A 55,945-nucleotide genomic window follows, 5' to 3' on the forward strand; every position below is an offset into this window, starting at 1 on the left:
GCGATGGCGTCGATCTCGGCGGTGTCTACGAAGAATTTCATGAGGGCAGTCCTTTGATGGGTTGGCCTTGGTCGCGGATGGCTTTACCTCAAAGAGACCCATGCTGGAACCCCCTGCGAAGGATATGCCGTGAGCGCTAACGGATTTTTCGACGAAGGAGAACTGGTTGCGGTGCTGACCACGCAGCCGCTGGACCGGACGTTGGATTACAAAGCGCCCGAGGGCGGGTGCTTTCTTGGGGCGTTTGTCGAGGTGCCCTTGGGCCCGCGCAAAGTCTTGGGTGTGGTTTGGGGGCCGGGGCAGGGTGGTTTTGATCTGGCCAAGGCGCGATCGGTGAACCGGGTGCTTGAGGTCGCGCCGATGCGTGAAGAAATGCGGGTGTTTCTGGGGAAAGTGGCTGACTACACCCTGACGCCGATGCCTGCGATGCTGCGGCTAGCAACGCGCGCGCCGGGGTTGGGCAATCCGCCCTCGATGCGCAAGGTTTATCGTTTGGGCGGTGGTCAACCGGACCGAATGACCGACGCACGAATGCGGGTACTTGAAGTTTTGCGAGACTATGGCGGCTTGGCCTTTACGCTGAAGGAACTGGCCGAGCAAGCGGGGGTCACATCTTCGGTCATTAAGGGGTTGGTCAAACAGAACGCTGTGCGTGAAGAGGACAGCCCGCGTGATCTTCCCTATCCTCATCTTGATCCTGAATTGCCGGGAAAGGACCTGACCGAGGATCAGGCGGAGGCCGTGATGCGGCTTCAGTCCGGGCAACGGACGGGAGATTATGGAACGACTCTTCTGAAGGGGGTGACGGGCTCGGGCAAGACCGAGGTTTATCTTGAGGCGGTCGCTGAGGCCCTGCGCGTGGGGCGGCAAGCACTGGTCTTGCTGCCCGAGATCGCGCTGACGGCTGAATTTCTGACGCGTGTCGAGGCGCGATTTGGTGCGCGTCCGGCTGAGTGGCATTCGGGCGCGACCATGACTGAACGTCGCCGGGTTTGGCGGATGGTCGGTCAGGGTGATGCGCAACTGGTCGTTGGTGCCCGGTCAGCACTGTTTCTTCCATTTCGCGATCTTGGTCTCGTAGTTGTCGATGAAGAACACGACACCTCGTACAAACAAGAAGATGGGGTGCATTATAGTGCGCGGGATATGGCCGTTCTGCGTTCGGCCATCTGCGGAGCGCGGGTGATTCTGGCCAGCGCGACGCCTTCACTGGAAAGCTGGGCCAATGCCGAGGCGGGTAAATACGAACGGCTGGACCTGACCTCGCGTTTTGGTGCAGCAGTCCTGCCCGAAATGAAGCCGATCGACATGCGCGCCGAGCAGATGCAGGCCGGGACTTGGATTTCCCCCTCGCTGCGGCAGTCGGTGCAACAGCGTATCGAACGCGAAGAGCAGTCACTGCTGTTCATCAACCGCCGTGGCTATGCGCCCGTGACACTATGCCGGGCGTGCGGGGAGCAGATTGCCTGCGATCATTGCGACGCGCGAATGGTTGAACACCGGTTCCTCAAGCGTCTGATGTGCCATCAATGTGGTGAGACCAAGCCAATGCCAGAGGCCTGCCCATCCTGCGGGGTCGAGGGTAAACTGGCACCGGTCGGACCCGGGATTGAACGGCTGGCAGAAGAAGCCGAGGCGGCGTTCCCCGAAGCCAAGATCGCTATGCTCAGCTCTGATCTGTTTGGTTCGGCTCGTGCCCTGAAGGCCAAGATCGAAGAGATTGCCGAAGGCGATGCGGATATCGTTATCGGGACGCAGCTGGTGGCCAAAGGACATAACTTTCCAAAGCTGACACTTGTAGGGGTGATCGATGCGGACCTTAGCCTGCATGGGGCTGACCTGCGCGCGGCGGAACGAACTTTTCAATTGATGCGGCAGGTAGCGGGCCGGGCAGGTCGTGCGGAAAAACCGGGGCAGGCGTTGTTGCAGACATTCCAGCCGGAACATCCGGTGATCCGGGCGATTCTATCGGGCGATGAAGAAGGGTTCTGGAAGGCTGAAGCCGCCGGGCGTCAGGCCGCCGGGGTGCCGCCTTATGGTCGAATGGCCGGGATTGTCCTGTCTGGCCCCGAGGTCGGGCCGGTCTTCGACATCGGCAACGCCATGGCGCGCAACGATGCGCCGTTGCGCGATGTTGGTGCTCAGGTATTTGGCCCTGCTCCAGCCCCGATCGCGCGCATACGCGGGCGTCACCGCGTCCGGCTGTTAGTCAAAGCCCCGAAAGGTGCGCCTATTCAGGACGCCATAGCCCGCTGGATCGCCCCGTTGAAGTTGAAAGGCGATATCCGCCTGACCGTGGATATCGATCCGCAAAGCTTCTACTGACCCCTGCATCAGTGCAGAGCCGCTGTGCGCCGGCCGCTTTCCCCTCGCCAAAAAGTACAAATGGGCGTAGAGCATTCTCATGCTGAAACCCATGCCCTTGTCTGAGGCGCAGAGTCTTCCGCTCTGGCGCCGCCCTATGACGCTCTTGTTCGTGATGGCGTTGACCATGCCGATCGCGTTTAACGCGTGGAGTGCATTGCTGAACAATTTCGTCATCGAGGCGGCGAACTTCGACGGGGCGGATATCGGGCTTTTGCACACGGTACGCGAGATTCCGGGCTTTCTGGCCGTTGGCGTGATTGCGGTGATCATTTTCATCCGCGAGCAGGTACTGGCCATGATCTCATTGATGATGTTGGGCGTGGCGACGGCGGTGACGGCCTGGTTTCCCAGCCTTGGCGGGTTGCTGTTTGTGACGCTGTTCAGCTCGATCGGGTTTCACTACTATGAGACGGTGAACCAGTCACTGCAGCTGCAATGGCTGCCTAAAGACCGTGCGCCGCAGGTGCTTGGCTGGCTGGTGGCTATGGGCTCGGCTGCGACGGCTGTGGTCTATGGCTTGATCGTCCTGACATGGGACCGCTTCGACCTGTCCTATAACTTCGTGTTCATGGCGGCAGGCGGTGTGACAACTTTGCTGGCAGTGTTTTGCTTGATTGCTTACCCGCAATTCGACGCACCGACGCCGCAGACCAAGAAGCTGATCCTACGTCGCCGCTACTGGCTGTATTATGCATTACAGTTCATGGCGGGCGCGCGGCGGCAGATTTTTGTCGTGTTCGCCGGTTTCATGATGGTCGAGAAATTCGGCTTTGAAGTACACGAACTGACCAGCCTTTACCTGATCAACCTTATGATCAACATGATGGCGGCTCCGCTGCTGGGCAAGGCAGTCGCGCGGTTTGGCGAACGCCGCACTCTGATCTTTGAATATGCCGGGCTCGCCATCGTTTTCGCAGCCTATGGCGGCATCTACTGGTTTAGCTGGGGCGTGCTGCTGGCGGCGATCCTCTATGTGATCGACCATGTGCTGTTTGCTCTGGCGTTGGCTTTGAAAACTTATTTCCAGAAGATCGCCGACCCGGCGGATATTGCGCCCACTGCGGCGGTGGCATTTACCATAAATCATATCGCCGCTGTTTTCCTGCCAGCACTTTTAGGTCTGCTATGGGTGGTTTCGCCCGGCGCTGTGTTTGGTTTGGCCGCTGCAATGGCGATCATCTCGCTTCTGCTGTCATTACTGATCCCGCGTCATCCGGAACCGGGCAACGAAACCATCCTGTCGAAATACGCCCCCGCGCCCGCCGAATAAGCGACTCCGCTTGACCTTGGCGGTCGGTGCCCCTAGGCGCTGTTTCGATCGAAACAGGAGGCCCCCATGCCAACATTCACTGCTCTGACCACTTTGACCGGCAAGAAAGCCGCCGAAGGATTGGGCGAGGCGATGGAACGGCTGGACCCGGAACCAACCGGCGTCGGCGTGTTCGAGGTCGAGGATGGCTCGGGCCTGTGGGAGGTCGGCGGCTATTTTACCGAAACCCCGGATGAAACCGCGCTGGCGGTTCTGGCCGCCGCGTTCGAGGCCAAGCCCTTTGTGGTCTCGGAACTGCCCGAAACGGATTGGGTCGCCCATGTCCGCCGCGAACTAGCCCCGGTCGAGGCCGGCCGGTTTTTTGTCTATGGAAGCCATGATGCCGACAAACTGCCCGAAGGCCGCATTCCGCTGCTGATCGAAGCTGCGATGGCATTTGGCACAGGGCACCATGGGACAACGCTTGGCTGCCTCAAGGCTTTGGACCATCTTCTGGATCATGGGTTCACGGCCACCAAAGTTGCCGATATCGGCTGCGGTACTGCCGTGCTGGCGATGGCCGCAGCTCGGGTTTGGGATGGCGATATCATCGCCAGCGACATTGATGAGGTTGCCGTCGACGTGGCCGAGGCCAACCTTCGGGCGAACGGTATGGCGGGTGCGGTTAAATGTGTTGAAGCTGCAGGTTTCGATCACCCGGATCTGAAGGCGCATGCGCCTTACGATCTGATATTCGCCAATATCCTAAAAGGTCCGCTCGTGGCCCTTTCGCCTGAAATTTCGGCGAACCTGCGGGGGGGTGGACAAGCGATTCTATCGGGAATCCTCAATGAACAGTCCGATGACGTGATCTCGGTTTATCTCCAAAACGGCTTCAATCTGGTTCGCCAGGATCGGATTGGTGAGTGGACGACGCTAATCTTAAGCAAACAGGGCTGAATTTAGGCCATTTACGGGAGTTTTGTGGATTTTTGCCACGTTTTTGTCGCATTCTCTAATTACCGTCTTTCAATGCACTCGGGGGGCGGTTTTCGGAGGCTGCCATGACAGGAAAACAACTCGAATTCGATCAACGCATCTCGCGTTTGAACAAAAAGCACCAGAAACTCAGCCGCGGCTATCGTGCCACGTTGCGCTCAGACGGGCTGGTGGTGATGAAACCACAGCGTATGCGTTCAGCAGTTCCAGCGAGGGTTTTGTTACTGTGTTTGGTTGGCTTCTTTGCCTTCAAGGCCTTTTTACTGTCTCATCTTGGCCCGACTGCGTACGAAACGCGTGTTGAAAGCCTGAATCAGGGCACGCCGGTTGAGAAAGCTGGCGCCTGGATCATGCAGGCCGATCCGGTGACCGCGTTTTTCTCGAGCCAACTGAACAAGGTTTGGTTCTAACCGGATATCTTGCACCCTCCTAACAAAAACACCGCATGCCTCACGGCGTGCGGTGTTTCTGTTTGCCCCACAGGGAGGAGGAAGGGGCGTATGCGGTAGTCCGTTATCTCAGTAACGGCGGCCTTCGGCGACAACGTCGATGTCGCCGCGGCATAGTCCGATATCGTCCAGTTCGCGGTCAGAAAGACCGTTCAGCGCGTTACGGGTTGCGCGGGCGTCATTCCATTCAACAACGGCGTTTACAACCGATGCAAAAAGTGCGCCGATACGGCCGACGAGGCCGAATGAGCCAGTGGTGGTGCGGGTGGTATCCAGTGCAGCCATATCCTGTTTCCTTCTGGTTTGTGTTAAACTCTGATCTTGCGATCTGAGCGGCATCTAGTGATGAGTTTCGCCGTGCGCAAGCTCAGAAATTGCATGTGTCCTATGCATTTTTTGCAACGCTCGAAATTGATGAAAACCCCTTAAATCATTGGTTAAAGTTCGATCGGATAAGCGTCGAAAACGAACCTAACCCGGTCGCAAACAGGCCGCGAGGAACCGGCGGCGACATGAATGTCGGTTTTGGACCTTGAGTTGATTTCCTTGGAAAATGTTCACGCTTCGTGCTAGTCGATGAAAAAAGATCACACAAACCCGAGCAGGCCGAGACAAAACATGCGAATTCTGGGCATTGATCCAGGGCTTAGAACCTTGGGATGGGGCGTCATCGAATCGCATGGCAGCCGCCTGAGCCACGTTGCGAATGGATTGTGTAAATCCGATGGTGATGATCTGGGGGAAAGGCTGCTGTCGCTACACAATCAAATCGTCGAAGTCATCGCCGAGCACAAACCAGATCAGGCGGCAATTGAACAGACCTTCGTCAACAAGGATGGGGCCGGTACACTGAAACTGGGTCAGGCGCGTGGTGTTGCGCTTCTGACGCTTGCGAAGGCGGGTTTGCCGGTTGGCGAGTACGCCCCCAACCGCGTCAAGAAAACGGTGGTGGGCGTCGGCCACGCCGAAAAAGAGCAGGTTCTGCATATGGTCAAACTCCAACTGCCCGGTTGTTCCCCCAAAGGGGCGGATGCTGCGGATGCGTTGGCGATTGCCATCTGCCATTCCTACTATGGCGCCGCACCGCAGGCACGGATGAAAGAGGTACGCGCATGATCGGCAAGCTCAGTGGACGGCTGGACTACCGCGCGGCGGATCACGTTCTGATCGACGTGCGGGGGGTCGGCTATATCGTCTATTGCTCGGACCGGACCATGGCGGCCCTGCCGGGGGTGGGTGAGGCAATGTCAATCTACACCGATATGGTCGTGCGCGAAGACCTGATGCAGCTTTATGGTTTTCTGTCCTTGGTCGAGAAGGAATGGCACCGTCTGCTGTGCTCGGTTCAGGGTGTGGGTGCGAAGGTATCGCTGGCCATTCTTAGTGCGCTGGGGCCCGATGGTGTCAGCCGCGCGATTGCCTTGGGCGACTGGGGGGCCGTGAAGGCCGCAAAGGGTGTCGGCCCCAAGACCGCGCAACGGATCGTTCTTGACCTCAAGGACAAGGCCCCGGGTGTGATGGCGATGGGCGGCACGGTGACCGAAGCGATGGATGGCCCGGCACTTGAAGTGGTTGAGACGACCGAGCCTGCGCCTGTTCCGAAACGGGTGGCCAAACCGGCCTCGGGCGCTGCCGCTGCTTCTGCGGATGCGCTGTCGGCGTTGGGCAATCTGGGCTATGGACCGTCCGAGGCGGCATCGGCCGTGGCCGAGGCAGCGGCTAATATGCCAGATGCGGGCGAGGCCGATCTGATACGCGCCGCGCTGAAGCTACTGGCCCCCAAGGGCTGAGTGAAAGGGTAACTGAATGGTAGACGCTGATCCCGCCCTGCGACCCGAACCGATGCCCGAGGACAATGACCGCGCCCTGCGCCCGCAGGGGCTGGATGAATTCATTGGTCAGGCCGAGGCGCGGGCCAACCTACGCATCTTCATCCAGTCGGCCCGCCAACGCGGTGAGGCGATGGATCACACGCTGTTCCATGGTCCACCTGGATTGGGTAAGACCACGCTTGCGCAGATCATGGCGCGCGAGTTGGGAGTGAATTTCCGCATGACCTCGGGGCCGGTTCTGGCCAAGGCGGGGGATTTGGCGGCGATTCTGACCAATCTGGAATCGCGGGATGTCTTGTTCATCGACGAGATTCACCGTCTGAACCCGGCGGTCGAAGAGGTGCTGTACCCCGCGATGGAGGATTTCGAGCTGGATCTTGTCATTGGTGAAGGTCCGGCGGCGCGGACTGTACGGATCGAGCTGCAGCCATTTACGCTGGTCGGGGCGACAACGCGGATGGGGTTGCTGACCACGCCGTTGCGCGATCGGTTTGGCATCCCGACCCGGCTGCAGTTCTATACGGTCGACGAGTTGCACGAGATCGTCACCCGCAATGCCCGCAAACTGGGCGCACCTGCGGATGACGAAGGCGCGCGTGAGATCGCGCGCAGGTCTCGTGGAACACCACGGATCGCCGGTCGTCTGCTGAGACGCGTGGTGGATTTTGCCATTGTTGAAGGCGATGGGCGGATTACGCGCGACTTGGCGGATGGGTCACTGACCCGGCTGGGGGTCGATAACCTTGGTCTGGACGGGGCCGACCGCCGGTATTTGAAGCTGATTGCCGAAAACTATGCGGGCGGGCCAGTGGGGATTGAAACACTCTCGGCGGCGTTGTCCGAAAGCCGGGATTCGCTGGAAGAGGTGATCGAGCCTTATCTCCTGCAGCAAGGCCTGATCCAGCGCACTCCGCGCGGACGGATGCTGGCGCAAAAGGCATGGACGCATCTGGGGATGGCTGCACCCAAAGGACAGAGCGATCTGTTTGGTTGAAGTGGGGCGCATTAGATTTTAAGCCTCAGGCGGTCGTATCTAAATCGAGAAGAAGGACTGGGGCGTGACACCCGATGAGATTGAGGCGCTGTTCACACGCGATAGCGGTGAGTTTCTGTTTGCGCGCTGGGGCAGACCCATCGTGCCCATCGTGTTTGGTGTCGAGGATGAAACGCTGTCGACCGTAAAAGGTGCGTTCGAGGCGGTTGTCACTCTGGCAAATCACAAGATGGCCGAGACGGATCCCGAACTGGGTGCCAATTGCATGGTGTTCTTCTTCCGTGAGTGGCAGGAATTGTTGGACGTGCCCGATCTGGATCGCCTGATCCCGGATCTGGCTCCACTGGTTGACCGGCTGGTGGCTGCCGATGCCAATCAGTATCGCATATTTCGGTTCGAGGATGACGGCGCTATCCGCGCGGCATTTGTGTTTTTGCGCATGGACAAAGAGCTGTCGAAAGTGCCGGCAGAAACGCTGGCGCTAAACCAGGTTGTACAAACGATCCTGCTTTGGTCCGATACTGCCTTTCGCAGCGCCTCACCTCTGGCGATTGCTGGTGACGCGACGATCTTGCGGCCTGATATTGCGGCCTTGATCCGCGCCGCCTACGATCCTGTTCTGCCCGGTGCCGCGCAGGATCCCTCTCATGCGCTGCGCTTGTTCGCCAGATCGGAGCCGTCGCAATGAAGCATCACTACCCGGTCCGTGTTTATTACGAAGACACCGACATGGGAGGCGTGGTCTATCACGCAAATTATCTGAGATTCATCGAACGCGCCCGGTCGGACTGGGTGCGTAAACTGGGTAATGATCAGAACGCAATGCGGGACGCAGGCATTGTCTGGGTCGTGCGGCGGATCGAGGCGGATTATCTCGCCGCCGCTAGGTTTGAAGACGAGCTGATGGTCGAGACCGAGATGGTTTCGCTATCGGGCGCTCGGTTGACAATGTCGCAATTGGTCATGCGTGGCGAGACCGTGATTTTCCGCGCCGAGGTAACGGCTGTCTGCATGAATGCGCTAGGTAAGCCCGTTCGTCTTCCGGCAGAGATTCGCGCATTGATGTAACATTTTCAGCCTCCGGGGTGGTTCTGTTGGCTTTTCATCTCCATCTGCGTTAGCGTTTGGCAAAACAAGGCCAAATGGCCATCAGGCAAAACAAAGAGCAGGTTCATGGAAGCTGAAACGCTGGCGCTGGCGCAGGAGATCGATTTCTCCATGTGGGGGCTGTATGCCCGCGCGACCTTTATCGTCAAACTGGTGATGTTGATGCTGATCGGTGCATCCATCTGGTCCTGGGGCATTATCATTCAGAAACTGATCAACTACCGAGCCGCGCGGCGCGAGGCGCAGGTATTCGATGAAAGCTTCTGGTCTGGCAATCCGCTGGATGAGCTGTTCGAGCAGATCGGAACCCAGCCCGATGGCAGTTCCGAGAAGATTTTCGCGGCGGGGATGATCGAGTGGCGACGCTCGCACCGCACCGATGGCGGCTTGATCGCAGGGGCGACGGCGCGGATCGATCGCTCGATGGACGTGGCGATCGCGAAAGAGGCTGAGGGGCTGCAAAAAGGGTTGCCCATTCTGGCCACTGTCGGATCGACAGCGCCGTTTATCGGCCTGTTTGGCACCGTTTGGGGCATCATGAATGCCTTTATCGAGATTGCCGAGCAGCAGAACACAAACCTCGCCGTTGTGGCCCCAGGTATTGCCGAGGCGTTGCTGGCCACCGGTCTTGGCTTGCTGGCCGCGATCCCGGCGGTGATATTCTATAATAAACTCAGCGCAGACAGTGACCGCATCGTCGGCGGCTACGAGGCCTTTGCCGATGAATTCGCCACTATCCTGTCGCGTCAGTTGGATAGCTGACGATGGGTGCGGCAGTTCAGCAAAGCTCGGGCGTGAACGGACGTAGGCGCGGACGGCGGCGCGGGCGCGCCCAACCGATGGCCGAGATCAACGTGACGCCCTTTGTTGATGTCATGCTGGTGTTGCTGATCATCTTTATGGTGGCGGCCCCATTGTTGACCGTCGGCGTACCTGTCGATCTGCCCAAGACTGCCGCAAGTGCCTTACCCGGTGACAACGAAGAGCCGCTGACTGTGACCCTGACCGCAGATGGGCGCGTGCAGATCCAGACCACGGATGTGCTGCGCGAAGAACTGATCGGTAAGCTGCGCGCGATCGCAGCTGAGCGCAGCAGCGACCGCGTGTTCTTGCGTGCCGACGGCGCGATTCCATATGCGCAAGTGATGCAGGTCATGGGCGCTTTGAACGCGGGTGGGTTTTCCAACGTTGGCCTTGTGACCGATACCGGCGGGCCAACGCTGGACGAAGGTTGAGAGTGAGGCTGCGCGGTGGATACCGGCACCAAGATTTCGGCAATTGCGCATGTCAGCCTGATTGGCTGGGCGCTGATCGGCGGGACCTTCCGGTCCGAGCCGCTGCCGATGGCTGTACAGGATGTCTCGGTGATCTCGGCTGAGCAGTTTGCGGCCATGACCGCGCAACGCGAGGCACCCGAGGTGCCGACTGACCCGGCTGAACTGCAACAGCCTGCAGAACCTGATGAGATCGAAATACTGGACCCGACGCCGGAAGATACGCCCGAACCTGAGCAGGTTGCTCAACCCGAACCGGATCCGGAACCGGAACCAGAACCAGAAACAGTGGAAATCCCACCTGAACCCGAACTGATAGAACAGCCTCCAACGCTTGAAGAGCCCGAGCCTGAGCTGGCGGCGCTTCCTGCGCCTCCAGGCCCAGAGGCAGAACCAAGCCCAGCGGATAAGATCGCGCCCGAGCAGATTGCTCCTCCTCCGCCCGAGGCCAAGCCGGATGAAATTGAAACCCCTCCGGTTTCGCTGGATGAAGGGGCGGAAATCCAACAAGAACAGCAAGATCAAACGGCACCGGAAGAGGCCGCGCCCGAGATTGTGACCGAGGCGGAAGAAGTCGAAGATCCGGCCCCGCGAACTTCTCCTCGTCCGCGCGTGCGCCCGAACCGACCGGCACCCCAGCCAGAGCCCGAGGTTGCAGAAACGCCCGAGCCCGCGCCGACTGAACCTGCGCAAAACGAGCAAGCGATAAATGACGCACTGGCCGAAGCATTGGGCAATGGCACCGAACCTTCGGGCCCACCACTGACAAGCGGTGAAAAGGAAGGTCTGCGCGTTGCAGTTTCGAAATGCTGGAATGTCGGATCGCTTTCAACGGACGCTCTGCAGACCGTGGTCGTGGTCGGATTTTCGTTGACCCGAGATGGCCAGGTTGTCGGAGGCAGTCTACGAATGATCGATAGCTCCGGTGGCTCATCTGCCTCGGCGCAACAAGCATTTCTAACCGCGCGGCGCGCAATTTTGCGCTGTGGGTCTAAAGGATATGACCTACCTGCTGACAAATACGATCAATGGCAGGATATTGAGATTACATTCAATCCCGAGAGGATGCGGATCAAATGATGAAACTTCTGACCAGCCTCTTAATTGGCCTGACCCTTCTTTCGACCTCGGCCTACGCCCAAGGTGGCCCGCTGCGTCTGGAAATCGATGAAGGGATCATCGAACCAATGCCGTTTGCCGTGCCAAGCTTTGTGCCTGACGGTCCCTCGGCGGCACAATATGCACAAGATATCTCGCGGGTGGTCGTGTCTGACCTGACCGGAACGGGCCTGTTTCGTGAAATCTCGTCGGATGCATATATCAGCCGCGTCAGCAGTTTCGATGCGCCGGTACAGTTCGCTGATTGGAAGGCGATCAACGCTCAAGCACTGGTGACAGGGGCGGTCAACGTGTCGGGCAAGCGCCTGACGGTTCGGTTCCGGGTCTGGGATGTCTTCTCGGGACAGGAACTCGGCAACGGGTTGCAGTTTGCAGGAACAACCGACGGTTGGAGGCGCATGGCGCATAAGGTCGCGGATCAGGTTTATACCCGGATCACGGGAGAGGGCGCCTATTTCGACAGCCGTGTCGCGTTTGTGTCGGAGAGCGGCCCAAAGGATCAACGGCGCAAACGGTTGGCCATAATGGATTACGACGGCGCTAATGTGCAGTATCTGACCGACAGCGCAGCGATTGTTCTGGCGCCTCGGTTCTCACCGACGGGCGACCAGTTGCTCTATACCAGCTACGAGACCGGTCAGCCGCGTATTTACGTTCTGGATGTCGGCCGCGTGAAGCGGCAGGAGTTGAAAACGCAGGAAGGCACCATGAGTTTCTCACCGCGCTTCTCTCCGGATGGTCGTTCAATTGTTTACTCGTTGACCCAAGGCGGAAACACGGATTTGTGGAAAATGGATCTGGCCTCGGGCCAAAGCGTGCGACTGACCAATACGCCCGCGATTGAAACTGCACCAAGCTATGCGCCGGATGGCAGTCGGATCGTGTTTGAAAGCGACCGGTCGGGCACTCCGCAGCTTTACATCATGCCCGCTAACGGAGGCGAGGCAACGCGGATCAGTTTTGGGCAAGGCCGCTATGGCACGCCGGTCTGGTCTCCTCGCGGGGATCTGATTGCGTTTACCAAGCAGAACAAAGGTCGCTTCCACATAGGCGTTATGCGCACGGATGGCAGCGAAGAGCGCCTTTTGACCGCCTCGTTCCTGGACGAAGGTCCCACATGGTCGCCAAACGGGCGGGTCATCATGTTCACCCGCGAAACGCAGGGTGCAAGCGGTCGATCGACGCTTTACTCTGTGGATATTTCGGGCCGTAACTTGCGTCCTGTTAGAACGCCGGATGGCGGTAGCGACCCGTCTTGGGGGCCACTGCAGAATTGATCGGAACAGACACCAGGTAAAGTTCACAACAAACCCGCAATGTGATAGAAGCGCGGCAATAAACAACGAAACACGAGGCACTTGAGATGAAACTGTTGAGCAAAGTCGCGGCAATTGGGGCGCTGACCCTGATTGCGGCCTGTTCCAATAATGATCCGTCGGCTCTGGGTGGCGGCGCTGGTGGCAGCGGCGCGCTGGTTCCGGGCTCACCCAGTGATCCGCGTTCGCCAGCCTATTTCCAGCAGACAGTTGGTGACCGGGTCCTGTTCGCAGTCGATCAGTCCACGCTCAGCCCGCAGGCGCAAACAATTCTGCAAGGGCAGGCCGATTGGCTGCTCGCCAATCCGGATTTTGTCGCCAATATCGAAGGCCATGCGGACGAGCAGGGCACGCGCGAATACAACCTTGCGCTTGGAGCTCGCCGGGCCAATGCGGCGCGGGAGTATCTGATCTCGCGCGGGGTGGCAGGCAACCGGTTGACCACCGTCAGCTATGGCAAGGAACGCCCGATCGAAATTTGCAGCACCGAGGATTGCTATTCCAAAAACCGCCGCGCGGTGACGGTGCTGACCGGCTCAACCTTGGGGTAAGATGATGCGAATTGCAGGATTGGTTCTGGCGGCGGTCGTGACCGTCGCTGGTGTGGCACAGGCTCAGGATCAGCAGACTTTGGCGGATATCCGTCAGGAGCTGACGGTGCTTCACGTGGAAATCCAACGCCTCAAGCGCGAGTTTTCAACCACTGGGTCCCCCGCGCCAAACCTGTCCGGCAGTTCCGTGCTTGAGCGCGTTGATGCGATCGAGGCAGAATTGCAGCGCCTGACACGCCAGACCGAGCAGTTGAACCAACGGGTGCAGAATGTCGTGACCGATGGCACCAACCGTATCGGTGATTTGGAGTTTCGTCTGGTTGAACTTGAAGGCGGTGATCTGAGCGCGCTGGGCGAAACCTCAACGCTGGGTGGTGAGACATCGACCGATGTGGCTGTGGCACCCACCCCCAACCCTACGCAACCCACGGTCACTGATCAGGGGGAGCTTGCAGTCGGTGAACAAGCGGATTTTGATGCCGCTTCGCAGGCCCTGGTGGATGGTGATTTCCAGACCGCGGCCGATCTGTTTGCGCAATTCGACCAGTCCTATCCGGGCAGCCCGCTGGCGAGCCAAGCCAACCTGCGGCGCGGGCAGGCGCTGAAAGGGGTGGGCGATACACGCGAAGCGGCGCGCGCCTTTCTGGCCAGCTTCACGGGCGACTCCGAAGGGCCTCTGGCACCCGAGGCGTTGTTTGAGTTGGGCGCAGCGCTTGGACAGCTGGGCCAAACCGATCAGGCTTGCATCACTCTCGGCGAAGTTGGCGTTCGGTTTCCGGCATCGGCACCAGCTGCTTCGGCCACACAGGAAATGGCAACGCTGGGCTGTTCTTGACCTCTGACGCCGATACGCTTCGGGCAAATCTGCGGGCGGGTCTGCCGGATCCACCACCGCGCCGGCTGGGGGTGGCAGTATCAGGGGGCAGCGATTCGACCGCCCTGTTGCATTTGCTGTTTGATATCGCGCGACAAGAGCAGATCGAGCTGTTTGCGGCGACCGTTGATCACGGTCTGCGAGCTGAATCTGCCTCAGAGGCCTTGGCCGTCGCGACACTGGCGCAGCGCTTAGGCATTCCTCATGAAACGCTGAAATGGCAGGGGTGGGATGGATCCGGAAATCTGCAGGATCAGGCGCGGCGTGCGAGATACCGGTTGCTGGTCGCGTGGGCCGAATCGAAGGGCCTAGAGGCAGTTGCGCTGGGCCACACGGAGGATGATCAGGCTGAAACGGTACTGATGCGGCTGGCCCGTGCTTCGGGCGTTTCGGGGCTTTCGGCCATGGCTGTATCGCGAAAAGAAGGTCGGGTCACATTGCTGCGCCCATTGCTGTCCACGACACGCTCCGATCTTCGGGAATATCTGACTGCGCAAGGTATTTCGTGGATTGATGATCCGTCGAATCAGGACCCTCGTTTTGACCGGATCAAAGCCCGCCAGGCACTTTCCGGATTAAATCAAATCGGGATCACGGCAGAGTCATTATCACGGGTCGCTGAAAATATGGCGCAAGCGCGTGAAGCATTGGCGCAATACGCGCAAGAATCCGCTTTCCGGTGCATGACGGTGACGGATGGCGATCTTTGCATTGATCGCGAAGGTTTCGAAACTCTGCCCGAAGAAATCCGTCGTCGGCTTGTGACCGCGTCTGTTTCATGGATCGCAGGGGGAGAGTATCCGCCACGACACAAAGCGGTGGATCAAGTGTTGGATTCGATATCGTCTGCTCAGACGGCCACCCTTGGGGGCTGTATTTTTACCCCGGAAGGCAAAAAAACTTGGATTTGCAGAGAGCTAAACGCCGTCAGCAATCAGCACGCGCACCCCTCAGAACCTTGGGACAGGCGTTGGATTATATCCGGGCCAAAAACTGAAGTTGCGGAAATCCGGGCGCTTGGTGAGGATGGTATATTGCAGCTGGAAAACTGGCGCTCTGTGGGCAAACCTCGCGCTGCAGTGTTGTCGACGCCCTCGGTTTGGGCCGAAGGCACTCTATTGGCTGCACCCCTGGTCGGTTTTGCAAACGAATGGCGCGCCGAACTGCTTCCAGAAAGGTCCGACTTCGATGCGGTGATTTTATCTCATTGAACCTGCCACAATCCTCTCTATTTTAAGGATCAACCCCGGCAGGTCCCGACCTGCCGAAACCTTTCGGGAGATTTTCCTTGGGCAACGCTCGCAATATCGCCTTCTGGGTCGTTCTGTTTCTGCTGATCCTGGCACTGTTCAACCTGTTCAGTGGACCCAGCGGGTCGCTTCAGAACAATGAACGCACCTATTCCGAATTCGTCAGCGCCGTGGACGCCGGAGACGTCACCAGCGTGACGCTGGATGGCGAACAGATCCGCTATCGCACGAATGAGAATCAGGACTTTGTCACCATCAAACCCACCGATGCCGAGGTGACGAAGCTGCTGATCGACAAGAACATCCCCGTACGTGCTGAAAAGCAGCAGCAATCGGGTTTCCAGTCGTTCCTGATCACGCTGCTGCCCTTCCTGCTGTTGATTGGCGTCTGGGTCTATTTCATGAACCGGATGCAGGGTGGCGGCAAAGGTGGCGCGATGGGTTTTGGCAAGTCCAAGGCCAAGATGCTGACCGAAAAGCACGGCCGGGTGACGTTCGACGACGTTGCGGGCATCGACGAGGCCAAGGAAGAGCTGGAAGAGATCGTGGAATTCCTGCGCAACCCGCAGAAATTTTCGCGTTTGGGCGGTAAGATTCCCAAAGGCGCGCTGCTGGTTGGCCCTCCGGGCACTGGTAAGACGCTGCTTGCCCGTGCGATTGCGGGCGAGGCGGGTGTGCCGTTCTTTACGATCTCGGGTTCCGATTTCGTTGAAATGTTCGTTGGTGTTGGTGCATCGCGTGTGCGTGACATGTTCGAGCAAGCCAAGAAGAACGCGCCTTGTATCGTCTTCATCGACGAAATTGACGCCGTGGGGCGCCATCGTGGTGCTGGCTATGGCGGCGGTAACGACGAACGCGAACAGACTCTCAACCAGCTGCTGGTTGAGATGGACGGTTTCGAGGCCAATGAAGGCGTGATCATTCTGGCTGCCACCAACCGGAAGGACGTTCTGGACCCCGCGCTGCTGCGTCCGGGCCGATTTGACCGTAACGTGACCGTCGGCAACCCCGACATCAAAGGCCGCGAGAAGATTCTGGGCGTTCACGCGCGCAAGACGCCTCTAGGCCCCGATGTCGACCTGCGCATTATCGCGCGCGGCACGCCGGGCTTTTCGGGTGCTGATCTGGCGAACCTCGTGAACGAGGCCGCATTGATGGCCGCCCGCGTCGGTCGTCGCTTTGTCACCATGGAGGACTTTGAGAACGCCAAAGACAAGGTGATGATGGGGGCCGAGCGCCGTTCGATGGTGCTGACGCAGGACCAGAAGGAAAAAACCGCCTATCACGAGGCCGGCCATGCCGTTGTGGGTCTGGAACTGCCGCTGTGCGATCCGGTCTATAAGGCGACCATCATTCCGCGCGGTGGAGCGCTGGGTATGGTTGTGTCCCTGCCCGAAATGGATCGTCTGAACTATCACCGCGATGAGTGTGAGCAGAAGCTGGCCATGACCATGGCCGGTAAAGCCGCTGAAGTGATCAAGTATGGTGAGGACCACGTCTCGAATGGCCCTGCGGGCGATATCATGCAGGCCAGCCAGTTGGCGCGCGCCATGGTGATGCGCTGGGGCATGTCCGACAAGGTCGGCAACATCGACTATGCCGAGGCGCATGAAGGCTATCAGGGCAACACCGCCGGGTTCTCGGTATCGGCCCATACCAAAGAGCTGATCGAAGAAGAGGTAAAGCGCCTGATCCAGCAAGGCTATGAACGCGCGCACAAGATCCTGACCGACAAGAACGAGGAATGGGAGCGACTAGCGCAAGGCCTGCTTGAGTATGAGACCCTGACCGGCGAGGAGATCAAGCGCGTCATGAATGGCGAACCGCCCACCGAAAGCGATGATGAGGGTGACAGCCCCGATGAGGGCAACGCCCCCAGCGTAACTGCCATCCCGAAGACCAAGTCCAAGAAATCGCCGCCAGATGGCGGGATGGAACCAGAACCCACTGCATAATTGCAAAACCCGGAGCCAGCCTCCGGGTTTTCTCTTTTCATCAGGGCGTTGCTAGGCATTATGCCTGCTAACCTGTGATTGAAGGGGGGCGCCTCATGCCATTCTTGCGTGAAACAGAATATTCAGCCGAGGTGGTATGGCTGGGCCATGTTCCAGCAGGCCAGTCTTTGCGGGCCAAGCCTGTCAACGATTTGGACCTGAATTTTGATGGCGTTCAGGGGGAACGGCATCAGGGGCTCAATAGGGCGTCCTGTGTTCGAGTAGCGAATCTCTATCCAAAGGGCACCGAGATCCGGAATGTGCGGCAACTGTCAGTGCTGTCGGCAGAGGAATTGGGTGATATTGCGGCTGAGATGGAGTTGGCAACGCTTGATCCGTCTTACCTTGGGGCTTCGATTGTCCTGAAGGGCATTCCCGATTTCTCTCATATCCCTCCATCTTCGCGGTTGCAGGCCGAGAGCGGTTTAACGATCACTGTGGACATGGAAAACGCCCCCTGCGTTCTTCCGGGCCGTGAGATCGAGGCGGATCACACTGGTTACGGGGCGGCATTCAAACCTGCGGCCAAAGGGCGACGCGGGATAACGGCTTGGGTCGAACGCCCGGGGGCTCTGAAACGCGGCGACAAGATGCAATTGTTTGTGCCGGATCAGCCCCTTTGGAACCCATAGGTTCAATCCGTTTCCGATTTGCGCATTACGATTTCTCGCAACGCCGTTTCGCGGCATGAAAATGTCGGAATCCTTAGCCATCAGTGTTGTGTACATCAGTATATGTTGCGCAGCGCCGACGCCCGTGCGTCGGTTTTGCACGGAATTCAATCAGGGACCCTGCCCAATGAGCTACAAATCCGACATTGAGATTGCCCGCGAGGCGAACAAAAAGCCGATTCAGGAAATCGGCGCGAAGCTGGGTATCTCCAGCGATGATCTGCTGCCTTACGGCCATGACAAGGCCAAAGTCAGCCAGGACTTCATCAACTCGGTACAGGACCGCGAAGACGGCAAGCTGATCCTGGTGACCGCGATCAACCCAACCCCCGCAGGTGAAGGCAAGACCACCACCACCGTAGGTCTGGGCGACGGCTTGAACCGCATCGGCAAGAACGCGATGATCTGTATCCGCGAAGCTTCGCTTGGCCCGAACTTCGGCATGAAGGGCGGCGCCGCAGGTGGCGGTTACGCGCAGGTTGTTCCGATGGAAGAAATGAACCTGCACTTCACAGGTGACTTCCACGCCATCACCTCGGCCCACTCGCTGCTGTCGGCGATGATCGACAACCACATTTACTGGGGTAACGAGCAGGAAATAGACACCCGCCGCGTTGCATGGCGCCGTGTGGTCGACATGAACGACCGCGCGCTGCGTCAGATCACTGCCAGCTTGGGTGGTGTATCTAACGGCTTCCCGCGTGAGGCAGGTTTTGACATCACTGTGGCGTCCGAAGTCATGGCAATCCTCTGCTTGGCAAACGACTTGAAAGATCTGGAAAAGCGTCTGGGCGATATCATCGTTGCTTACCGCCGCGACAAGACCCCGGTTTACTGCCGCGACATCAAGGCAGAAGGCGCTATGACCGTTCTGCTGAAAGACGCTATGCAGCCGAACCTGGTGCAGACGCTGGAAAACAACCCGGCCTTCGTCCACGGCGGCCCGTTCGCGAACATCGCGCACGGCTGTAACTCAGTCATCGCAACCAAGACCGCGCTTAAAGTGGCCGACTATGTTGTCACCGAAGCGGGCTTTGGTGCTGACCTCGGTGCCGAGAAGTTCATGAACATTAAGTGCCGCAAGGCGGGTATTGCTCCGTCGGCAGTGGTGCTGGTGGCCACCGTGCGCGCGATGAAAATGAATGGCGGCGTGGCCAAGGCTGACTTGGGTGCGGAAAACGTTGACGCTGTGAAGTCAGGTTGCGCCAACCTGGGTCGTCACATCGAAAACGTCAAATCCTTCGGTGTTCCGGTTGTCGTCGCGATCAACCACTTCGTCACCGACACTGATGACGAAGTTCAGGCGGTCAAGGACTACTGCGGCGAGCATGGTGTTGAGGCGATCCTGTCGCGTCACTGGGAGCTGGGTTCGGATGGCTCTGCGCCTTTGGCGGAAAAAGTTGTCGAAATCGTCGAAAACGGCGCCGCGAACTTCTCACCGATCTACCCTGACGACATGTCGCTGTTCGAGAAGATCGAAACCATCGCCAAGCGTATCTATCGCGCCGACGAAGTTCTGGCCGACAACAAGATCCGCAACCAGCTGCGCGAATGGGAAGAAGCAGGCTATGGCAATCTGCCGGTCTGCATGGCGAAAACCCAGTATTCGTTCTCGACCGACCCAACCCTGCGCGGCGCGCCTACCGGACACTCGGTTCCGGTGCGTGAGGTTCGCCTTTCCGCTGGTGCCGGTTTCATCGTCGTTGTCTGCGGTGAGATCATGACCATGCCCGGTCTGCCGCGCAAACCGGCCGCCGAAACCATCTGCCTTAACGACGCAGGTGAGATCGAGGGCTTGTTCTAAGCGCTCAAATAAGACATCTCGTGGTCCGGGGATATCCCCGGGCCGCAGGAGACCAAAATGCCCACTCTGATACCTCCGCAAGACTGTCATTCGATGCAGGAATTGCGGCCTCAGATCGACAAGCTAGACCGCCAATTGATTGGATTGCTGGTAAAGCGCGCAACCTATATCGACCGCGCGTCGCAGCTGAAACCCGGCGAGGGCCTGCCAGCCCGCATCCCGGAACGTGTCGAAGATGTGGTGCAGCGCGTCCGCAAGAGCTCGGATGAGTTGGGTATGGACCCCGATCTTGCCGAAAAGCTCTGGCGTATACTGATTGATTGGTCGATTGCCCGCGAAGAACGCGTGCTCGGCCCAGACTGAAGAAACGGGCGCCTAGTGCGCCCGATCCGTTTTGTGAAAGAAGGGATCAAAGAATGGTAGCGCAGGTTATCGACGGAAAGGCCTTTGCCGCCAAAGTGCGCGCGCAGGTGGCTGACCAGGTTGCAAAGCTGAAAGAAGAGAACGGCATCACCCCCGGTCTGGCGGTGGTTCTGGTGGGCGAAGACCCGGCCAGCCAGGTCTATGTCCGTTCTAAGGGCAAGATGACCGTCGAGGTCGGCATGAACTCGTACGAGCACAAGCTGGATGTGGACACGTCCGAGGCGGACCTGCTGGCGCTGATTGACAAACTGAACAATGACCCTGCGGTGCACGGCATTCTGGTGCAACTGCCGCTGCCCAAGCATCTGAACGAAGATCTGGTGATCAACTCGATCGATCCGGCAAAGGATGTGGACGGGTTCCACATCTCGAATGTGGGCCTGCTGGGAACAGGTCAGAAGTCAATGGTGCCGTGCACTCCGCTCGGCTGTCTGATGATGTTGCGCGATCACCACGGCTCTTTGTCCGGCATGGATGCTGTAGTGATCGGTCGGTCGAACATCGTGGGTAAGCCGATGGCGCAGTTGCTTCTGGGCGACAGTTGCACCGTGACCATCGCGCATAGCCGCACCAAAGACCTTCCCGATGTTGTGCGCCGTGCTGATATTGTGGTCGCCGCAGTTGGTCGCCCCGAGATGGTTCCGGGTGACTGGATCAAGGAAGGCGCAACCGTGATCGATGTCGGCATCAACCGGATCGAACGCGACGGCAAGAACAAGCTGGTTGGCGACGTTGACTACGCCACTGCGGCAGAACGCGCTGGTGCGATTACCCCCGTTCCCGGCGGAGTTGGCCCTATGACGATCGCCTGCCTTCTTGCGAACACGCTCACCGCGGCTTGCCGCGCAAACGGCTTGCCTGAACCGGAAGGCCTGACTGCCTAATTGCAAACTCCGAGTTCAATCCGGGCGCAACGTCCATGATTGAATTGGCCGGAGAGCGAAAAGCTCTCCGGCCTTTTTCATTAGATTAGGATATTTATATAACTACATCTTGACTTGACCTAGCGTCGGTCGGTGATAATCCTTCTATTCCAGCCGTTTAAGGGGTTATAATCCTGTCTGTTCGTGTTTCATGGTTTTACCTTTGGCGAGGTGCGTTACCTGGTATGATGAAGCTGAGTCCGATCTTCTCGTTAATAAGCCTTCAACGGGTAGTGGCCGGCCTCGTTTTTATTCCTTTATTGGCGTATTCCTTTGCCCCCTTTCGGGATATGACACTGCCATTCAGTCAGCGGATGGTGTTCTGGACAGGTGTTATGCTGCTCGCGCTTGCAGCGACTTGGTCGGCTGGAAAGCTGGTACGCGAACGGCTAAATCGATCCGGATTGCTGGTCCGTGATTTTGCCTTCGTCCTGTTGATCCTGACATTGTTTGCACCATCACTGTGGTTTCTGACCTGGATTCTGTTCACGCTAAATGGATTGATGGCACCGGGCATATTGAAAGTCGCCCCTTATGGTCTTCTCTTCGCCACCGGACTTTTGCTGGTGCGTCAGCGGGAAGAAACCGCAGCACCGGTATTCGAACCCAGACCACGTCTTTTCAATCGTTTGCCCGCCACTTTCGAGGGGCAGGTTTATCGGTTAACCGTGCGCGATCACTATGTCGACGTGGTCACGTCCGATGGTACGTTTACAATCCGCTCGCGCTTTACCGACGCGATTGCCGAGATGGAGCCGGTACAAGGCCATTGTACGCACCGTTCACACTGGGTCGTGGATTCGGCGATTGTTGGGGTCGAAAAAGAAAAGGGAAAATCCTTTTTGCACCTAAGCAACGGCGATCAGGTTCCTGTCAGCAGGAAATACAAGCAACAGCTCGTGGACGACGGGTTGCTCTAGAACCTATCTGGGCATCGGGATGAGTTGAGGCTGCGCACCGGTCAGAATTGCCCGCGCATCCGGCGCCATGATGCCGCTCAGAGCCTCTGCTGAACTGCGCAACCCCCCTGTGTAAGCGCCATAAGCTGGAAGGATCAGACGTGATTGATCCAACAAAAAAGCCGGGCGGGTGATCGAGCGCCCTCGGGCATTCAGGTTAACTTTAGGGTGGTAGTGGCCCGAGATTTCACCTGCACTGTTTTGCTGGGCGATATGGCGAAAAATCAGATCGTGGCAAGCCCACTCGGACAAATGTGTGCCGCCCATTTCTACCGGGCCGGGGTCATGGTTCCCTTCGATCCAGATCCAACGTCGACCAGCCTGCATTGCGGTGATCTGTTGCCTATCCTCAGCAGCCAACGCGCCCGAGGCATCGAGATCGTCAAAACTGTCCCCCAAACAGATGACCGTCGTGGCACCGGTACGGGCAAGATCACTTGCCAATCGGGTCAATGTTTCGCGGCTGTCATACGGCGGCAAGGTCGGGCCGCCCCTGCGGGCGATCCGTTCGGATTTTCCTAAATGCAGATCGGAAACACAGAGCAAGCCCTGTTCCGGCCACCATAGTGCGCCCGACCCAAGCGCAGTCAGGTCTTGGCCAGCAAATGAAAACGCGATCTTGTTCATGATCCGTTCTTCATACGATTTTGCGGATTGCGCAAGTGGTTTATGCCGGTTGCAATCCGGCCGCCTGCAGTAAACGGGCACTTTCTTCCGCAAGCAGGCGTTCCTCGGCTTCACCCTTGACGGGGACTTTGCCAACTTCGAGGAACAGAGGCGCCGCCAGGGGTGAGACGCGGTCTAGCCGCAGCAGGTCAATCCGGTCTCCGATCCGGGCGACCATGGCTTCGATCCGTCCGAAATCGACCAACCCGCGCATGGCCTCTTCGCGGGTGATTTGCATCAGCAGATGTTCAGGATCGTATTTCAGCAAGGTGTCATAGAGGATATCTGACGAAAATGTCGCCTGCCGACCACTCTTGCGCTGCCCACCAGTGTTGCGTTCGATCAAGCCCGCGATTGTGGCCGAAGCACGAAATGTGCGTTTCATCACGGCGTTACCCGCCAGCCAAGTCTCCAATCCTTCTCGTAGCGCGTCCAACTGAAATAGTGGGCGCGGATCGGTCACCGCATCCAGCCCCCAGATTAAGGTGGCATAGTCAGTGGCTACAAATCCCAGCGGCGCAAGGCCGGTTTCCTCCATGCGTTTGGTCAACAGCAAGCCCAGCGTCTGTTGCGCATTGCGGCCGGCAAATCCGTAGACGCATAGATGCTCGCGCCCCCTGTCAGGGAAGCTCTCAATCAACAGGCGGTCACTTTGCGGCAGGCGTGATATCTCGCGCTGAAGACCCAGCCATTCGGCAGTATGTCCGGGCAGTTGAGGCCAATCCGGCTGCGCGAACATCCGTAGGATTCGGTCGCTCAGCTGGGTGGACGTGGCGAACTTAGTACCCGAAAAGGTCGCGATCTTGGGCTTGCGGTCAGCGCGGCGGCTGACTTCGACCACCATCTCTCGCAGACCCTCATAGCGGACGATCTGACCACCGATCAGGAAGGTATCACCAGGGGTTAGCGAGGCCGCGAATCCCTCCTCTACCTCACCCAGAGGCTTGCCCCCGCGATTGCGCTTAAGCCGAACCTTCAGCGTGTCGGTGTCCTGAATCGTGCCAAGGTTCATGCGGATACGTTGTGCCGCCCTCGGGTCGCGCAATTGCCAGGCTCCATCCGGGCGCTGCTGTAGCCTCTGCCACCGATCATAGGCTCGCAGAGCATATCCACCGGTGGCGCAGAATTCCAAACAGGCATCGAATTCAGCACGGGTGATCTGCGCATAAGGCCCGGCAGCCGTTATTTCGGCGTAGAGTGCATCTGCATCAAACGGTCCCGCTGCGGCGGCGATCAGAATATGCTGGCACAAAACGTCCCTGGGTCCTGGCCCGCGGGGGTCGCCATCCAGATCATGTTCTTGCACAGCTTCCAGTGCAGCAACACATTCGACCACTTCGAACCGGTTGGCTGGGACGAGAATAGCTTTGGAAGGGGCATTGTAGCGGTGATTTGCGCGCCCGATCCGCTGCACCAGCCGCTTGACGTTCTTCGGCGCGCCGATCTGGATCACCAGATCCACATCGCCCCAGTCGATCCCCAGATCGAGGCTGCCGGTGCAGACAATTGCCCTCAGATCACCCCTGACCATCGCAGCCTCGACCCGTTCGCGTTGTTGCCGATCCAGGCTGCCGTGGTGAATACCAATGGGCAGAGCGTCGTCGTTGGCGAGCCAGAGGTTGTGAAAGAAAATCTCGGCCTGCGCCCGAGTATTGTGAAAGATAAGTGTCGTCTTGTGCTTTTTGATCTGCTCCATCACAGCGGGGATGGAATAGGCTGCGCCACCGCCCGACCATGGCGGCATCTCTTGTGTTTGCAGCATCGAGATATCGGGGTCAGGGCCGGGATCAGCCTGAATAACTCGGCAAGGATCGGGATTGCGGGCTAGAAATCGTGCGATGCCTTCGGGGTCTTCAACAGTGGCGGACAAGCCAACGCGGCGCAGATCGGGGCAGAGTGTCTGCAATCGTGCCAGCGCCAGCATCAATTGATCCCCCCGTTTGCTTTCTGCCAGTGCATGTATTTCGTCGACAACAATGCGCTGGACCCCAGCAAACATGCGCGGAGCATCTTCGTATGAAGTAAGTAACGCCAGACTCTCGGGCGTGGTCAGCAGGATATGTGGAGGATCGGCGCGCTGGCGTTTCTTCTGCGTGGCCGATGTGTCGCCGGTGCGATCTTCGATCCGAATTGGTAGGCCGATTTCCTCGACGGGAACGCGCAGATTGCGCCTGATATCCGCTGCCAGCGCCTTGAGAGGAGACACATAAAGCGTGTGCAATCCGTCATGCTGCCCCAGCGCCAACTCGGCCAGGGAAGGCAGAAACCCGGCCATGGTTTTCCCGCCACCAGTTGGAGCGATAAGAAGGGTCGCGGGATCATTCGCCCGCTCAAACATTTCTTGCTGATGTGGATGAATCGACCAGCCTTTGTTCGAAAACCAGTTTTGGATTGCCGGGGGAATCTGCACCATCCGGCAAACCTAGCGCAGCCCTCAGGCCATGGAAACCAGGACAAGGGGATCAGTGAATGATCTTTTCTTCCTTCACGAACATGTTGGCCCAGGCTCGGTCGATCAGGTCCGGACTCATCTGATAAGGGATACCCTCAAACTCGCAGATTGAGATCATCTGGTCGATCAGGAAGATCGGCTGATAGTTTGCGTAGATGTTGTTGATGGTCGGGTATTTGACCTTCAGCAAATGCACCAACGCCGCCTCGTCTAGTGGCATACCGCGCTTGCGGGCGACCATGGCAAAGATCTTCAGGAAGTTCTCTTGGTTCGGGCCGTCGATTTTGATCTTGAAGAAAATCCGGCGCAGGGCCGCTTGGTCGAAAATCTCATTCGGGTGGAAGTTGGTCGAAAATATAACCAGCGTGTCGAATGGTACTTCGAACTTCTCACCCGATTGCAGGCCAAGGATATCCTTGCTTTCTTCAAGCGGAACAATCCAGCGGTTGATCAGGGCCTGAGGGGGCTCTGCCTGACGTCCAAGGTCGTCCACGATGAAGATGCCGCCGGTGGATTTCAGCTGCAAAGGCGCCTGATAGGTACGCGCGGTGGGGTTGTAGACCAAATCCAGCATGCTCAGTGACAGTTCACCACCAGTCACAACGGTGGGACGTTCGCATTGAACATAGCGAGTGTCGAACCGCTTGCGACGGCGCAGACTGTTGGGATCGTCCTCTTCTTGCTCGATCGCGGTGTGCACGATCGGATCGTAGACCGTAATCACCTGACCGGCATATTCGATTGCGCGCGGAACATAGACGTTGTCCCCCAAAGCATCACGAATGCCGTTCGAGATCGAGGATTTACCATTGCCCGGAGGGCCATACATCAGAATTGAGCGACCGGCGCTGACCGCCGGGCCCAGATGATCCAGCAGGCTGTCGGGCAGAACAAGATGGCCCATCGCGCCAGTTAGCTGGTCGCGAGTGACTTGAATGTTGCGGATCGACTGGCGCTTGACCTGCTCGCGGTAAACATCGAGCGGCACCGGCATCGCACCGAAATATTCAGACTGGCTCAACGCGTCCAACGCCCGCGCTTTGCCCGCATCGGTCAGCTGATAGCCCATTTCATTGCCGGAGTTGGCGTTCAGAGTCCCGGTCGCTTCAAGCAGTTTCTGCTCGCGTGCGATATCAACTAGTTCCTGTGTCACGGACCCGGGCAGACAGATGGCACCCGCAATTTCGCTGACCGTATCCACGTTCTTGCGAAAGACGGTCTTCAACAGAATGTCCCGCATCATCACCAGCGGAAGTTGCATTTCTCCCAGGCCTTTAGGGGCAGGGGGGGCAATCACAGAGGAGGTCTGCATATTCATGAGCGGGGCTCGTCCATCCAAAAATCACGCAAAAGGCCCTTGCGGGGCCGCTTTGGAAGAATTTGGCGCGGATTTGTGGCAGGACAAAGGCGCGGGCAAGGCGCGCTGATGATTGTTCACGATCCGTGGATTATGCCCAAAATCAAATAAACAACGAGGCTGCCAGCCAGCGTCAGACCCATAGGGAACTGTTTGCCGCGATCCCAGCTTTCCCAATGTGGTGCGATCTGGCGCAGCCGGGTGTATTTCGCCAACCGGTGTGCAAAGAACGCTCCCAGCAGAGTTGCCGTCAGAATCACCATGACCCACATCAGGTCACCGACCCAGACAAACGCTGCGGCTGCGGCACAGAACTTCGCGTCTCCGGCCCCCATCACACCAGCTGCATTTAGCACGATGCCGATAACAAGAAGGACAACCATGTGAAGCAGCTGCCATCCGTAGACAGGCAGGGTCAGGGTTAACGGCCCGATGTTGCCGGGGATCCACGGACCGGACCACGGTGGCAATGCGATAAGCCCGACGATGAGATAAACAACCGCCAGCGCGACGACAGCGTGGTTCTTGATCCGCATCTCACGCATATCCGTAAAGGCAACGTAGAAACAGATCGGCAGAACAAAAGGTAGAAACCAGGCCGCCGCTGCCGCTGGTATGATCATGGATCAGGCGTCCTCAAGGGCCCGAAGCGAGCGGACCGCCTCGTCATAATGCTGCGGGTGGGTGGAAATCGCCTCGCGATAGAGGTTCTTGGCCAGGTTGATATTCCCCTGTTTCACGGCTGAAATGGCCATGGTGTTCAACAGTTTCGCCCGTTCGGTCTGCGTCATTGGGACAACAGGGACGCTGTAGTTGCCTTGCGCGCTGCGCGCCAGAACAAGGTTGTTCTTGGCGGTGAACATAGAATTGTCCTGCCTAATGGCGTCGGTAAACAGCCGCTCGGCTTCCGCATATTGCCCGCGCGTTAGTTTGGAATAGCCCCAGTTGTTCATGACTCCGGCAGGGCGGGTCGTCAGGCCCACCGCGGTTTCGTAGTAATGGTCGGCGCGATTCCAGTCTTTTTTGGCATCTGCCACCAGCGCTTCAAGCCGATACCGTTTAAAGGTTTCATATGTAGGGGGGATCTTGTCCAATGTCGCCTTTGCGCCGTCCCAGTTGCCGCTGCGAATCTGCGCATCAGCGTATTCGACACGGTCGGCGTTGTTGGCCCCTTTCATGCTCAGCACTCGTTTCCACGCGGCGGAAGCTTCAGTGCTGCGCTTGGCACGGGTCAGCGTGATCGCTAGTCCTCGTTGCAGGTCGATGCGGTCGGGGTTCTTGGCGGCCGCACTTTGGAAATAGGTCACCGCCTCATTGGGATCGGCCGCATTCAGCATCACGTCATTCAGGTTGGTCTCGTCGATAACGTTCACTTCCTGAAAAGTACGTTCAACCTTTTCCTCTTCGGTTTCCTTTGCGCAGGCGGCCAAAACCAGCCCGCACGCCAGCATCGTCGGAATCAAGAAGGGTTGGCGCATTTTTGTGCGTCCTTTACTGCTCTGCCTCTATTACTGGATTTTACGCAGAACAAATTGCCCGTTGCCGCGCTGCTCCAGTTCAAATTCTTGTTCTTGAGGGGTATTATTAACAGGATTTTCCATTTTTGCGAGTGCTAACCGCAGATTGTCGCGGATTGCGTCACTTTCGCCATTGTCCAGCGCATAGGCTCTGCGGAACATCTGCGCGGCTTCGGCATATTCGCCCGTTTCCACCAAGAAGACACCCAGGTTGTTCCATGCCACAGGCCACTCGGGATCGTCCTCGACAGCACGACGCAATAGCGGTTCAGCTTGGCCAATCCGGCGCAATCCCAAATTAGCTGTCCCAAGCGAAGTCAGGATTTGCGGGGTCATACCCTGTTGCAACGCGGCACGGGTGAAGGATTCAAGTGCAAGCTCATATTCGCCCGCCGCCATCAATCGGTTTCCGACCGTCACCTCATCTACCGCAGGCCCATCAGGATCGACGCCAGGGGCAAACGGATCGTCTGTCGCGCCTGTTTCAGTGCAAGAGGCCACCATGGTGAAAACCATGGCGGCCGGAATTGTCATACGAAGGTGCCAACAACCTGATTTGGCAACCCAGCGAAGAAGCGGGAAGGCGTTATCGGTTTCCAAACTCCATAATACCTTTTGCCGAAGGTCCAACAAGGATGACCAGCAGAGGAGGGACGGTCAACATCATTGTCGCAAGCGTCATTTTGGTTGGCAACTTATTCGCTGCCTCTTCGGCGCGCATCACGCGTTTGTCACGCATTTCATCGGCATAAACCCGCAACGCTTCGGCAATGGATGTCCCGAATGTCGCTGATTGGATCATCACGGTGACGAACGCACTAACGTCCTGAACGCCGCATCGCGTCGCGAAGTCGCGCAAAACGGTGTCCTTTTCTTTACCGGCTTTCATTTCGTAGGCGACAACCTCGAACTCAAGCGCGATGTCTGGGTAAGATGCTTTCATCTCAGACGCGACCCGTACAATGGCCTGATCCAAGGACTGCCCGGCCTCGACGCATACCAACATCAGATCGAGCGTATCAGGGAAACCATTTACGATCGCTTCCTTGCGTTCCTCTACGCGCCGCGTGATCCAGTATTTGGGCACGAAGTAACCCGCAATACCAGGTCCCAGAACGCGAATGAGGATTTGTGTCGAGTCAAATTCCTGATCGCCCGCAAACACGGTAACCAGCGAGACGCCGATCAGGATCCCGATTATGCCCAATGCGAACTGAGCGAAGTGATAGAAACGAACCGCGTCCTTGGACTGATAGCCGGCTTGCCTCAACTTGAGTTGAACGGCGGTATACTCTTCTTCGTTCTTTGGTTCGAGAAAGTTGGCGAACTTCTCAAGCTGTTCGTTCCGGCTGGCTGTTCTGAGACGCTCTTTCTTTTCTTTCTTGTTGTTTTTTGGCGGTGAATTTGACCGCTGCAACTTCTTTAGTGGGTCTTCCGGCTGGTTCAGCATCAGCGGGATTGTGACCAGGATCATGAACAATCCCAAAACGCCCACGACAATCAGCGGACCGAATTCACCCAAGTTCTGCTTCAACAGTTCATTGATCTGGTTCAAAAATTCCATCTTTGGGCCTCTTAAACCTTAATGTCGGTCAGGATACGCATGACGATCAGGTTCAGGGTCAGCGTGATGCCGACAAAGAAACATGCCGGAATGAAAAGCGGATCGTCGATTACGGCGTCGTAGTAGTTCGGGTCCTTAACCATGATGAACAGAAGACAGGCGACCGGGAAACCCGACAGGAATTTACCTGACCATTTGGCTTCGGCGGTGATAGCGTTCACCCGGCGGAACAGTCGGAAACGCGCGCGGATCACCTTGGCCAATCCAGCCAAAATATCGGCAAGGTTACCCCCCGATTGCTGCTGGATCGAAACGGCGACGGCCAAAAACCGTAAATCCTGCATGTCCAGCCGCTCTGCCATATCTTTGAGTGCTTCACCGACATCCCGGCCATAAGCGGATTCATCCGAGATAACACCGAACTCTGTCGCAAGGGGGTCCTCGACCTCGTTAGCAACGATTTGGATCGAAGAAACAAATGGGTTTCCGACACGAAGTGACCGAACCATCAGTTCCACCGCGTCGGGCAATTGTTCTTCAATCAAGGCCATACGTTTATTGGCTTTGTTATTGACCCAAGCGTACACCGCTCCGACCCCGATCGCGACCGATAGAGCCGCCCGAAGCGTCGGTTCGGTCGCTGTTCCTACGCTCAAACCTACAAAAGCCAGCCCTGAAACCAGTGCCATGATCACAATCAACTGCCGAGGAGAGAAGGCGATCGCCGCCTTCTGCGCCTTGTCTGCCAATAGCGAGTAGAGCGGTATGCTCTGCGACTTCATGTGCTGCTGCATTTCCTTGCGCAGCTGCTCCAGTACTTGCTCGCGCCCGACGCCCTTATCGATCATATCCAGCCTGCGATTGACGCGGCTGTTCAGGCTGATCGATTTTCCGAATGCGACGAGATAGATACCTTCGACCAGGGCAAAGACCCCGACGAAAATCACGATGTAGATGAGCGCCTCGACAGGCAGTTGCATATCTTGGTTCTCCTACATCGTGGTTGGATCGTAGATCGAGGCGGGCAGATCGAAGCCCCACAGACGGAAGCGCTCGGAATAGTGGCTGCGCACACCTGTGGCGGTGAAATGACCGATGATCTTGTTGTCGGGGGTCAATCCAACCCGTTGAAATTTAAATATTTCCTGCATCGAGATGACGTCACCTTCCATGCCGGTAATTTCGGTGATTGATGTCATCCGGCGCGAACCATCCTGCAGACGGCTGGCCTGAACGATCAGATTCACAGCCGACGAGATCTGGCTGCGGACCGCTTTGATCGGCATTTCGATCCCCGCCATGGCGATCATGTTTTCAAGACGCGAGATACCGTCACGGGCCGAGTTGGCGTGGATCGTGGTCATTGATCCGTCGTGGCCGGTATTCATGGCCTGCAGCATATCGATCACTTCGGCGCCACGGGTCTCGCCCACGATGATGCGGTCGGGGCGCATCCGCAGGGCGTTTTTCAAACAATCGCGCGGACTGACCTCGCCTTTGCCTTCAACGTTGGGCGGACGGCTTTCCATCCGACCCACATGGGTCTGCTGCAGCTGAAGTTCCGCGGTATCCTCAATGGTCAGAATGCGCTCGGCGTCGTCGATAAAGCTCGACAGCGCGTTCAGCGTAGTCGTTTTACCGGAACCGGTACCGCCCGAAACAATGATATTCAGACGAGTCGACACGGCGGCTTGCAGATAGGCTGCCATTTCTTCGGTAAACGCACCGAAATTGACCAGATCGTCGATGCCGAGCTTGTCTTTCTTAAACTTACGAATGGAAACAAGCGAACCATCCACCGCGATCGGCGGCACCATCGCATTGAAACGTGAGCCATCAGCCAAGCGGGCGTCAACATACGGGTTGGATTCATCGACACGGCGACCAACGGCAGAAACGATCTTGTCGATGATCCGCATCAGGTGCTTTTCGTCTTTGAACGTGATGTCGCTGATCTCAAGCTTACCGGCCCGTTCGACAAAAATCTGCTGGGGGCCGTTGACCAGAATATCGTTGACCGAGTCGTCTTGTAGCAGCGCTTCCAGCGGCCCGAGACCGGTGACCTCGTCATAAAGCTCTTTGTTCAGCTGGCTGCGGTCTTCACGGTTCAGAACGATGTTGCGGGCTTCCAGAACTTCGCTGGCAATCGCGCTGATTTCTGTCCGCAGCTCGGATTCTTCAGCTTTTTCAAGGGCTGCGAGGTTCAGGTTTTCAAGAAGCTCGCGGTGCAGCTCAAGCTTGATTTCGCCCAGCCGTTCCTTGCGTTTGCGTTCCTTGTCGTTTCCAACAACTTCTGCTGCCTTTTTCTTGACCGGCTTGCGCGCAATTGCGTTGGCAGCTGGTGCCGCAGCTGCCGCTGCCGGGGCCTCGACTTTCGACGCCTGGGTTTCAACCGGCTGCGCCGAAGGCTGTTTTTTGTATCTTGAAAACACGGCAGCTCCCCTTTGAGTTATGCGGCTTCGGCGTCACTGCTGCCAAGGCTATGAAGCGATTGAGCCAATTTGGCGATTTCCCGGCGCAGTGGGTTCTTGGCCGCTGAATTTGCCAGCGGTAAACCGTGGTCGCCGCTTTGCATGACGGGTTTGCCGCCATCGGGCAGAAGCAGATCAATGGAAATACCCAGACTTTCGCCCATACGTTTAACCCGACTTTTACCGTTGAGATCGGTAAATTTCGGAGCCCGATTCATAGCAAACCGCAGTTTGTTGAAGGGTAATTCCTCGGCCTGCAGTGCCCGTTTCAGACGCAATGCATTCTGGGCCGAGCGCATATCCAGCTCGAGCAAGGCAAAATAGACATGGGCGGCCTGCAGAACCGTTTCTGACCAGTGAACAAGTGTTTTTGGCATGTCTATGACGACATAATCAAAATTCGCGCGTGCGGTGTCGATCACACGCTGAATGTCCTCAGGCGTGATGATGTCCAGCGGCACCATGTCAGATGGTGCCGTTAGAACTTGCAGCTTCTCTTCAAACGTCTGGAGCGCTTGTCCAAAGGAGTCTTCGTCCATCGAATCCGTGTCTGAGAGCATTTCGAACACGGCTTCATGACGAGGCAGATCCAAATAGGTCGAAACAGTGCCGTATTGCAGATCCAGGTCGATCAGGCACACTTTCGGGGCTTCTTTGGCTGAAACCGTTACAAGTTCCCATGCCAGATTGACCGCCATGGTTGTAGAACCGACACCACCTGCCAGACCCTGTACGACAAAAAGCGCCCCTTCTTTCGAGGAGCCGTTCGTCGCAGTAGGCGCTGCTTGTGGTGCCACAACCGGATCGGGTTGTTGCATACGATCGATTGCTTCCTGAAGTTCATTTTCGGGAAGCGGGTAGGGGACAAACTCGTCCGCACCTCTGCGTAGCAGCTGATGCAATGCGGCAGGGGTGACATCCTCGGCGATCAAGACAACTTTGATGCCTTTTTCCTTGGCCTGAGTGATGATCTCACCCATCAGTGTCAGGTTGTCTTCGTCATCGCCGTCCAGCGCCAGCGCTACAAATTGAAGCGTCTTGGCTTCGGGTTGGCTAAAGAACGCAAGCGCTTCGGCAAATCCAAGATCACCCCAGCGTTCGCCCAGCGCAGCTTCCATATCCTCGATCAAAAGGTCGAAGTTCTGGACATCACGGCTGATGGTGCAGGCCAAAATGGCGTTATTATCGTCTTGCGGCGTCGCGCTTGTCATTAACACAATCCTCATCGAGAGGGCTGAGCAAACCATTTGAACGCGAGAAGTTTCAGTTCTGGTATGCTGTCGCCCGATGCGGTCGATTTTGGCCGCAGGTCACCCAATTGTTCACAAAGTGGCTTGGAAGTTAGGCAAGAATTGGGCGCAAAAGAACCAATTGTAGGGAAATGGGCGACAATGCCGCCCATTTCCTATTTATTAGTCGCTGGTACCACCGGCGTCTTCTTGCCGTTGGATATCGCTTATCGGGATCGCGCTTGAGATGTATTCGCGATAGATCACGTCCGCATATTTTCCATCCAGAATATTTGGATGCCGGTCGAAGAAGCCGGATACCTCGGTCACTGTCCGTCGATTGCGTCGATCCCGATCTTGGGTGGCAACCAACGGCCTGGATTTACCAAAGGAAACAACGGCTTCCAACCGTGAGCGCGATATTCCTTGTCGTGTTAGGAATGCAACGGCGGCATTGGCGCGGCGCTGGCCCAATCGCTTGTTATATGCCTCAGAGCCAACGGCATCCGTGTGCCCATAGACACGGAACCGCGCCTCGGGGAACTGTTTGATCCAGGCCGCCTGCTGCAACAGGATTCGTTGCGCCGAAGCGTCCAATTGCGCGCTATCGAATGCAAAGTTGATCTGTGTTGGCACCTCGGCAGCGAAACGCCGCGCGAGGATTTGGCCATACGTCAACTCACCATTCATGACCTGAATGTTGTTCAGTGTAGCGTTACCAAACGTGCCCTGATCGATTTCGTACCCGGCCTCGCGTGTACAACCGGCGACAGCAACCGAAAGACCCAGTGTGATGATCCACTTTTCCATTGGTTCTATCCTCTCTATCAGTCCAGCACGTAGCCGTAAGAGGTGCCAAAATCCTGATTGGCAACTTCAGAGGCTGCACCATTTCCGGCGCGTTCAGTCCGAGAGATCTTGCCGTTTACGAACAGATCGAACTCGCTGGGCGGTTTCACACGATCGGTCGGCAGGGCAAGCGCCTCGCCACGAGTGGGCGACACCAGATGCGCGGTAATGATGATGATCAATTCACTCTGCTCACGCTGATACTGAGCGCTCCTGAACAACGCGCCCAATACAGGCACATCGCCAAGCCAGGGAACCTGGCTGTTCAGATCCGTGAAATCATCCTGGATTAGGCCTGCAATGGCAAAGCTCTCACCGTCGCGCAACTCGATGGTTGTCCGTGTTTGACGCGTGATGAAGCTGGGAACATTGTCGCCGTTAATCGTGAAGTTCGCACTCTGGTCGATGCTCGATACTGATGCACCCAGTTCCAGGTTGATCAGGTTGCCATCGACGACGCGCGGAACAAACAGGAGCTGTACGCCAAACTGACGATACTCGATCGCAACAACACCGTCGCCTTGGGGTACTGGGATTGGCACCTCACCACCGGCAAGGAACTCCGCCTCTTGGCCAGACAGTGCAGAAAGATTCGGTTCTGCCAAGCTGCGAACCAAACCCTTGGTTTCAAGGGCTTCCAAAAGCAGTCTAACCTGTGTCGACCCCGCGCCGAAACCGAAGAGAATGGCACCGGAATTTGTCTGAACAAACGGGATGTTGTTCGCCAGTGCGTTGTTCAGTGCGCCCTGGTTATTCAAGGAATTGAAGCCCGCAGTGGTGTCGCCACCGCCAAAGCCCAACGATGCCGACAAGTTTTTGGCTACAGAGCGGTTCATTTCCGCAAAGCGCACTTTCAGCATGACCTGCTGCACGCCACCGACATTCATCAGGTTCGATACACGTTCAGGGGCATACCGTTCTGCCAACTCAAGCGCACGCGCCAGTTTGGCACTGCTGGAAACTGTTCCCGACAAGACGATCCCATCATTGGCGGTCCGAACCTCGATTCGCTCACTGGGAAGAATCTGACGCAAGCGTTCTTTGAATTCCGAAACATCAGGGGAAACACGCACACGCACGTTGGTAATCAGATTACCCGCGCCGTCGAACATTGTCAGGGTGGTTGTACCCGGTGCCCGACCGAGAACATAGATAGTGCGGTCCGACAGGGTCGAAATATCCGCTATGCCTGCATTGGCAATGCTGATGTCTGCGAACGGTTGTTCGCTTTCCACCACGATTGCGCGATTTACGGGGACATCCAGCGTTTCCGCTGTACCCTTTTTAACCACGCGAAGATTTTGGGCCCAAGCGGCATCGCCGATTGGGCTCACAACTAGCGACAACCCCAGCAGGGTTGCGCTGATCCAGGAACGTATTGTCATGTGACCTGCCTCTCCGATCACCACTCGATTTTTTTTGGGTCTTATGCCCTATGCTATGAAACCCTGCGACAGAACCAGATTTATTGCAATAATCAATGGTTTCTGGAAAGTTCCTTATGTGGATTATGCGCAACAACACAAAGAAAGAGACCGCGCAAAATGCGCGGTCTTTGTCTCGTAAAGGTCTGAAACTTAGTTAGTTTGTGCAGGGAATTGGGGTCTCTACCGTCTCGCCGCCACGACGGGTGCGGATTGTGCAGACCTTCTCCGGAGCCGCGACGGGGGCCGGGGCCCTCTCTTCAATGCCAAGCAAAGACTGCTGATCGACTTCAACCACCTCTGCCACCTTGTCATCTTGAGCGCCAACCAGTGCCAGCGACATGCGACCCGTGTTCTGAGCCTGCGCCAAAGCGGCGATCTGTTGTGGCGTCGCTGCAACTGTGACCGTGCGAGCAATGGTTGTGCCGGTTACATCCAGTCCCGCCGATTGATCAACAGCGACCAATTCGATGTTCGTCAGTACCAAACGAGTAATCTCACCGCGGCCAGAATCACTGGTGCCACGCAATGAGCCGGTCCAATACACATCCACCGTATCGCCTGGGCGCAAGAAGCCTGATACGCCAGATGCCACATCAACGCTTATCGCAAATGCGCGCATTCCCTTGGGCAATTGTGATCTGAGGCCCGCAGTCTCGCCTGGATTGGTGACTTTGACTTCCATAATCGCTTCGTCTTTCTCCATCGCGCGGAGAACGAATCGTTCATTGTTTTTGATTTCCGGGAATAGGGCTGTCATGTCCACGAAGGCACCCTCGGGAATCGCATCCTCTGGCCACTGAACGACGCGGATATCTTCCTGGTTCAAACGTTCGCCGTATTTGAAGGAGCGATTCGAAACCAAAACGCCTACTGTCGGGACAATGCCCGCCTGCGCATTGGCAAGCGCCTCTTCGCGCAACTTGCGTTCCTGAGCAAGTTTGGCCTGATTGTCCGTGATGTATTCGCGTGCCATATAGACAGCACCACCGGCCAACGCGACCCCGATGATAAGAACAAGTCCAAAAACAGCTCGCATTTGTCCCTCTTTATTTTCCGTAGACCGCGACTCTTGAAGTCACATCGATTCAGGATCCAAGATATTTTTCAATTGTGTCGAAAAAGCGGACAATCCCGGTAATTTTTGACAGAAAATACGCTTATTCGCAGGGTTGCCGTTTCGCTAGTAAATGGGAACGGGCCCGCGCTACTCAAAGACCATCTCTTCTACTTCTACATTTGCGATCGGCTGTCCCGCTGTTAGAAGTCCTTGGCTCAGGATGAAGTAGATTATTGCGGCGAGACCTGCGATTGCAGCAGTTAAAACCACCCAGTCTACGGTTATCGCGCCGGTCTCATCGGTTCGGAAACTATGTACTCTTTTTAACATTGGACTATACCGGGTCGCTCTCTTCTAAAAACAAAGGGGCCACGCCTTTGAGTAAAGACATGGCCCCAAGTCGTTATGCTAGACCGATATCAGATTATTCGGTATCCGGAACTGTCACAGTTACCGAACCCAGAGCGTCATCGATGTTGCCTGCCAGGCTGCTGGCACCATTGTGGATCTGGTTGTAAGCAACGGCTGCCAGGCCAACAACAGCTGCGGTCAGAACGACCCAGTCTACAGTTACGGCGCCGTCTTCGTCTTTGCGGAAGTTCTTGATGAACTTGATCATGTTATGTCCCTCCTAAAGGATCAAAAATTAATTAACCTCGGCGTCTTTCAGAGCTTTCTCTCTCAGTCCGCTCCCGATCGTCTCGGTATGGATATATGTTTGACCCCTGTGCGTGGCAGGAATTGGGCCAAACCAATATTTTTTTGCTCAAAGCTTAATTTTTTGTTGGTGAATTTAGTAACTAATTGGAAATAAATAAAAAAAATCACACCTTTTTTGTACTTCCGTTGCGTGGGCGATGCAAAATGGCGGCAATTGAGGCGAAATTGCCCCAATTCGCTTGGTTTTTCTGGTGTTGCGGGCCGTTATGATGTTCAAAATGCTTCAAAAGATAAGAAATCGAGGCAGGCAAATGTATTTCCGGGACGCAGTAATATGCGCCGGTGCAGCGGTGTTTCTGATGGCGGGTGCGATTCCTGTCACTGCAACCGAAACCGAGCCGCGCGGCGTCTATAAGCGCATAAAGGCCCCGAAACCGGGGACACGTCCGCGCGTGACGATTCAGATCACGCCCGAACAACATGCAGCATCACCATCAGCCCCCAGCACTGGCGCCAAGCTGGACGTGCCTGAGATTGCCGCTATCGCAAAGCCGCCCCCATCGGTTCCTCAGAAGATTGCGGGAGCGACCAAGCCAGTTGGCTCTTATAAAGCATTCTGGAGCCGGGTATCCCCCGATCTGGCGCAGGCCAGCGCAGGTAGGCTGAGAGAGGCCGTTCAAGCGCTTACTGCCACGGGTGTCGCGGCGCCGCGTCTGCAGACCTTGCAAGACATCGCAGAAAAGCGAGGGGTGGATATTCTACGTTCGACCGTAGGGACGAATGTCTCACCCGCACTTGTCCTAGCCGTTATCTCGGTAGAATCTGCGGGCCGCACACAGGCTGTCAGTTCTGCCGGGGCGCAGGGCTTGATGCAATTGATGCCAGCTACCGCCGAACGTTTTGGGGTAGAGGACAGCCTGAAACCTGAACAGAATATCGAAGGTGGGGTCAAATACCTGCATTGGCTCATGAACGAGTTCGACAATGACCCGATTCTCGTACTGGCAGGTTACAATGCCGGCGAAGGGGCCGTGCGCAAGCATAGTGGTGTGCCACCTTATGCCGAGACCAGAGACTACGTGCCCAAGGTTCTGGCCGCGTTTCAGGTCGCGAGTGCTCTTTGTACAACAACACCGCAGTTCGTTTCGGACCCCTGCATTTTTCAGACTTCGAACTAAAAAAGGCCCGCGTCGCAGCGGGCCTTATGAATCATTGGCCTGAGGTCAATCTACGATTGTTGCCTGAGTCGCTCCTCGCATCTCGTCCTCGCTGACGCCGTCGGCCAGTTCGACGATCTTCAGGCCACCTTCGACGACATCCAGAACACCCAGATTGGTGATGATGCGATCCACAACGCCCTGGCCAGTCAGAGGCAGCGTGCATTCCTTCAGCACTTTTGAATCACCATGCTTGTTGGTGTGATCCATCACTACAATCACGCGACCAACGCCAGCGACCAGATCCATCGCACCGCCCATACCTTTGACCAGCTTGCCGGGGATCATCCAGTTGGCGAGGTCTCCTTTCTCGTCCACTTCCATCGCACCCAAAATCGCAGCAGCGATCTTACCGCCTCGGATCATGGCGAACGAGGTCGCGCTATCGAAGTAAGAGGTACGGGACAGTTCGGTAATCGTCTGCTTGCCTGCGTTGATCAGGTCAGCGTCTTCCTCGCCCTCAAACGGGAAAGGCCCCATGCCCAGCATACCGTTTTCGGACTGTAGGGTGATGTCCTTGTCCCCTACATAGTTCGCTACCAGCGTCGGAATACCGATGCCGAGGTTCACATACATGCCGTCTTCCAGCTCTTCTGCCGCACGTGCGGCCATCTGATTGCGATCCCAGGGCATTATGCGTCCTCCTTCTTGCGGGTGGTGCGCTGTTCGATGCGCTTTTCGTGGCTGCCTTGGATAATGCGATGCACATAGATGCCGGGCAGGTGTATCGAATCCGGGTCAAGTGAACCGCGCGGGACGATTTCTTCAACCTCAGCCACACAAATCTTGCCGCAGGTTGCAGCGGGCACGTTGAAGTTGCGGGCGGTCTTGCGGAACACGAGGTTCCCGGTGTCATCGGCTTTCCACGCCTTTACGATCGCGAGGTCGGCAAAGATGCCTTCCTCCATGATATAGGTCTCGCCGTTGAAGTCCTTGTGCTCTTTGCCTTCAGCGATCACCGTTCCCACGCCCGTCTTGGTGTAAAACCCGGGGATGCCAGCGCCACCGGCCCGCATCCGCTCGGCCAGTGTGCCTTGTGGATTGAATTCCAGCTCCAGTTCTCCACTGAGATACTGGCGCATGAATTCGGCGTTTTCCCCGACGTAAGAGCTGATCATCTTTTTGACCTGCTTAGTCTGCAGCAGGATGCCGATGCCAAAATCATCCACACCTGCGTTATTCGAGGCAAATGTCAGATCCTTCGCGCCTGAGGCCTTGATTGCTTCAAGCAGCATTTCCGGGATACCGCACAGCCCAAAGCCGCCCGCAGCGATCAGCATGCCGTCCGATATCACCCCATCGAGCGCCTCATCGGCATTGTCATAGATTTTCTTCATGGAAAACTCCCCCAATGACATGATGTTGGGCCGATTTGTGCCGCCACGTCACGGGGAAGTCAACGAATCCAAGGGGCAGGTGGTATTTCTACCTAACTTGCTTTCTTGGTGGTCTTCTTGGCAGCAGCTTTCTTCTTGGGGGCTGCCTTTTTCTTTGTGCCTTTCTTGGCCGCGCGTTCATTGACCAGTTCGATGGCCATTTCCTGGGTCACATCCTCGGGCTTGATGTCTTTGGGGATCGTCGCGTTGACCTTTTCCCATTTCACATACGGTCCATAGCGCCCGTCCAGTACCTGCATCGCGCCGCCATCGGGATGGTCGCCCAGCTCTTTCAGCGGCTTCGCGGCCGCCCGACGTCCGCGACCTGGATTGGCGCGTTTTTCGGCCAACAGTTCGACGGCGCGGTTCATGCCGATCTCAAACACATCGTTCGGGTCTTTGAGGTTGGCGTAGACAGGCTTTGCCTCGTCGGCCAACTGATGCATTAGATAAGGTCCAAAGCGACCAAAGTTCGAACTGATCATGCCGCCTTCGGGGTGCTCGCCGATCTGACGGGGCAAGGACAGAAGAGTCAGCGCTTTCTCCAGATCCATGTCGTCTTTGCTCCAGCCACGGGGCAGGGACGCACGAGGAGGCTTCTTGTTCTCAGGCGTGGGCTCTCCGCGCTGGACATATGGCCCAAATCGACCGGATTTCAGCCAGATCTCATCGCCCCCATCTTCGCCCAGCAAGCGTTCGTCACCTTCCGCGCCTTCGCCCGCAATGGGGCGGGTATAGGTGCATTCCGGATAGTTGCCGCAGCCCACGAACCCACCGGTACGCGAAGTTTTCAGGTGCAACTGCCCCACACCGCATTTCGGACAGATGCGCGGGTCCGAGCCATCTTCACGCGGAGGATACAGCTGGGGCGCCAAAGCCTCGTCCAGCTTGTCCAGCACTTCCGAGATACGCAGCTCGGACGTTTCGCCAATCGCGGCTGAGAAATCGCGCCAGAACTTGCCCAGCAAATCCTTGTAATCGCGATCGCCTGCGCTGACGTCATCGAGCTCTTCTTCAAGATTGGCAGTGAACTCGTAGCCCACATATTGACGGAAGAAATTCAGCAGGAAGATCGTGACGATCCGGCCCTTTTCTTCGGGGATCAGCCGGTTCTTGTCTTTGCGCACATATTCGCGGTCCTGAATCGTGGTCACGATTGAGGCATAGGTCGAAGGACGACCGATCCCCAGCTCTTCCATCCGTTTGACCAGCGTGGCCTCGGTATAGCGTGGCGGTGGCTGAGTGTGGTGCTGCACCGCCAGAACAGACTCGTTCTCAGCCAGAATGGCGGCTTTTTCCGATTCACCAGTTGCCTTCGCAAACTGATCGCGCAGCGATGTCTTGGCAAAACGGGCTGGATCGCCCTGCATGATCTGCGGCAGGCGCTTGTCGTCATCGTCGACCACGTCATCGCGGCCCTCTTCGTAGACGCGCATGAAACCATCGAACAGCACCACCTGACCTGTGGCGCGCAGGCCGACCTGACCGTCGGTGCTGGTGATTTCGACCGTCGTGCGCTCCAGCCGCGCGGCGGCCATCTGACAGGCAATGGTGCGTTTCCAGATCAGATCATAAAGCTTGCGCTGATCCTCATCGGTCACCTTCAGCGCCTTGGCATCGCGCGACATATCTGTCGGGCGAATACACTCGTGTGCTTCCTGAGCGTTTTTGGCCTTGTTTTTGTACATGCGCGGGCTGTCTGGCACGTATTCCGCACCATAACGGTCGGCGATTACATCGCGCGCTGCCGCCACGGCCTCGGGGGCCATGTCGATGCCGTCGGTTCGCATGTAGGTAATGTATCCGGCCTCATACAGTCGCTGGGCCACCTGCATCGCATGGCGTGCACCCATGCCGAACTTGCGGCTGGCTTCTTGCTGCAAGGTCGACGTCATGAACGGGGCAGAGGGGTTGCGCGCGGCAGGCTTGGCCTCGACCGATGTCACGCTCAGATCACGGCTGGTGATCGCCTGAACCGCCAGTTCGGCTTGCGTTGCGTTGGCCAGATCGTGCTTGTCCAGTTTCTTGCCTGCCAGCGTGACCAGACGCGCCTCGTAGGTCTGGCCCCGAGGCGTCTCGAACACAGCTTTGACCGACCAGTATTCGACCGGCTTGAAGGCTTCGATCTCCATCTCGCGTTCAACGATGAGGCGCAGGCAGACCGATTGCACGCGCCCCGCTGAACGGGCACCCGGCAACTTGCGCCACAGAACGGGTGACAGGTTGAACCCTACCAGATAGTCCAACGCGCGGCGGGCCAGGTAAGCCTCGACCAGCGGCATATCGACCTCACGCGGGTTCTGCATCGCCTCGGTCACGGCGTCCTTGGTGATCGCGTTGAACGTCACACGGCTGACTGGCGTGTCCTTCTTGATCGAACGCCGCTTGGTCAGCGCTTCTTGGAGGTGCCAGCTGATTGCCTCGCCTTCTCGATCAGGGTCGGTCGCGAGGATCAGTGCGTTGTCTTCTTTCAGAGCGTCGGCGATCGCCTTGACATGCTTACGGCTGTCATTGCCGACCTCCCATTTCATTGAAAATTCATGCTCGGGATCGACCGACCCATCCTTCGGCGGCAGGTCCCGCACATGGCCATATGAGGCCAAAACGGTGTAGTCGGGGCCAAGATATTTATTGATCGTTTTTGCTTTGGCCGGAGATTCTACAACAACTACGGGCATTTAAGAGGAATCCTCGCTCGACGGATTTTGCGCTTTGTATGACCGTGCAAAATGTGTGGGGCAAGATCGAATTGTCAATGCGTTCGTTTTCACTACTAAAAATACTCTGAATTCAAGCCGGTTCTGGCCGCACCGCTCGCGGAATCCGGTGTCGAATCCGTTCGATAGCTTAGGCGCAAAGTGACAGAAGGCCGCCTGGTTGCCGCTGAATCTTGCCCTCAAGCTCCAGATCGACCAACACAGGGCCGACTTCGCCCGCAGATGCAGCGATGTCCCGGATCAACTGGTCTTCCGCGATCGGAGATGGGCCAAGTCGAGTCAGAATCGCCTCGTGCAAGGCTTGGGGCGTGAATTCGGCTGAGTCTGCGTCGGTTCCAAGGGGTAGGATTTGTTGGGCAGAAGATTGTAGCTGTTGCTTGGGCAAAGCATCAATCACGTCTTCTGCATTGCGGACGAGTATAGCCCCGTCTCGGATCAGCAGATTGCATCCTGCGGCACGAGCGTCAAAGGGATGGCCGGGCACGGCCAGAACCTCGCGCCCTTGGTCCAGGGCGTCCCGCGCGGTGATCAAGCTGCCGGATTTCGCCGCGGCCTCGACAACGACCACTGCCTGCGCCAGACCCGAGATAATGCGATTGCGGCGCGGAAAATGTCGTGCCTGAGGTGTTGTGCCCATCGGTTGTTCAGACAGGCGAAGACCGGTTTCTGCGATATCTCGCGCAAGATCGGCATTTTCGGCCGGATAAATCACATCTACCCCACCTGCTAACACTGCCACAGTACCGGTCGCCAACGTGGCGAGGTGCGCCGAGGTGTCAATGCCGCGGGCAAGCCCCGAGACCACGACATAGTCTTGCTTACCCAGATCCGTCGCCAACGCCCGCGCCATGCGCGCGCCCAGCGAAGAACAGTTCCGTGCCCCGACCATGGCAATTGCCCGGCGTTTCAAGATCGACGGATCGCCGATTGCCCAAAGCATCGGGGGCGCATCCGAAAGGTCACATAACGCGTAAGGGTAATCGGCGGCCCCAAGGCACAAAAGCCGCGCTTTGGCGACCTTTGCGGCCTTGAGCTCCGCCTCAATTACGCCGGGCGGGCAGATTTCATAATCCTCGATCCCGGCAGCGCGCGCCATTTCCGGCAACGCGGCCAGCGCGTTCTGCGCCGAGCCATGTTCGCGCAATAAGCGCCGGAATGTTGCCGGCCCTACTTTGCGTGAGCGCAACAGACGGAGCCAGGAAAACCGGTCCTCTTCCGTGGTGGGTGGGAGTGGGGGGTGATTGGAAGAAAGCTGCTCTTCGGTCATCCGATGCTCCGCCTGATTGCAAAACTGGTTTACGGTGCAGCGGGTTAACAGCCTGTGAATCTTAGAAAATTAGATCAGTATTTTTCGAACCCATCCCTCGGAGAGATGATTATGTCATTGAAAGAAAGAAGGAAAATTCGTGCGAATTATCTTGGCTCACATATCCATGGATGAGTTTTTGATTTGACGCGAAGGGTAGTGTGTTAACCCTTCGCGCCTCGATTCTCATTTTGGGCCGACTCAGGTGGCAGAGCCGCCCACAGTCAGCCCATCCATCAAAACGGTAGGTTGGCCGACACCGACCGGCACCCATTGCCCATCCTTGCCACATGTGCCCATGCCGGGATCCAGCGCCATGTCATTGCCCAGTCCCCGAATGCGTTTTAGCGCCGAGGGGCCGTCGCCAATCAGCGTCGCGCCTTTGACCGGAGCGCCGATCTTCCCGTTCTCGACACGATATGCCTCGGTGCAGGAGAACACGAACTTGCCGTTGGTGATGTCGACCTGGCCACCGCCGAAGCCCACAGCCCAGATGCCGTTTTTGATATCTGCCACCAACGAGGCCGGATCGGCATCGCCACCCAACATGATCGTGTTGGTCATGCGCGGCATCGGTTTATGGGCATAGCTTTGACGCCGGCCGTTCCCGGTTGGAGCAACGCCCATCAGGCGTGCGTTCTGGCGGTCCTGCATATATCCGGTGAGGATTCCATCCTCGATCAGAACTGTACGCGAACTGGGTGTACCCTCGTCATCCATTGATATCGAACCGCGTCGGTCTGCAATCGTCCCATCATCCACGACTGTTACACCTTTCGAAGCGATCTGCTGCCCCATCAGCCCGGCAAAAGCGGAACTGCCCTTGCGGTTGAAATCACCTTCAAGCCCGTGGCCGATGGCCTCGTGCAACAGAATACCGGGCCATCCGGGGCCCAACGCGACTTCCATCACGCCGGCAGGTGCAGGGACGGCATCCAGATTGACCATCGCGATCCGCAGAGCCTCACGCGCCTTATCTTGCCAGTCTGAGGGATCGATCAAGCCATCCAGCCCAACACGTCCGCCACCTCCGGCAGAGCCGCTTTCGCGCCTGCCGTTCTGTTCTACGATAACCGAGATGTTCAGGCGGGTCATCGGGCGTATATCGCGCACCTGCACACCATCGGGGCGAAGAATCTCGACCTCCTGCACTGCAGCGGCAATCGTGGCGCTGACTTGCACAACCCGGGAATCCAGATCACGGGTAAAAGCGTCTATCTCGCGCAGTGTCTCGATTTTGACCGGGAAGGCGGCGGATTCGATCGGGTCTTCATCGGTATATAACCTGGTATTGGTGGCACGTGGTGGCCCGGCCAGCGTCCCACCACCATCGCCGACCGCCAACCGCGCGGTTTCGGCTGCACGCTTCAGAGAGGGAATCGAAACATCCGTTGAATGCGCGTATCCAGCCACTTCACCCTGCACCGCGCGAAGACCGAATCCCTCGGAAGCGTCGTAAGAGGCCGTGCGTAATCGACCGTCATCAAACACCAAAGATTCGGATTTGCGCCGTTCTACGAACAGTTCCCCATCCTCGGCGCCATCAGTTGCAGCCTTCAGTACAGCAAGCGCTTCATCCTTCGGAAGAACGCTTTCAAACGGGCGAAACGGGGCCTGAGTCATCAGTTGTGACCTTTCGGGTTTGATCCAGATCAAAAATAGCGTCTGTTTGACGCAAGCATTTTGCTTTATCTACCCGACGGAATATGGTTTTTAACGCGGCCAAAGACAACGGGAGAGGTGCGACCGATTCACACCTTTTCGCGAGAGACGCAAAGATCAAACGATCAGGACAGAAAATGAAGAATGCTTTGATGCTTTCCGGGCTTGCTACGGCCCTCTCCAGCCTTCCCGCCATGGCTCAGGAGCTTGAGATTATTGGCAAGCCGGTTGACGGCGGCATGGGGTTCCAGCCTGCTGCCACCAGCCTTGCCGAAGGGATTCAGTCGCTGGACAACATGATTCTGGTGATCATCACCGCGATCTGTGTGTTTGTTGCGGGTCTGCTGGTTTACTGCATCGTACGCTACAACCAGCGCGTAAACCCGAACCCGGCTCGGTTCTCGCATTACACTCCGGTTGAGATTGCCTGGACTTTGGGCCCGATCCTGATTCTGGTCTTCATCGGGGCTTTCTCGCTGCCGGTTCTTTTCAAGCAACAAGAGATTCCCGAAGGCGACATCACCATCAAAGTCGTGGGGAACCAGTGGTACTGGACCTACGAATATGTCGATCATGACTTTGCCTTCGATAGCTATCTTCTGGGCCACCCGGCCACCCTCGACGAGGGCGCGCGCCCGGCGGATGCCGACGTAACACCGTTTGTTCTGGACGATGCGATGCGGGCGAAGCTGGCCGATGCAGGCTATGGCGAAGACGAATGGCTGCTCGCCACCGACACCGCGGTCGTTGTTCCGGTCGGCAAGATTGTCGTGATGCAGGTTACTGCATCGGACGTGATCCATTCCTGGACCATTCCTTCGTTCGGCGTGAAGCAGGACGGCGTTCCTGGTCGTCTGGCCGAACTGTGGTTCGAAGCAGACAAGGAAGGCGTCTATTTCGGACAGTGTTCTGAGCTGTGCGGTAAAGACCATGCCTATATGCCAATCACTGTCAAAGTGGTCAGCGAAGAGGCATATGAACAGTGGCTGCAGGGCGCGCTTGAAGAATATGCAGGTCAGCCTGCTTCCTACCAAGTGGCCTCGAACTAAGCCCTTTGCGGCCTAGATAAACACATGCGAGCTGCGCGGAAATCGCGCAGCTTTTGCCCCGAAAAGGACCGGATATGAGCGACGCAAGCTTCAATGCCAGCACCGTCTCTGCGCAGACCCGCGCGGACGAGGCCAGCTTTGGCGATTATTTCGCCCTGCTGAAGCCGCGCGTGATGTCGCTGGTCGTATTCACGGCTTTGGTCGGACTGCTTGCGGCTCCGGTTCCGATACATCCATTTGTTGGCTTCTGCGCCATCCTGTTCATCGCTATTGGTGGCGGTGCATCCGGCGCGCTGAACATGTGGTGGGACGCGGATATCGACCGCGTGATGAAGCGCACCAAAGGCCGTCCAATCCCCTCTGGCAAAGTTGAAGAAGGCGAGGCATTGGCGCTGGGTCTGGCTCTGTCTGGCCTGTCCGTGATTATGCTGGGTTTGGCAACCAACTGGTTTGCAGGGGCGTTTCTGGCCTTCACTATTTTCTTCTATGTTGTCGTCTACACGATGTGGCTGAAACGCTCGACGCCTCAGAACATCGTCATTGGTGGTGCCGCGGGAGCGTTCCCGCCGGTCATCGGATGGGTCGCGGCCACTGGCTCGATGACGCTCGAACCGTGGTTGATGTTTGCCCTGACATTCATGTGGACACCTCCGCATTTCTGGGCGTTGGCCTTGTTCATGCGCTCGGACTATGACGATGCCGGGGTGCCGATGTTGACCGTCACCCATGGTCGACGCGCGACGCGCTGGCATATTCTGGTTTATACCGCGTTGCTGGCGTTGCTGGCGGTGGGGACTGCGTTCTCGGATATCGGAGGCCCGATTTATCTAGTTGTTGCGCTGGTTCTGAATGGCTTGTTTCTGCGGGGGGCCTGGCAGATTTCTCGTCGAAACGAAGACGATTCGGAGGCCGACAACTTCAAGGTCGAACGCAGTTTCTTCAAACTGTCGCTGCTGTACCTGTTTCTGCATTTCGGCGCGATTCTCGTCGAGGCCCTGTTGAAACCTTACGGATTAGGAGGCTGGTCATGAGCCTGCGCAAAACTCACGAACTTCACCAAAGACGGTTCAGCCGCAATCTGGGCGTCGGCCTGACACTGGCCGCGTTCATCGTGATCATCTTCGGCCTGACAGTCGTCAAGGTCTCGAACACAGATTTTAGTCTGGCGACGCAGCAGGTGCAGAACTGATGAAGTTGACGGGGCCACAGAAAACGGTCGCGCAACTGGTCGGCGTCGTCGTCCTTATGGGCGGTTTGGCATGGGCAGCGGTGCCGTTTTATAATTGGTTCTGCCGGGTCACGGGGTATGGAGGGACCACGGGGGTTGCCGAGAAAGCCCCTGATGACATTCTCGACCAAGTGGTGACGGTCCGATTTGATGCCTCCAAGGCCAAGGGTATGCCGTGGGAATTCAAGCCCGTCGAACGCGAGATGAAAATACGTATCGGTGAGACAGGTCTGGCGTTCTACGAAGCGTACAACCCAACCGACAAGCCCGTCGCAGGGCAGGCGTCCTACAACGTGGCGCCCTATTCCGCCGGGGGGTATTTTCAGAAAATCGCCTGTTTCTGCTTCGATGAACAGGTGTTGGAGCCGGGTGAGCGAGTCGAGATGCCCGTTACGTTCTTCGTCGATCCCGAACTGATCGAAGATCCCGAAGCAAAATATGTGCATACGATCACGCTGTCGTATACATTCTATGAGATTGATCTGCCCGAGGGCTATGCCGCCCTTGATGTGCAGGCTGAAACAAACAAGAACTAACGCCTGTAGGTGAGGGACGCTGATGGCACACGCAAAAGACCATGATTACCACATTCTGAACCCGTCAATCTGGCCACTGATCGGCGCGGTAAGCGGATTTGTGATGCTGTTCGGGGCCGTTCTTTGGATGCACGGGATTACCCCGTGGATCTTCTGGATGGGGCTGGTCGGGGTTCTTTATACCATGTTTGCATGGTGGTCCGAAGTCGTGGTCGAAAGCCGTCAGGGCGATCATACGCCGGTCGTGCGTATCGGCCTGCGCTATGGCTTTATCCTGTTCGTGATGTCCGAGGTGATGTTCTTCTTCGCCTGGTTCTGGTCGTTCTTCAAACATCGCATGTATCCGATGTACGACTATGCCGGTACTGAATACATCCAGCCGGATATCCACGCCGTTGATCCGTTCCACCTGCCACTGATCAACACTTTGGTCCTGTTGCTGTCAGGTTGTGCGATTACTTGGGCCCACCACGCGCTTGTTCATGACAATGACCGCAAGGCGCTGATCAATGGTCTGGCCATTGGTATCGTTCTGGGCATCGCCTTTACTGCGCTTCAGGCGTTTGAATACTATGAGTTACTGGCCCATGAGGGTTGGGAGTTCGGTGGCGATCAGTTCTATTCGAACTTCTTCATGGCAACCGGTTTCCACGGCGCGCATGTGATTATCGGCACCATCTTCCTGTCGGTCTGTCTGATCCGCGCCCTGAAGGGGGACTTTACGCCCGAGAAACACGTCGGGTTTGAGGCTGCCGCATGGTATTGGCACTTCGTTGACGTCGTCTGGCTGTTCCTGTTTTTCGCCGTCTACATCTGGGGTCAGGCCCCGCTGATGTAACGCCACGCAGGTGATCCAATTGCAAAAGCCGCCCCACGGGGCGGCTTTTTCTCAATCAGGGGCGCAAGATTGCGCCCCATACAATTACATGGTTGCACTTCGGTTCACGTGCCCCTTAACAAGGCGCCGGTTCCCGCAACAAGGTCTGATCCCAATATGCGTCGCATTCTGTTTCTGCTGATCTTCGGCTTTGCCGGTCTGGGCCTGCTGCTGTCGCTGGGCATTTGGCAACTGCAGCGGCTGACCTGGAAACAGGAGGTGCTGGCCGAGATCGAAAGCCGCATCGCTGCCGATCCTGTCGCCTTGCCAGAGCAAGTCTCCGAGGATGTGGACAAATACCTTCCGGTGACGGTCGCAGGCGAGATCGAACCGGGCGAGATCCACGTTTTGGTTTCGGTCAAGCAGGTGGGGCCGGGGTATCGGATCATCCAGTCCTTTACCACCGACGACCGGACTATTCTGGTGGATCGCGGCTTTGTGCCGACCACAGCCAAGCAGGCTGTTCGCCTGACTGGCCCGATGGAAATCACCGGCAACCTGCACTGGCCCGATGAAGTCGATGGCTACACGCCTGACGCAGATATTGGCGGCAACATCTGGTTCGCCCGTGATGTGCCCAATCTGGCCGCCGCGCTGGGGGCTGAGCCGGTGTTGCTAATTGCCCGCTCGGAAACCGATCCGAATGTAACGCCAATGCCGGTGGATACGGCGGGCATCCCCAACGATCATTTGCAATATGCAATCATCTGGTTTGGTCTTGCTCTGGTCTGGGCCGCAATGACCGGATACTTCCTGTGGCGCAGCCGTGCCAATTCCGAAAGTGACGCGACATGAAATACATCTCGACCCGCGGGCAGGCGCCCGAACTGACCTTTGAAGAGGCGATGCTGACCGGACTGGCCCGTGATGGTGGTCTGTACTTGCCCGCTGAAATTCCGGTGATGTCGCAGGACGAAATTGCTGCGTTGGCTGGCCTGTCCTATGAAGAAATCGCATTCCGCGTGATGTGGCCTTATGTGAGCGGCTCGTTCTCTGATGATGAGTTCAAAAAGATCATAGCGCGCGCTTATGAGGGCTTCGGCCATGACGCCCGCGCGCCCTTGAAGCAGCTGAACGAGAACCATTTTCTGCTGGAGCTGTTTCACGGCCCCACGCTGGCCTTCAAAGATTTCGCCATGCAGCTAATCGGCCAGCTGTTCCAGGTCGCGCTCAAACGGCGCGAAGATCGCGTGACCATTGTCGGCGCGACGAGCGGGGACACCGGTTCTGCCGCCATCGAGGCGTTCCGTGGGCTGGACGCGGTGGATGTGTTCATCCTGTTCCCACATGGCCGTGTTTCAGAAGTGCAGCGCCGTCAGATGACTACGCCAGCAGACAGTAATGTGCACGCTTTGGCGGTAGACGGCGATTTCGATGACTGTCAGGCCGCGCTCAAAGACATGTTCAACGACTTTGATTTCCGCGACGGTGTAAAACTTGCAGGCGTCAATTCGATCAACTTCGCCCGCGTGTTGGCACAGATCGTTTACTATTTCTCCGCCGCCGTCAGCCTCGGCGCGCCACATCGCAAGGTCAGCTTCACCGTGCCGACAGGGAATTTCGGCGATATCTTCGCAGGCTATCTGGCCAAACGCATGGGGCTGCCCATCGATCGTCTGGTGGTGGCGACCAACCAGAACGATATTCTGCATCGCTGTCTCTCCGGCGAGGGATATTTCAAGGGCGATACAATCCCCTCAATCAGCCCTTCAATGGATATTCAGGTTAGCTCGAACTTTGAGCGCGCACTGTACTACGCCTATGGCGAAGATGGCGGCGCAGTCGCTCAGTTGATGGACGAACTCAAGAGCGGAGGTTTCAATGTCAGCCAAGGCGCGATGGAGGCTCTGCGAGAAAGCTTTGACTCGGGCCGCGTTTCTGAGGACGAGACGCTTGAGACGATCAGGCGCACGATGGTCCACAGCGCCGAGTTGGTTTGTCCGCACACCGCCGTTGGGATCAAAGTGGCTGAAGACCACCGCGCTGCCGATGTGCCCATGATCACGCTCGCAACCGCGCATCCCGCGAAGTTCCCGGCGGCGGTCGAGAAGGCAAGCGGCGAACATCCGCCTCTTCCATCCCGCATGTCTGATCTGTATGAACGTCCGGAACGGGTGACCCGCGTTGCGAACGATCTGGGTGCCCTTGAGGATCATATCAGAAGGCATATTGCTGAGTGACAGTCAGACAGGACCAACTGAAGAACGGATTTCGTGTCGTCAGTGAACATATGCCGGGGCTGCAATCTGCGGCCATCGGCATCTGGGTAACCGCCGGTGGGCGGCACGAGCGGATCGAGCAGAACGGTATCGCGCATTTCCTTGAGCATATGGCGTTCAAGGGAACCCAGCGGCGTTCTGCGCTGCAAATTGCCGAAGCGATCGAGGATGTGGGCGGGTACATCAACGCCTATACCTCGCGCGAAGTTACGGCCTATTATGCACGCGTATTGAAGGACGATGTGGCGCTGGCCATGGATGTCATCGGCGACATCGTCCTGAACCCGGTGTTCGACCCGCGCGAGATCGAGGTCGAGCGCGGCGTGATCCTGCAGGAAATCGGTCAGGCCTATGACACACCTGACGATGTGATCTTTGACTGGCTGCAAGAGCAGAGCTATCACGACCAACCCCTTGGCCGCACCATTCTGGGCCCGACCGAGCGCGTCAGTGCGTTTTCCCGCGAGGACTTGTCTGGTTTCGTGGCCGAACACTACGGGCCGGAACAGATGATCCTGTCTGCAGCTGGAGCTGTGGACCACGATGCGCTGATGAAACTGGCCGAAGAGATGTTCGGCCACCTGCAGCCGCGCAAGGGTCTGATCCCCGACGCTGCGCGGTTCACTGGTGGTGAGGCGCGGCAGGAGAAAGAACTGGAGCAGGCGCATTTCGCGCTGGCGCTGGAAAGTCCGGGCTATCGCGATGATGCGATCTATACGGCCCAGATTTACTCGACCGCTCTGGGTGGAGGCATGTCCTCGCGCCTGTTTCAGGAAGTGCGCGAGACGCGCGGGCTTTGCTATACGATCTTTGCTCAGACCGGTGCTTATGCGGATACCGGTACGACAACGATTTACGCAGGCACCTCGGCCGATCAGGTGGGCGAATTGGCGACGATTACCATCGACGAGATGAAGCGCGCTGCCGAAGACATGAGCGCAGAAGAGGTTGCCCGCGCGCGGGCCCAGATGAAGGCCGGGATGCTGATGGGGCTGGAAAGCCCGTCGAACCGGGCCGAACGGCTGGCGCGGCTGGTGCAGATCTGGGGACGTGTGCCCTCGCTTGAGGACACCGTGGCCAAGATCGATGCGGTCAGCACCGAGGACGTGCGTGCCTTTGCCGAAGACATGGCAGTCAAAGCCCCTGCAGCGCTGGCGTTGTATGGGCCGGTCTCGGGCGCACCGACGCTGGTGGATCTGCAGGAGAGGCGTGCGGCGTGATGCTGTTAGGCAGACGCAAGCTGAAACTCGAAACCGAGCGCTTGACGCTGCGCCCGCCCATGCATTCCGACTTCAACGACTGGACCGCCCTGCGGCGTGCTTCAAAGGACTATCTGGTGCCGTGGGAGCCGGTTTGGGCCAAGGACCATCTGAGCCGAAAGTCGTTTACCAACCGGGTCTATTGGGCCCAGCGCTCAGTCGCGAGTGGAACGGCGATACCTCTGTTCCTGTTTCGTCGCACAGACAATATTCTGCTAGGGGCGATCACGTTGGACAATGTTCGCCGTGGTCCGGCGCAGGCTGGCACCTTGGGCTATTGGACCGGGCAGGCCTTTGCGCGTCAGGGGTTCATGCGCGAAGCAATTGGCGCCGTTGTTCATCACGCCTTCACCCGTCTGGATTTAAGCCGGATCGAGGCCGCGTGTTTGCCTGAGAACAAGGCCTCTCGCGGTCTGCTGGAAAGCTCAGGCTTCAAATACGAAGGCGTGGCGCAGTCTTATCTGCAGATCAATGGGCGCTGGCGAACACATGTTCTGTATGCCAGCCTAAGGTCCGATCGTCGGGGCAAGACTGAGGCAGGCTAGAGGGCTCTGCCGCCAGGCATGGCAAGCCTCCTGTCCTGGAGATATCCGTGGCCAGATCAACAAGGGCATGACTTGTTGGCCCATTGCGCTACACTTGCCCTATGTGGCGGTTTGTTGCGGGACTGATGATGATTGCATGCGGGGCTGTGGCGCAGGAGCGGCGGCCTAGTCACTGTATCGCCATCGCAGATGCGGCACCGGGGATTGAATATCTTCACAAAGCGGCGTGGCAGGATCCCGTGCCCGAGTTTTCGGTTCGTATCAGCTATGTCGCGCATGCATCGTTTCTGATCCAGACACAGGGCGGGCTGAACGCGGTGACCGATTTCACCGGTTTTATCGGCGGCGCTGCGCTAATTCCTGACGTGGTCACAATGAACCATGCGCACAGCACCCACTGGACTGCCCATCCCGATCCGGCCATCCCGTATGTCTTGCCGGGCTGGGGCGAGTTCGGCGAAGGCATCGAGCACCATCTTGATCTGGGTGAGATGCTGATTCGCAATGTGTCGACCGATATCCGTTCGGCCTATGGCGGTATTGAAGATCGCGGAAACTCGATCTTTGTGTTCGAGGTCGAGGGGTTGTGCATCGGCCATCTGGGGCATCTGCATCACATTCCGTCGGATGAACAATTCGCTGCACTGGGTCGGCTGGATGTGGTCATGGCGGCGGTGGACGGAGGCACCACGATGCCCTTGCCCGAGATGGTTCAGGTTCTGAAACGCCTCAAAAGCTCGGTCATTATCCCGATGCATTGGTTCTCGGACTTTTCGCTCCAGCGGTTTTTGGTGGATATTCGGGATGAATTCCCGGTTGAACGGGATGGGGTGTCCGAGATTGTCGTCTCGTTGCGCACGCTGCCCGACAGGCCGACGGTTGTGGTGCTGGAGCCTCAGTACCTGATAGAGCTGGAATAGGGCTTGTCGCGGCCCGTGGCCTTTGGCAGGGAAGAGCCATGAAACTGAACCCTGCAGACAGCCGCCTTGCCGAAGCAATCAGAGCCCGATTGGGTGCTGACGTTTTGCGCCCGATTGCAGATCGTTACCTTGAAGAGCCGCGTCAGCGGTTTGTCGGGCAGCCCGGTTTGCTTGCCTTGCCGCGCACCGTGGAAGATGTGTCGGCTTTGGTGCAATTGGCCGCAGACGCTCGGGTGCCTGTTGTCCCTTATGGCGGCGGCACCGGCCTGGTAGGAGGGCAGGTTGTTCCGGATGGTCCTGTCCCTTTGATCATTTCCCTGGAACGGATGACGGCGATACGGGCGACTTACCCCACCGAGAACATACTTGTGGCCGAGGCCGGTGCCATTCTGGCCGACGTCCAGACTGCCGCTGAAGACGCGGACCGTCTATTTCCCCTGTCGCTGGCTGCGCAGGGTTCTTGCCGGATTGGCGGCAATCTGGCCACCAATGCGGGTGGCGTGAATGTGCTGCGCTATGGCAATGCACGCGATCTGTGCCTGGGGCTTGAAGTGGTATTGCCCAGTGGTGAGATCTGGCACGGGCTTAGCCGGTTGCGTAAGGACAACACCGGTTATGATTTGCGCAACCTGATGATCGGGTCCGAAGGGACACTTGGCATCATCACCGCGGCGGCGTTGAAGCTGTTCCCGCGACCCAGGGGCGTTGGAACCGCAATGTTTCAGGTCTCTTCACCCGAGGCTGCAATTGATCTGTTGTCAGTGGCGCGGGATCAAGTGGGGGAAGCGGTCAGTACGTTTGAGTTGATCCATGGGCAGGGACTCGAATTCCTGACCGAGGTTTTGCCCGACGTGCGGCAACCCTTTGCGGCAACACCAGAATGGAGTGTGTTGATCGAGCTGGGCCTGTCTGTCGGCCAAGACCCTTCGGACATGCTTGAGGCGATTTATATCGCCGCTGATGAGCGCGATCTGGTCCGCGATGCGGTTATCGCACAGAGCGAAGCACAGCGGTCCGAACTCTGGGCCGTGCGCGAGCGCATCCCCGAGGCCAACCGGCTGATCGGATCAGTTTCCAGCCATGATATCTCGGTCCCGATTTCCCGCATTCCAGAGTTCATTCGGCGTGGTGCGGATGTGGTGGCTGGGCAGGGGCCGTTTCGCGTGAACTGCTTTGGACATCTGGGCGACGGTAATCTGCACTATAACGTGTTTCCACCTGCCGGGCAGGATAAGGCGGAGTTTGTCGCACAGCGGGGCGCGGTCAAACGCGCGGTACATGATCTGGTTCAAGAATTTGGTGGATCGGTCAGCGCCGAACACGGTGTCGGTCGGCTCAAGACAGATGATCTGGAACGCTATGGTGATCCGGTCAAGTTGCAGGCCATGAGGGCGATTAAAACAGCGCTTGATCCTCAGGGGATTATGAACCCCGGGGCGGTTCTGGCCTAATAGACGCGCCCCGGACGTATACCGGGGCGCTGCGGTTCTTTACGACGCGGGCAGAATGACCTTGTCGATCACATGGATCACGCCGTTCTCGGCTTCGATATCGGCTTGCACAACGTTGGCATCATTCACCATGACGCCATTGTCGAGATCGATGGTGATATCTCCGCCCTGCACGGTGG

General features: G+C 57.4%; 57 protein-coding genes (2 of these 57 cut by a window edge). 34 read left to right on the plus strand and 23 right to left on the minus strand.

The annotated features are described in order from the left end of the window. Positions 1–41, minus strand: the beginning of a protein-coding gene (gene fsa, locus ACR0CZ_RS16525) for a fructose-6-phosphate aldolase (protein WP_170397415.1). Its footprint begins 613 nt before the window's first position; 41 of the gene's 654 nt are visible here — the first part of the coding sequence; its start codon is at positions 39–41; its stop codon lies beyond the left edge, outside the window. Positions 42–129: 88 nt separating this feature from the next. On the opposite strand from fsa, the gene ACR0CZ_RS16530 reads away from it, so the two are divergent. From ACR0CZ_RS16530 to ACR0CZ_RS16545, 4 genes are all read left to right on the plus strand, one after another. After that, positions 130–2,325: a primosomal protein N' gene (locus tag ACR0CZ_RS16530; protein ID WP_170397412.1), complete on the plus strand. Its 2,196-nt coding sequence runs from the start codon at positions 130–132 to the stop codon at positions 2,323–2,325. 79 nt (positions 2,326–2,404) lie between these two features. After that, positions 2,405–3,637, plus strand: coding sequence for an MFS transporter (locus ACR0CZ_RS16535; RefSeq protein ID WP_170397410.1), 1,233 nt, complete (start codon positions 2,405–2,407; stop codon positions 3,635–3,637). Positions 3,638–3,703: 66 nt separating this feature from the next. Then, the gene (locus ACR0CZ_RS16540; RefSeq protein ID WP_170397408.1) at positions 3,704–4,576 is read left to right on the plus strand and encodes a 50S ribosomal protein L11 methyltransferase; all 873 of its coding nucleotides are present in this window, start codon (positions 3,704–3,706) and stop codon (positions 4,574–4,576) included. A gap of 104 nt (positions 4,577–4,680) precedes the next feature. Beyond that, positions 4,681–5,025, plus strand: a complete 345-nt coding sequence (locus tag ACR0CZ_RS16545; RefSeq protein WP_170397406.1) for a hypothetical protein — start codon at positions 4,681–4,683, stop codon at positions 5,023–5,025. A 108-nt stretch (positions 5,026–5,133) separates the two neighbouring features. Here ACR0CZ_RS16545 and ACR0CZ_RS16550 read toward each other — a convergent pair whose 3' ends face one another. Continuing rightward, entirely contained in the window at positions 5,134–5,349 is a 216-nt protein-coding gene (locus tag ACR0CZ_RS16550) for a DUF1127 domain-containing protein (RefSeq protein WP_170397404.1), read from the minus strand. 333 nt (positions 5,350–5,682) lie between these two features. On the opposite strand from ACR0CZ_RS16550, the gene ruvC reads away from it, so the two are divergent. The 18 genes from ruvC to ACR0CZ_RS16640 all read left to right on the plus strand — a co-directional run bounded on the left by ruvC (position 5,683) and on the right by ACR0CZ_RS16640 (position 22,116). Further along, complete coding sequence (ruvC, locus tag ACR0CZ_RS16555; RefSeq protein ID WP_170397401.1) at positions 5,683–6,180, plus strand: crossover junction endodeoxyribonuclease RuvC; 498 nt, start codon at positions 5,683–5,685, stop codon at positions 6,178–6,180. Further along, complete coding sequence (ruvA, locus tag ACR0CZ_RS16560; RefSeq protein ID WP_170397399.1) at positions 6,177–6,854, plus strand: Holliday junction branch migration protein RuvA; 678 nt, start codon at positions 6,177–6,179, stop codon at positions 6,852–6,854. The genes ruvC and ruvA overlap by 4 nt, the downstream gene beginning before the upstream one ends. Before the next feature lie 16 nt (positions 6,855–6,870). After that, positions 6,871–7,890, plus strand: coding sequence for a Holliday junction branch migration DNA helicase RuvB (gene ruvB / locus ACR0CZ_RS16565; protein WP_170397397.1), 1,020 nt, complete (start codon positions 6,871–6,873; stop codon positions 7,888–7,890). 64 nt (positions 7,891–7,954) lie between these two features. Beyond that, positions 7,955–8,578 (plus strand): hypothetical protein, encoded by a 624-nt coding sequence (locus ACR0CZ_RS16570; protein WP_480537212.1) that lies wholly within the window; start codon positions 7,955–7,957, stop codon positions 8,576–8,578. Beyond that, positions 8,575–8,958, plus strand: coding sequence for a tol-pal system-associated acyl-CoA thioesterase (gene ybgC, locus ACR0CZ_RS16575; RefSeq protein ID WP_170397393.1), 384 nt, complete (start codon positions 8,575–8,577; stop codon positions 8,956–8,958). Before ACR0CZ_RS16570 ends, ybgC begins: the two co-directional genes overlap by 4 nt. 105 nt (positions 8,959–9,063) lie before the next feature. Next, positions 9,064–9,759: a protein TolQ gene (gene tolQ / locus ACR0CZ_RS16580; RefSeq protein ID WP_170397391.1), complete on the plus strand. Its 696-nt coding sequence runs from the start codon at positions 9,064–9,066 to the stop codon at positions 9,757–9,759. Between the two features lie 2 nt (positions 9,760–9,761). Next, positions 9,762–10,232, plus strand: a complete 471-nt coding sequence (gene tolR / locus ACR0CZ_RS16585) for a protein TolR (RefSeq protein ID WP_170397390.1) — start codon at positions 9,762–9,764, stop codon at positions 10,230–10,232. A gap of 15 nt (positions 10,233–10,247) precedes the next feature. Beyond that, positions 10,248–11,351 carry a ribonuclease E domain-containing protein gene (locus ACR0CZ_RS16590; protein ID WP_170397388.1) on the plus strand — a complete coding sequence of 368 codons (1,104 nt, stop codon included), beginning with the start codon at positions 10,248–10,250 and terminating at the stop codon, positions 11,349–11,351. Beyond that, complete coding sequence (gene tolB / locus ACR0CZ_RS16595) at positions 11,348–12,667, plus strand: Tol-Pal system beta propeller repeat protein TolB (protein WP_170397386.1); 1,320 nt, start codon at positions 11,348–11,350, stop codon at positions 12,665–12,667. Before ACR0CZ_RS16590 ends, tolB begins: the two co-directional genes overlap by 4 nt. An 86-nt stretch (positions 12,668–12,753) precedes the next feature. After that, entirely contained in the window at positions 12,754–13,257 is a 504-nt protein-coding gene (gene pal / locus ACR0CZ_RS16600; RefSeq protein WP_170397385.1) for a peptidoglycan-associated lipoprotein Pal, read from the plus strand. Positions 13,258–13,261: 4 nt separating this feature from the next. Beyond that, entirely contained in the window at positions 13,262–14,092 is an 831-nt protein-coding gene (gene ybgF, locus ACR0CZ_RS16605) for a tol-pal system protein YbgF (RefSeq protein WP_170397770.1), read from the plus strand. After that, positions 14,089–15,342 carry a tRNA lysidine(34) synthetase TilS gene (gene tilS / locus ACR0CZ_RS16610; protein ID WP_170397382.1) on the plus strand — a complete coding sequence of 418 codons (1,254 nt, stop codon included), beginning with the start codon at positions 14,089–14,091 and terminating at the stop codon, positions 15,340–15,342. The genes ybgF and tilS overlap by 4 nt, the downstream gene beginning before the upstream one ends. A 77-nt stretch (positions 15,343–15,419) precedes the next feature. Next, positions 15,420–17,336: an ATP-dependent zinc metalloprotease FtsH gene (gene ftsH, locus ACR0CZ_RS16615; RefSeq protein WP_170397380.1), complete on the plus strand. Its 1,917-nt coding sequence runs from the start codon at positions 15,420–15,422 to the stop codon at positions 17,334–17,336. A 95-nt stretch (positions 17,337–17,431) separates the two neighbouring features. Next, entirely contained in the window at positions 17,432–18,007 is a 576-nt protein-coding gene (locus tag ACR0CZ_RS16620) for an MOSC domain-containing protein (protein WP_170397378.1), read from the plus strand. Positions 18,008–18,173: 166 nt separating this feature from the next. Next, positions 18,174–19,850, plus strand: coding sequence for a formate--tetrahydrofolate ligase (locus ACR0CZ_RS16625; protein WP_170397376.1), 1,677 nt, complete (start codon positions 18,174–18,176; stop codon positions 19,848–19,850). 57 nt (positions 19,851–19,907) lie between these two features. Further along, positions 19,908–20,213 (plus strand): chorismate mutase, encoded by a 306-nt coding sequence (locus tag ACR0CZ_RS16630; protein ID WP_170397374.1) that lies wholly within the window; start codon positions 19,908–19,910, stop codon positions 20,211–20,213. A gap of 53 nt (positions 20,214–20,266) precedes the next feature. Continuing rightward, the gene (gene folD / locus ACR0CZ_RS16635) at positions 20,267–21,157 is read left to right on the plus strand and encodes a bifunctional methylenetetrahydrofolate dehydrogenase/methenyltetrahydrofolate cyclohydrolase FolD (protein WP_170397373.1); all 891 of its coding nucleotides are present in this window, start codon (positions 20,267–20,269) and stop codon (positions 21,155–21,157) included. A 329-nt stretch (positions 21,158–21,486) separates the two neighbouring features. Further along, entirely contained in the window at positions 21,487–22,116 is a 630-nt protein-coding gene (locus ACR0CZ_RS16640; protein ID WP_255612017.1) for a LytTR family DNA-binding domain-containing protein, read from the plus strand. Positions 22,117–22,119: 3 nt separating this feature from the next. On the opposite strand, the gene pdeM is transcribed toward ACR0CZ_RS16640, so the two are convergent. From pdeM to ACR0CZ_RS16715, 15 genes are all read right to left on the minus strand, one after another. After that, positions 22,120–22,782 carry a ligase-associated DNA damage response endonuclease PdeM gene (gene pdeM / locus ACR0CZ_RS16645; protein WP_170397369.1) on the minus strand — a complete coding sequence of 221 codons (663 nt, stop codon included), beginning with the start codon at positions 22,780–22,782 and terminating at the stop codon, positions 22,120–22,122. A gap of 40 nt (positions 22,783–22,822) precedes the next feature. After that, entirely contained in the window at positions 22,823–25,234 is a 2,412-nt protein-coding gene (locus ACR0CZ_RS16650; protein ID WP_170397367.1) for a ligase-associated DNA damage response DEXH box helicase, read from the minus strand. 49 nt (positions 25,235–25,283) lie between these two features. Next, entirely contained in the window at positions 25,284–26,591 is a 1,308-nt protein-coding gene (locus ACR0CZ_RS16655) for an ATPase (RefSeq protein WP_170397365.1), read from the minus strand. Between the two features lie 116 nt (positions 26,592–26,707). Further along, positions 26,708–27,253 (minus strand): prepilin peptidase, encoded by a 546-nt coding sequence (locus tag ACR0CZ_RS16660; protein WP_170397363.1) that lies wholly within the window; start codon positions 27,251–27,253, stop codon positions 26,708–26,710. 3 nt (positions 27,254–27,256) lie between these two features. Beyond that, on the minus strand, positions 27,257–28,108 hold the full coding sequence (locus ACR0CZ_RS16665; protein ID WP_170397362.1) for a tetratricopeptide repeat protein: 852 nt from the start codon (positions 28,106–28,108) through the stop codon (positions 27,257–27,259). A gap of 30 nt (positions 28,109–28,138) precedes the next feature. Continuing rightward, positions 28,139–28,681 carry a tetratricopeptide repeat protein gene (locus tag ACR0CZ_RS16670; RefSeq protein ID WP_480503818.1) on the minus strand — a complete coding sequence of 181 codons (543 nt, stop codon included), beginning with the start codon at positions 28,679–28,681 and terminating at the stop codon, positions 28,139–28,141. A gap of 52 nt (positions 28,682–28,733) precedes the next feature. Further along, positions 28,734–29,711, minus strand: a complete 978-nt coding sequence (locus ACR0CZ_RS16675) for a type II secretion system F family protein (RefSeq protein WP_170397360.1) — start codon at positions 29,709–29,711, stop codon at positions 28,734–28,736. 11 nt (positions 29,712–29,722) lie between these two features. Beyond that, on the minus strand, positions 29,723–30,691 hold the full coding sequence (locus ACR0CZ_RS16680) for a type II secretion system F family protein (RefSeq protein ID WP_170397358.1): 969 nt from the start codon (positions 30,689–30,691) through the stop codon (positions 29,723–29,725). Between the two features lie 12 nt (positions 30,692–30,703). Next, complete coding sequence (locus ACR0CZ_RS16685; protein ID WP_170397349.1) at positions 30,704–32,143, minus strand: TadA family conjugal transfer-associated ATPase; 1,440 nt, start codon at positions 32,141–32,143, stop codon at positions 30,704–30,706. A 17-nt stretch (positions 32,144–32,160) separates the two neighbouring features. Next, complete coding sequence (locus tag ACR0CZ_RS16690; RefSeq protein ID WP_170397347.1) at positions 32,161–33,393, minus strand: AAA family ATPase; 1,233 nt, start codon at positions 33,391–33,393, stop codon at positions 32,161–32,163. Positions 33,394–33,594: 201 nt separating this feature from the next. Further along, positions 33,595–34,221 carry an OmpA family protein gene (locus ACR0CZ_RS16695; RefSeq protein ID WP_170397345.1) on the minus strand — a complete coding sequence of 209 codons (627 nt, stop codon included), beginning with the start codon at positions 34,219–34,221 and terminating at the stop codon, positions 33,595–33,597. A 17-nt stretch (positions 34,222–34,238) separates the two neighbouring features. After that, on the minus strand, positions 34,239–35,645 hold the full coding sequence (locus ACR0CZ_RS16700) for a type II and III secretion system protein family protein (protein WP_170397343.1): 1,407 nt from the start codon (positions 35,643–35,645) through the stop codon (positions 34,239–34,241). A 196-nt stretch (positions 35,646–35,841) separates the two neighbouring features. Then, complete coding sequence (cpaB, locus tag ACR0CZ_RS16705) at positions 35,842–36,723, minus strand: Flp pilus assembly protein CpaB (RefSeq protein WP_170397341.1); 882 nt, start codon at positions 36,721–36,723, stop codon at positions 35,842–35,844. 168 nt (positions 36,724–36,891) lie between these two features. Then, positions 36,892–37,074, minus strand: coding sequence for a hypothetical protein (locus ACR0CZ_RS16710; protein ID WP_170397339.1), 183 nt, complete (start codon positions 37,072–37,074; stop codon positions 36,892–36,894). 94 nt (positions 37,075–37,168) lie between these two features. Continuing rightward, the gene (locus ACR0CZ_RS16715) at positions 37,169–37,363 is read right to left on the minus strand and encodes a hypothetical protein (protein WP_170397337.1); all 195 of its coding nucleotides are present in this window, start codon (positions 37,361–37,363) and stop codon (positions 37,169–37,171) included. 352 nt (positions 37,364–37,715) lie between these two features. Here ACR0CZ_RS16715 and ACR0CZ_RS16720 point away from each other — a divergent pair, with 352 nt between their 5' ends. Continuing rightward, positions 37,716–38,582 (plus strand): transglycosylase SLT domain-containing protein, encoded by an 867-nt coding sequence (locus tag ACR0CZ_RS16720; RefSeq protein ID WP_170397335.1) that lies wholly within the window; start codon positions 37,716–37,718, stop codon positions 38,580–38,582. Between the two features lie 45 nt (positions 38,583–38,627). Here the strand turns inward: ACR0CZ_RS16720 and ACR0CZ_RS16725 are convergent, their stop codons facing one another. From ACR0CZ_RS16725 to tldD, 5 genes are all read right to left on the minus strand, one after another. Then, positions 38,628–39,254: a 3-oxoacid CoA-transferase subunit B gene (locus ACR0CZ_RS16725; protein WP_170397333.1), complete on the minus strand. Its 627-nt coding sequence runs from the start codon at positions 39,252–39,254 to the stop codon at positions 38,628–38,630. Next, the gene (locus ACR0CZ_RS16730) at positions 39,254–39,958 is read right to left on the minus strand and encodes a CoA transferase subunit A (RefSeq protein WP_170397331.1); all 705 of its coding nucleotides are present in this window, start codon (positions 39,956–39,958) and stop codon (positions 39,254–39,256) included. The genes ACR0CZ_RS16725 and ACR0CZ_RS16730 overlap by 1 nt, the downstream gene beginning before the upstream one ends. 92 nt (positions 39,959–40,050) lie before the next feature. Further along, positions 40,051–42,675, minus strand: a complete 2,625-nt coding sequence (topA, locus tag ACR0CZ_RS16735) for a type I DNA topoisomerase (RefSeq protein WP_170397330.1) — start codon at positions 42,673–42,675, stop codon at positions 40,051–40,053. Positions 42,676–42,844: 169 nt separating this feature from the next. Further along, entirely contained in the window at positions 42,845–43,981 is a 1,137-nt protein-coding gene (dprA, locus tag ACR0CZ_RS16740) for a DNA-processing protein DprA (protein WP_170397328.1), read from the minus strand. 240 nt (positions 43,982–44,221) lie between these two features. Beyond that, positions 44,222–45,643 (minus strand): metalloprotease TldD, encoded by a 1,422-nt coding sequence (gene tldD, locus ACR0CZ_RS16745; RefSeq protein WP_170466154.1) that lies wholly within the window; start codon positions 45,641–45,643, stop codon positions 44,222–44,224. Positions 45,644–45,819: 176 nt separating this feature from the next. Here tldD and coxB point away from each other — a divergent pair, with 176 nt between their 5' ends. From coxB to ACR0CZ_RS16800, 11 genes are all read left to right on the plus strand, one after another. Then, positions 45,820–46,731, plus strand: a complete 912-nt coding sequence (gene coxB, locus ACR0CZ_RS16750) for a cytochrome c oxidase subunit II (protein WP_170397324.1) — start codon at positions 45,820–45,822, stop codon at positions 46,729–46,731. Between the two features lie 74 nt (positions 46,732–46,805). Then, positions 46,806–47,762: a heme o synthase gene (gene cyoE / locus ACR0CZ_RS16755; protein ID WP_170397322.1), complete on the plus strand. Its 957-nt coding sequence runs from the start codon at positions 46,806–46,808 to the stop codon at positions 47,760–47,762. Continuing rightward, positions 47,759–47,920 (plus strand): hypothetical protein, encoded by a 162-nt coding sequence (locus ACR0CZ_RS16760; RefSeq protein ID WP_170397320.1) that lies wholly within the window; start codon positions 47,759–47,761, stop codon positions 47,918–47,920. The genes cyoE and ACR0CZ_RS16760 overlap by 4 nt, the downstream gene beginning before the upstream one ends. Next, the gene (locus ACR0CZ_RS16765; protein WP_170397318.1) at positions 47,920–48,495 is read left to right on the plus strand and encodes a cytochrome c oxidase assembly protein; all 576 of its coding nucleotides are present in this window, start codon (positions 47,920–47,922) and stop codon (positions 48,493–48,495) included. The genes ACR0CZ_RS16760 and ACR0CZ_RS16765 overlap by 1 nt, the downstream gene beginning before the upstream one ends. Before the next feature lie 22 nt (positions 48,496–48,517). Next, the gene (locus ACR0CZ_RS16770; RefSeq protein WP_170397316.1) at positions 48,518–49,333 is read left to right on the plus strand and encodes a cytochrome c oxidase subunit 3; all 816 of its coding nucleotides are present in this window, start codon (positions 48,518–48,520) and stop codon (positions 49,331–49,333) included. A gap of 156 nt (positions 49,334–49,489) precedes the next feature. Further along, a complete protein-coding gene (locus ACR0CZ_RS16775; protein ID WP_170397314.1) occupies positions 49,490–50,167 on the plus strand; it encodes an SURF1 family protein in 678 nt (225 codons plus the stop codon). Next, positions 50,164–51,552 carry a threonine synthase gene (gene thrC / locus ACR0CZ_RS16780; RefSeq protein ID WP_170397312.1) on the plus strand — a complete coding sequence of 463 codons (1,389 nt, stop codon included), beginning with the start codon at positions 50,164–50,166 and terminating at the stop codon, positions 51,550–51,552. Before ACR0CZ_RS16775 ends, thrC begins: the two co-directional genes overlap by 4 nt. Then, positions 51,549–52,811, plus strand: coding sequence for a M16 family metallopeptidase (locus ACR0CZ_RS16785; RefSeq protein WP_170397310.1), 1,263 nt, complete (start codon positions 51,549–51,551; stop codon positions 52,809–52,811). Before thrC ends, ACR0CZ_RS16785 begins: the two co-directional genes overlap by 4 nt. Further along, positions 52,811–53,395: a GNAT family N-acetyltransferase gene (locus ACR0CZ_RS16790; protein ID WP_170397308.1), complete on the plus strand. Its 585-nt coding sequence runs from the start codon at positions 52,811–52,813 to the stop codon at positions 53,393–53,395. The genes ACR0CZ_RS16785 and ACR0CZ_RS16790 overlap by 1 nt, the downstream gene beginning before the upstream one ends. 128 nt (positions 53,396–53,523) lie before the next feature. Continuing rightward, positions 53,524–54,315, plus strand: a complete 792-nt coding sequence (locus ACR0CZ_RS16795) for an MBL fold metallo-hydrolase (RefSeq protein WP_480503856.1) — start codon at positions 53,524–53,526, stop codon at positions 54,313–54,315. Positions 54,316–54,353: 38 nt separating this feature from the next. Next, positions 54,354–55,766: an FAD-binding oxidoreductase gene (locus ACR0CZ_RS16800; protein ID WP_170466139.1), complete on the plus strand. Its 1,413-nt coding sequence runs from the start codon at positions 54,354–54,356 to the stop codon at positions 55,764–55,766. A gap of 39 nt (positions 55,767–55,805) precedes the next feature. On the opposite strand, the gene ACR0CZ_RS16805 is transcribed toward ACR0CZ_RS16800, so the two are convergent. Beyond that, positions 55,806–55,945: the 3' portion of a fasciclin domain-containing protein gene (locus tag ACR0CZ_RS16805; protein ID WP_170397302.1), read on the minus strand. The gene runs 343 nt beyond the window's last position; only the last 140 of its 483 coding nucleotides appear in the window; its start codon lies beyond the right edge, outside the window; the stop codon is at positions 55,806–55,808.

Source organism: Ruegeria sp. H9 (assembly GCF_056532915.1).

Excerpts from the sequence above, each read along its gene's own strand:
- ACR0CZ_RS16535 (WP_170397410.1), top strand. The coding sequence starts at position 2,405 with ATGCTGAAACCCATGCCCTTGTCTGAGGCGCAGAGTCTTCCGCTCTGG.
- ACR0CZ_RS16540 (WP_170397408.1), top strand. The coding sequence starts at position 3,704 with ATGCCAACATTCACTGCTCTGACCACTTTGACCGGCAAGAAAGCCGCC.
- ACR0CZ_RS16545 (WP_170397406.1), top strand. The coding sequence starts at position 4,681 with ATGACAGGAAAACAACTCGAATTCGATCAACGCATCTCGCGTTTGAAC.
- ACR0CZ_RS16550 (WP_170397404.1), bottom strand. The coding sequence starts at position 5,349 with ATGGCTGCACTGGATACCACCCGCACCACCACTGGCTCATTCGGCCTC.
- ruvC (WP_170397401.1), top strand. The coding sequence starts at position 5,683 with ATGCGAATTCTGGGCATTGATCCAGGGCTTAGAACCTTGGGATGGGGC.
- ruvA (WP_170397399.1), top strand. The coding sequence starts at position 6,177 with ATGATCGGCAAGCTCAGTGGACGGCTGGACTACCGCGCGGCGGATCAC.
- ruvB (WP_170397397.1), top strand. The coding sequence starts at position 6,871 with ATGGTAGACGCTGATCCCGCCCTGCGACCCGAACCGATGCCCGAGGAC.
- ybgC (WP_170397393.1), top strand. The coding sequence starts at position 8,575 with ATGAAGCATCACTACCCGGTCCGTGTTTATTACGAAGACACCGACATG.
- tolQ (WP_170397391.1), top strand. The coding sequence starts at position 9,064 with ATGGAAGCTGAAACGCTGGCGCTGGCGCAGGAGATCGATTTCTCCATG.
- tolR (WP_170397390.1), top strand. The coding sequence starts at position 9,762 with ATGGGTGCGGCAGTTCAGCAAAGCTCGGGCGTGAACGGACGTAGGCGC.
- tolB (WP_170397386.1), top strand. The coding sequence starts at position 11,348 with ATGATGAAACTTCTGACCAGCCTCTTAATTGGCCTGACCCTTCTTTCG.
- pal (WP_170397385.1), top strand. The coding sequence starts at position 12,754 with ATGAAACTGTTGAGCAAAGTCGCGGCAATTGGGGCGCTGACCCTGATT.
- ybgF (WP_170397770.1), top strand. The coding sequence starts at position 13,262 with ATGCGAATTGCAGGATTGGTTCTGGCGGCGGTCGTGACCGTCGCTGGT.
- ACR0CZ_RS16620 (WP_170397378.1), top strand. The coding sequence starts at position 17,432 with ATGCCATTCTTGCGTGAAACAGAATATTCAGCCGAGGTGGTATGGCTG.
- ACR0CZ_RS16625 (WP_170397376.1), top strand. The coding sequence starts at position 18,174 with ATGAGCTACAAATCCGACATTGAGATTGCCCGCGAGGCGAACAAAAAG.
- ACR0CZ_RS16630 (WP_170397374.1), top strand. The coding sequence starts at position 19,908 with ATGCCCACTCTGATACCTCCGCAAGACTGTCATTCGATGCAGGAATTG.
- folD (WP_170397373.1), top strand. The coding sequence starts at position 20,267 with ATGGTAGCGCAGGTTATCGACGGAAAGGCCTTTGCCGCCAAAGTGCGC.
- ACR0CZ_RS16640 (WP_255612017.1), top strand. The coding sequence starts at position 21,487 with ATGACACTGCCATTCAGTCAGCGGATGGTGTTCTGGACAGGTGTTATG.
- pdeM (WP_170397369.1), bottom strand. The coding sequence starts at position 22,782 with ATGAACAAGATCGCGTTTTCATTTGCTGGCCAAGACCTGACTGCGCTT.
- ACR0CZ_RS16650 (WP_170397367.1), bottom strand. The coding sequence starts at position 25,234 with ATGGTGCAGATTCCCCCGGCAATCCAAAACTGGTTTTCGAACAAAGGC.
- ACR0CZ_RS16655 (WP_170397365.1), bottom strand. The coding sequence starts at position 26,591 with ATGAATATGCAGACCTCCTCTGTGATTGCCCCCCCTGCCCCTAAAGGC.
- ACR0CZ_RS16660 (WP_170397363.1), bottom strand. The coding sequence starts at position 27,253 with ATGATCATACCAGCGGCAGCGGCGGCCTGGTTTCTACCTTTTGTTCTG.
- ACR0CZ_RS16665 (WP_170397362.1), bottom strand. The coding sequence starts at position 28,108 with ATGCGCCAACCCTTCTTGATTCCGACGATGCTGGCGTGCGGGCTGGTT.
- ACR0CZ_RS16670 (WP_480503818.1), bottom strand. The coding sequence starts at position 28,681 with ATGACAATTCCGGCCGCCATGGTTTTCACCATGGTGGCCTCTTGCACT.
- ACR0CZ_RS16675 (WP_170397360.1), bottom strand. The coding sequence starts at position 29,711 with ATGGAATTTTTGAACCAGATCAATGAACTGTTGAAGCAGAACTTGGGT.
- ACR0CZ_RS16680 (WP_170397358.1), bottom strand. The coding sequence starts at position 30,691 with ATGCAACTGCCTGTCGAGGCGCTCATCTACATCGTGATTTTCGTCGGG.
- ACR0CZ_RS16690 (WP_170397347.1), bottom strand. The coding sequence starts at position 33,393 with ATGACAAGCGCGACGCCGCAAGACGATAATAACGCCATTTTGGCCTGC.
- ACR0CZ_RS16695 (WP_170397345.1), bottom strand. The coding sequence starts at position 34,221 with ATGGAAAAGTGGATCATCACACTGGGTCTTTCGGTTGCTGTCGCCGGT.
- ACR0CZ_RS16700 (WP_170397343.1), bottom strand. The coding sequence starts at position 35,645 with ATGACAATACGTTCCTGGATCAGCGCAACCCTGCTGGGGTTGTCGCTA.
- cpaB (WP_170397341.1), bottom strand. The coding sequence starts at position 36,723 with ATGCGAGCTGTTTTTGGACTTGTTCTTATCATCGGGGTCGCGTTGGCC.
- ACR0CZ_RS16710 (WP_170397339.1), bottom strand. The coding sequence starts at position 37,074 with ATGTTAAAAAGAGTACATAGTTTCCGAACCGATGAGACCGGCGCGATA.
- ACR0CZ_RS16715 (WP_170397337.1), bottom strand. The coding sequence starts at position 37,363 with ATGATCAAGTTCATCAAGAACTTCCGCAAAGACGAAGACGGCGCCGTA.
- ACR0CZ_RS16720 (WP_170397335.1), top strand. The coding sequence starts at position 37,716 with ATGTATTTCCGGGACGCAGTAATATGCGCCGGTGCAGCGGTGTTTCTG.
- ACR0CZ_RS16725 (WP_170397333.1), bottom strand. The coding sequence starts at position 39,254 with ATGCCCTGGGATCGCAATCAGATGGCCGCACGTGCGGCAGAAGAGCTG.
- ACR0CZ_RS16730 (WP_170397331.1), bottom strand. The coding sequence starts at position 39,958 with ATGAAGAAAATCTATGACAATGCCGATGAGGCGCTCGATGGGGTGATA.
- topA (WP_170397330.1), bottom strand. The coding sequence starts at position 42,675 with ATGCCCGTAGTTGTTGTAGAATCTCCGGCCAAAGCAAAAACGATCAAT.
- dprA (WP_170397328.1), bottom strand. The coding sequence starts at position 43,981 with ATGACCGAAGAGCAGCTTTCTTCCAATCACCCCCCACTCCCACCCACC.
- tldD (WP_170466154.1), bottom strand. The coding sequence starts at position 45,643 with ATGACTCAGGCCCCGTTTCGCCCGTTTGAAAGCGTTCTTCCGAAGGAT.
- coxB (WP_170397324.1), top strand. The coding sequence starts at position 45,820 with ATGAAGAATGCTTTGATGCTTTCCGGGCTTGCTACGGCCCTCTCCAGC.
- cyoE (WP_170397322.1), top strand. The coding sequence starts at position 46,806 with ATGAGCGACGCAAGCTTCAATGCCAGCACCGTCTCTGCGCAGACCCGC.
- ACR0CZ_RS16760 (WP_170397320.1), top strand. The coding sequence starts at position 47,759 with ATGAGCCTGCGCAAAACTCACGAACTTCACCAAAGACGGTTCAGCCGC.
- ACR0CZ_RS16765 (WP_170397318.1), top strand. The coding sequence starts at position 47,920 with ATGAAGTTGACGGGGCCACAGAAAACGGTCGCGCAACTGGTCGGCGTC.
- ACR0CZ_RS16770 (WP_170397316.1), top strand. The coding sequence starts at position 48,518 with ATGGCACACGCAAAAGACCATGATTACCACATTCTGAACCCGTCAATC.
- ACR0CZ_RS16775 (WP_170397314.1), top strand. The coding sequence starts at position 49,490 with ATGCGTCGCATTCTGTTTCTGCTGATCTTCGGCTTTGCCGGTCTGGGC.
- thrC (WP_170397312.1), top strand. The coding sequence starts at position 50,164 with ATGAAATACATCTCGACCCGCGGGCAGGCGCCCGAACTGACCTTTGAA.
- ACR0CZ_RS16790 (WP_170397308.1), top strand. The coding sequence starts at position 52,811 with ATGCTGTTAGGCAGACGCAAGCTGAAACTCGAAACCGAGCGCTTGACG.
- ACR0CZ_RS16795 (WP_480503856.1), top strand. The coding sequence starts at position 53,524 with ATGATTGCATGCGGGGCTGTGGCGCAGGAGCGGCGGCCTAGTCACTGT.
- ACR0CZ_RS16800 (WP_170466139.1), top strand. The coding sequence starts at position 54,354 with ATGAAACTGAACCCTGCAGACAGCCGCCTTGCCGAAGCAATCAGAGCC.